Origin of the sequence: Pseudomonas sp. SWRI99 (assembly GCF_014270125.1) — a bacterium.
In the GTDB taxonomy this organism is placed as follows: domain Bacteria; phylum Pseudomonadota; class Gammaproteobacteria; order Pseudomonadales; family Pseudomonadaceae; genus Aquipseudomonas; species Aquipseudomonas hamedanensis.
Window position 1 is genome coordinate 1 of the sequence record NZ_JABWQR010000034.1, and the last position, 57193, is coordinate 57193.

Consider the following 57193-nt stretch of genomic DNA (forward strand, 5'->3'; position numbering starts at 1 on the left):
GCGTCCCCTAGGGGACTCGAACCCCTGTTACCGCCGTGAAAGGGCGGTGTCCTAGGCCACTAGACGAAGGGGACACACTACAACATTCACTCCCTGCCGCGTTTCGCTGTGTGCTTTACGCTGCAAGTGGCGCGCATTCTATGGATGGATTGAGAGGTCGTCAACCCCCTGATATAAATTTATTTAAATCAATGACTTCGACCTGCTTTCCGGGCCGCGTAAGGCTTTTCCGTCGTCTGAATCCTGACGCCTATATTCCGCCACTCGCCAAGGCGTTATAGTCCGCCGTACGGTGATGGCAATCTGCACATCAAGCGCCAGCATTCATATAAGCAGGACGCGGCCGATACAGATTGCAGCAGCCGATCCAACCCGTCGAGCGGCGCTAGGCGCCTAAATGCCCAGCCACTACACTCGCATGCGAACCCTATAAAGAGGTCTTACCGGTGACACCACTCATGATCACCCTGCTAGTTGTAGCCGGGATCGCAATTCTGATCGCCATTGGCTACATGAACCATGTGGTGGAAAACAACAAACTGGAGAAGGCCCGCACCAAAGTCGAACTCAACGACCGCCTGCGCCGTTGCGGCGAACTGACCGAGACCTTCCCCGGCCAATTCATGACCCCGGCGCTCAAGCTGCTGCTGACCCGACTGGAACTGAACGTCTGCCAGCGCCTGCTGAATCTGGAGAAAACCAGTGCGACCACCAAGGCACGCATCAGCGAACTGAGCGCACTGGTCGCCCAGGGCGAATCGATACCGGTCAACAATCCACCAGCACCGATCATGACCGAAGCCAAAGCCAAAGACGTGCGCTTCCTGCTCGAAGCCCTCCACGGCCAAATCACCCGCGCCGCCCACGACGGCTTCCTGCCCCCGAACGAAGCCAAGCACTGGGTCCGTGAAGTCCGGCATATTCTGGTGCTGCTGCACATCGAATTCTTCAACAACCTCGGCCAGCAATCCCTGCAACAAAACCAGCCCGGCCAGGCTCGCCTCGCCTTCGAACGCGGCGTGCAATACCTGCGCAAACAACAGGATCCGCAGATCTACGCCGAACAACTGCAATACCTGGAAAAACTGCTGGCCCGCGCCAATGCCCAGGTCATGGACAAAATTGCGCCGGTTGAAGGTGAAGAGAATCAACTGACTGCCGGTCTGAAAGATGTCGAAGCGGATGCGGACTGGAAGAAGAAAGTCATTTACGACTAAGCCTGCAAGCTGCCAGAAAGCCACCGCGAGGTGGCTTTTTTGTGGGCGACGGAATTGACGCAGCAGTAATCCGAAGCCGCCATCGCGAGCAGGCTCGCTCCCACAGTTGAAATGAGTACATCCGCAAAAAACAGGTCGGCTGCCAGGCCGCCTTCGCTGGCAAGCCAGCTCCCACAGGGATTGCGGGTATCCGGGATAAATGGGGCGACTGTGACGACGCCATCGCGAGCAGGCTCGCTCCTACAGTTTGGGGCGGTGTGCATCTGCAAGAAACAGGTCGGCTGTCAGGCCGCCTTCGCGAGCAAGCTCACTCCCACAAAAAAAAAAAAAAACAACGCAAACCAGTCCAGCCCCTCGCGGCGAAGCCGCCCCACTCAACACAATGAGCGTTAGCTCGAGTACCGCTCTTGATCGTGGAGCCCGTCGGAAGGCTGAGCGCAGGGATTGATCCGGGCGTGGGAGCGCAGCGACCGTTTGGCGCAGCCAAACACAGCGAGAGGAGGTGCAGCGAAGCAAACCGGAGGCGCTGCGCCCGGATCGATCCCGGAGCGAAGGAACCCCGAGCCCCAGCGAGCGGGCCGAACGTCAGGGCAAAGCCTTTTGGTTCCTTTTTGGCGTCTGAAAAAGGGACTCGCCGTAAGGGCGAAACCGCCAGCCGCAACACCGCAAAAACGGATATTCACCCAAAACCCCAAGAGCCTGGTCGGCCCAAAGGCCGCCAAGTCAAAGCCGAAAATGCCCAACCATGGATTTCAACTCAACCCCCAACTGCGCCAGCTCAACGCTGGAAGCCGCATTCCCGCGCATCGCCACAGAAGAATGATCCGCACTCGCCCGAATACTGGTGACACTGCGATTGATCTCCTCGGCCACCGAACTCTGCTCCTCCGCCGCCGCAGCAATCTGCTGATTCATCTGCTGAATCAACGACACCGCCGCCGCAATGCTGCCCAGCGCACTCTCGGTCTGCAAGGCATCGCTGACCGCCAGCTTCACCAACTCGCCACTGCTGCGAATCTGCTGCACCGACGACTGCGCCGCCGCGCGCAAGGCACTGACCAGTCGCTCGATCTCCTCGGTCGACTGCTGCGTGCGCCGTGCCAGCGCGCGAACCTCATCAGCCACCACGGCAAAACCCCTGCCCTGCTCCCCGGCCCGAGCCGCCTCAATCGCCGCGTTCAACGCCAGCAGGTTGGTCTGCTCAGCGACACTCTTGATCACTCCAAGCACCGTACCGATATTCTGGATTTCGGCGCTGAGGCTTTCGATACTGGAACTGGCCGAGGTGGCCGAATCGGCCAATTGCTCAATACGCTCCATGCTTTGCCGCACCACCTGCTGACCGCTCTCGACCTTGCCCTCGGCGGTCTGTGCAGCCTGCGCCGCTTCTTCGGCGTTGCGTGCAACGTCATGCACGGTCGCGGTCATCTGATTCATGGCCGTAGCCACCTGCTCGGTTTCTTCCTTCTGACTGCTGACTTCCAGATTGGTCTGCTCGGTGACCGCCGACAGCGATTGCGCCGAACCGGCCAGGCGCTCGATACCCGCCTGCAAGCCGCTGACAATCGTGCCCAGACCCGCGCCCATCTGCTGCATCGCCAACATCAATTGGCCCATCTCATCACGGCGGTTCACCTCAACCGTCGCCGTCAGATCCCCGGCCGCGATCTGCTGCGCCACCGCAATCACATGGCGCAATGGCGCGACGATCAAGCGTGTGATGACCCATGCAGCGATCAACCCGACCAACAGCGCCAGTGCCGAGGAAGCGATGATCAGCAGGGTGTTTTTCTTCAGCTCGGCCTGCATGGCGGCATCCTCGGCGACATAGGCCTGATTCACCCGGTCCACCACTTGCGCGGCACGCTGATGCAGTTGTGTGTAAACCGTTTTTTCCTGTGCCAGCAAACCGGTGTATTCCGCCAGTTTGTCGTTGAATCCGGCAATGTGTCCCGACACTTCATTGAGCACGGTCAGATAGCCCTCATCCTTGACCGTGCTTTTCAGCGCTTCGGCCTGCGCCTGTGCCTGAGCGGCCTGTTCGATGTTGCCTTCGCCGGCGTTATCGGCGTCGCCCTTGCGGCTCTGATCGAGACGGACATGCGCTTCGTTCATCGCTTGCAGCATCAGCCGCGATACCTGGCTGACCTGATTCGCCTGCTCGATGAACTGGGCGCCGTCCTTGCCCTCGGTGTCTTTCAAGGTATAGGCACCATCATCGGCCAGCCCGGCTTGCAGCACATCGAGATTGTTGGCCACGCTGGACACCGACCAACTGGCCATTTCCAACGCCAGGTCCTTGGCCTGGCTCAGCGAGACGAACTCGTCAAACGCCTTGCGATAGGCCCCCAGTGCTTGCTCGACATCAGTCATCACCGGCACATTGGCCGGCGTTTGCGCCTTGAGTTCACCGGCCAGGGCCACCAGTCCGTCCACGCCTTCACGCAAGGCGTCGGCGGTTTTCGGGCTGCCGCGCAAGGCATATTCCTGTTCGAGCAGGCGCACCTTGAGCAAACCGCTATTGAGCGACGACATTTGCTTCAGCCCGTCGAAACGCAGGCTGATGGTTTGCAGGGACCAGACGCCAATGGCTGCCACCAGTGCGGTCAGCAGTAACACCAGCACAAAGCCGATACCCAGTTTGGTTGCCATACCGAGGTTGGCGAAACGTCCTTGCACGGCGGAAATCATTGCGCGTAGTCCCCAGCCAAAGTGTATTGCCGAAGATTCGCAACGGGCTTGAAACAGCACAAGTCTCTGGCGTCGGAATAATGGCAAAAAGCTACGCCCGCGTCGTTTTCAGAACGCTTGAGGTCGATCCACAGCGGTACTGCGAAAGAATTGTCGGGCGCGCGGGTCACAGGCGTAGGCCACATTGATGCGATGCCAATCACCGGTTTCGCCACTGGTGCTGTAGGCGTCAGCGGCTGACAGCACGACACCGCAGCGTTGAGCCTGTCGGCGCACGGCTTCCTGGTCGTTCATCCGCGAGCGCGCCCAAATGAACAACCCGCCAACCGGTTTAGCGAAAATCTCCCACTCGGCGTCTTCCAGCGCCTGCAAGGCCGCGGCGCGATCGGCATTCAGGCGCTGGCGCTGGCGCTGCACCAGTTTTCGGTAAGCGCCCGTTGCCATCAGGCTGGCCAATACCGCTTCGCAAAACCTTGAGCAGCCCAGGCCACTGATCATCTTGACCTGAGCCAGCCGCGTGACCAGTTCGCTCTCGGCAACGACAAAGCCGACCCGCAAGGAGCTGCTCAGGGTCTTGGAGAAGCTGCCGACGTAAATCACTCGTCCATCGTCGTCCAGCGCCGCCAGACGCACGCCATTACCGGTGTGCCAATCGGCGTAGACGTCATCTTCGATCACCCGCAAATCGTAAGTCTTGCTCAATTGCAGAATGTGCTGGGCCACGGCAGGCGTGAGGCAACTGCCGGTGGGATTGTGGTGGTGGCTGTTGATGAAGAGCGCGCTGGGTTGATACTGACGCAATAAAGCTTCGAGCATGTCGAGGTCCGGCCCGCTCGGCGTACGCCGGACCTCAAGCATGCGCACCCCATGCAACCGCAGCAGCTCGAACAGCGGCGCATAGCCGGGGGTTTCGACTACCACGCAATCACCGGCATTGAACAAGGTGCGCACGATCAGGTCGAGTGCGTGACTGGCGCCGCCAGTGCTCAACAGCTGCGTGCTGCGCGCCTCGATATTCAAGGTCTTGAGGCGTTTGGCAATTTGTTCGCGCAATGCGGGCAGGCCCAAAGGCGAACTGTAGTTGAACAGACTGGCCATATCGGTACGCGCCACTTCACGCAGTGCATAGCTGAGGTCGTCGGGCTCGCGCCAGCTCTGCGGCAAGCCGCCGGCGCCCAGTTTCAACCCGCCTGCCACTGCGCAGACGGCATCGCACCAGGCGTGTCGCCCAAGGAAAGGCGCCAGCTCTTCATCGGCGTTGAGCGTCGATGGCGATGCCGCCACGACAAACCCCGCGCCCTGCCGTGCCGTCAAAACCCCCTGCGATACCAGACGCTCGCACGCTTCCACCACACATGACTGGCTAAGCAGATTGCCTCGGGCGATTTGCCGAACGGAGGGCAGACGAGTGGCCGGCGGGACACCGCTCTGCAGGATCCAGTCAGTCAGCCCGTCCACAATCTGCTGTACGACCGGCACCATTGCCTGTCGGTCAATTCTCAATTCCATGAGCGCGCAAACTCCTGTCCGTTTTGCTGGGCGCAGTAAATCACAGCCACGCCGTACAGGCTGTGCGACAACGCCGCCAAAAGCGACCGTTCTAACTATTTGATACACATTGTTTAACGGATCATGGAACCTGGCAGGAACAAAAGACCCGCACGAATGCGGGTTCTGTATAGCAGCGTCGCTCAGAACGCGGTGACACCGCCATCCACCGCCAGCGAATGCCCCGTGGTGAAGGCTGCGCCATCGCTGCACAAGTACAGCACCGCGCTGGCGATTTCTTCGACCTTGCCGATGCGGCCGACCGGGTGCATCGCATTGGCGAATTCGCCTTTTTTCGGATCAGCCTCGTAGGCGCGGCGAAACATGTCGGTGTCGATCACGGCCGGGCACACGGCGTTGACACGGATTTTCTTCTTCGCATATTCAATCGCCGCCGATTTGGTCAGGCCGATCACTGCGTGCTTCGACGCCGCGTAAATACTCATCTTCGGCGCCGCGCCCAATCCGGCAACCGACGCCGTGTTGACGATCGCCCCGCCGCCCTGAGCCAGCAGCAACGGCAGTTGATACTTCATGCACAGCCAGACGCCTTTGACGTTGACGCCCATGATCGCGTCGAATTCATCCATGGAGCCCTCGGCCAGTTTGCCTTTCTCGATCTCAATTCCGGCGTTGTTGAAGGCATAGTCGAGACGGCCGTAAGTATTGATGACCTCGTCCATCAGATTTTTCACTTCGCTTTCGACCGTAACGTTGCAACGCACGAAGGTCGCTTCGCCACCCGCCGTACGAATCAGCGCCACGGTGCCCTCGCCCCCGGCCGCATCGAGATCGGCGACCACCACTTTCAGCCCTTCGGCAGCGAACGCCTGGGCCGTCGCGCGGCCAATCCCGTTGGCAGCACCGGTGATGACGGCAACCTGACCGGAAAACGTCATGCTCATTGTTATGTCCTCGAACGCAAAGTGGCAGGGTGAGTAGCGCCACAGCATAGCGACAGGGGATTACGCCGCGTCAGCACTATCAGAAGGCTGTTTGGGTCCTCATGCGCCACAGTGATTAACCTGTGGCGGGGACTATCACTGCACTGGATCGGAATGCATTCGCCGCATCGGCCAACCTTGCGACATCGCCGCCGAAGGACTATCAACAAGGCTTCATTCCGTTCGAGTGCCAGTCATGACCAACCAGACCAATCGCCAGTTCCTGCTCGCCAAACGCCCCGTCGGCGCCGCCACCCGCGAGACGTTCACTTTTCAGGAAGTGCCGGTCGGCGAGCCGGCGGCGGGACAGATCCTGGTCAAGAACGAATACCTGTCCCTCGACCCGGCCATGCGCGGCTGGATGAACGAAGGCAAGTCCTACATTCCGCCGGTCGCTATCGGTGAGGTCATGCGCGCGCTGGGCGTGGGAAAAGTCGTCGCGTCGAACAATCCGGGATTTGCCGTCGGCGACTACGTTAACGGCGCCCTTGGCGTTCAGGATTTTTTCCTCGGCGAGCCAAGAGGTTTCTACAAGGTCGATCCGAAACTCGCACCGTTGCCGGTGTATCTGTCAGCGCTGGGCATGACCGGTATGACCGCCTACTTCGCCCTGCTGGATGTCGGCGCGCCCAAGGCTGGCGACACTGTGGTGTTGTCCGGCGCGGCCGGCGCGGTGGGCAGCATTGCCGGCCAGATTGCCAAGATCAAGGGCTGCCGCGTGGTCGGCATCGCGGGGGGCGCCGACAAGTGCAAATTCCTCATCGACGAGCTGGGTTTCGACGGCGCCATCGACTACAAATCCGAAGAGGTCGTGGCCGGCCTTAAACGCGAATGCCCGAAAGGTGTCGACGTGTACTTCGATAACGTTGGCGGCGATATTCTCGACGCGGTCCTCAGCCGCCTGAACATGAAAGCACGGGTTGTAATCTGCGGTGCGATCAGCCAGTACAACAATAAAGAGGCGGTCAAAGGCCCGGCCAACTACCTGTCACTGCTGGTCAACCGTGCGCGCATGGAAGGTTTTGTGGTGATGGACTATGCCGCGCAATTCGCCAGTGCCGCACAGGAAATGGCCGGCTGGATGGCCAAGGGGCAGCTCAAGAGCAAAGAACACATCGTCGAAGGCTTGGAGACCTTTCCGGAGACGCTGATGAAACTGTTCAGCGGCGAGAACTTTGGCAAGTTGGTGTTGAAAATCTAAAACCACCGCGGACCAAATGTAGGAGTGAGCCTGCTCGCGATAGCGGTGTGTCAGCCAACATTAACGTTGTTTGACGCACCGCGATCGCGGTGCGTCAAACAACGTTAATGTTGGCTGACACACCGCTATCGCGAGCAGGCTCACTCCTACATTGTTTTGCGGTGTTACTCAGGCGATTTCGGCTACAACCGCAGCCAATGCCTTGGCCGGATCCGCCGCCTGGCTGATCGGACGGCCGATCACCAGATAATCGGAACCGGCATCCAGCGCCTGACGCGGGGTCAGAATACGGCGCTGATCGTCCTGCGCGCTGCCCGCCGGACGAATCCCCGGGGTTACCAGTTGCAACGACGGGTGCGCGGTTTTCAGCGCCTGGGCTTCCAGCGCCGAACACACCAGACCGTCCATCCCGGCCTTCTCGGCCAGTGCCGCCAGCCGCAGCACCTGCTCCTGCGGCTCGATGTCCAGACCGATACCGGCCAGATCTTCGCGCTCCATGGAGGTCAGCACGGTCACGCCGATCAGCAGCGGTTGCGGGCCGCTGCGCTTGTCCAGTTCTTCACGGCAGGCGGCCATCATGCGCAGGCCACCGGAGCAATGGACGTTGACCATCCACACGCCCATTTCCGCGGCGGCTTTCACGGCCATCGCCGTGGTGTTGGGAATGTCGTGGAATTTCAAATCGAGAAAGACTTCAAAGCCCTTGTCACGCAGGGTGCCGACGATTTCCGCGGCACAACTGGTGAACAGTTCCTTGCCCACTTTGACCCGGCACAGCTTCGGGTCCAACTGGTCGGCCAGCTTCAGTGCGGCGTCACGGGTGGGGAAATCCAGGGCGACGATGATAGGAGTCTGGCAGGCGGACATGAATGGGCTCTCAGGCAGGTCGAAATCGGCGCGCATTGTAGCGGAACCGGCGGCGGCGCGGCACCCGATGATCGGTAAATCGTCGCGCCGACCGTGATCAGCATAGCGCCCGCTGCTATTGTGTCGACTCCGATACACAGCCGACATCTGATCAACAAGCGTCGGCGCTAGCCTCGCCAGCCGCAATACGCCCTTACATCAGCACTTCCCGCCTCTTGGGTGGACGCCTATGCTGAAACCACAACCTCGCGGCCCATCTTTGTGGTTGGCGGCCTACTGGCAGATGAACATCCCATGCACAACAACCCTGCGACTGCGACGGACGAGCCGAAAGACGACAAGCGCTGGAGCATCCGCGCACTGATCGTCGACGACGACGTGCCGATCCGCGAGCTGATGATCGACTACCTCGCCCGCTTCAACATCCACGCCAGCGGCGTCACCGACGGCGCAGCGATGCGTCAGGCCATGCAGGCCGAGCGCTACGACGTGGTCGTCCTCGACCTGATGCTGCCCGGCGAAGACGGCTTGTCGCTGTGCCGCTGGCTGCGCGCCGAATCGGACATCCCGATCCTGATGCTCACCGCACGTTGCGAACCGACCGACCGCATCATCGGCCTGGAACTGGGCGCCGATGACTACATGGCCAAACCGTTCGAACCGCGCGAACTGGTCGCACGCATCCAGACCATTCTGCGCCGGGTGCGCGATGACCGCAGCGAACAGCGCTCGAACATCCGGTTCGACAACTGGCGCCTGAACAGCGTGCTGCGCCAACTGGTGGCCGACGATGGCCTTGTGGTCCCGCTGTCCAACGCCGAATTTCGCTTGCTCTGGGTCTTCATCGAACGCCCGCGCCGAGTGCTGAGCCGCGAGCAACTGCTCGATGCCGCCCGTGGCCGCTCGATCGAAGCGTTCGACCGCAGTATCGATTTGCTGGTCTCGCGCTTGCGGCAGAAACTGGGCGACGACCCGAAAGCTCCGCACCTGATCAAGACCGTACGCGGTGAGGGTTACCTGTTCGACGCGCGGGACATCGGCTGATGCGGCTGCGCCTGGACACGCTGTTCGGCCGCCTGTTTGGCGTGCTGTTTGTCGCCATCGTCCTGGCGCATCTGCTGGCGTTCACCTGGTTCAAGCTCTACGGCCCGCCCCCGCCGCCGCCCTCTGCGCCGTTTTCCCAAGGGATCGACGGGCAAGCACCCGCACACGACCCCCGCTACCCGCCACGTCCGCGTCCCTGGTTCGGTGGCCCGATCGTACCGCTGACTTTCCAGTTCATCACCTTGATGATCGCGGCCTGGTATGGCGCCAAACTGCTCAGCCGCCCGATCCAGCGTTTGAGCGACGCCGCCGAACGCCTCAGCGAAGACCTCGACAGCCCGCCACTCGACGAATCCGGGCCACGGGAAGCGCGGCAAGCGGCGTACACCTTCAACCTGATGCAACAGCGCATTCGCGAACAGGTACAACAACGCGCACGCATGCTCGGCGCCGTCTCCCACGATTTGCGCACACCGCTGTCACGCCTGAAACTGCGCCTGGAAAACATCAGCGACGACAAACTGCAAAGCCAGATGCGCCAGGACCTCGACGACATGATCGACATGCTCGATGCCACCCTGACGTATCTGCACGAACAGCGCACCAGCGAAGCACTGCAGTTGATGGACGTGCAGGCACTGGTCGAATCACTGTGCGAAAACGCCCAGGACCAAGGCGCGGACGTTCAAGTCAGCGGCCATTGCCATCCCTTGCCAGTGCAACCGATGGCGCTGCGCTCGTGTATCAACAACCTGTTGGACAACGCCCTGCGCTATGCCGGGCAGGCGAGAATCGAACTGCAAGACCTGCCCGGGCAACTGCTGATCCGCGTGATCGACCACGGCCCGGGGATTGCCGAGGACAAGCGCGAGGCCGTTTTCGAACCGTTTTATCGGCTGGAAGGTTCGCGCAACCGCAACTCAGGAGGGGTGGGCCTGGGCATGACCATTGCCCAAGAGGCGGCGCAGCGGCTGGGTGGGCAACTGAATCTGGAAGAAACTCTGGGCGGCGGGTTGACCGCCATTGTTCGCCTGCCACGGGGCTGAGCCTCACCCAGTCATGTGAGAGCGAGCCTGCTCGCGAAGGCATCGGTTGATTCAATATCTCTGTGGGGTTTGACGGCCTCTTCGCGAGCAGGCTCGCTCCCACACTTGAAATGAGTACATCTGCAAGAGACAGGTCGGCTGTCAGGCCGTTTTCGCTGGCAAGCCAGCTGCCACAGGGACTGTGTTTATCTTCGAAGCAAATGGTGTCTGTACCGGCGCTATCGCGAGCAGGCTCACTCCTACAGTTTGGAGCGGTGTACATCTGCAAGAGGCAGGTCGGCTGTCAGGCCGCCTTCGCGAGCAGGCCCCCACAGAAAAGCAAAAGCAAAGCAACCGCGTTAGCTCCCAACCACTCAACACAATGAGCGTTAGCTCGAGTACCGCTTTTGCCTCTCACCACTCAACACAATGAGCGTTAGCTCGAGTAAGGCTTTTGATCTTGATGCACGGCGCCCGTCGGAAGGCTGAGCGGAGGGATTGATCCGGGGGTGGGAGCGCAGCGACCGTTTGGCGCAGCCAAACACAGCGAGAGGAGGTGCAGCGAAGCAAACCGGAGACGCTGCGCCCGGATCGATCCCGCAGCGAAGGCACCCCGAGCCACAGCGAGGGGCCGCACGTCAGGGCAAAAGGCCTTTGGTTACTTTGGGCCCCCAAAGTCACCCGCCGTAAGGGCGGAACCCTGAGTAGCCGCTACCGCAGCAACGGATATGTACCCCCAAAAAACCCAAAGCCTGGCCGGCCCAAAGGCCGCCAAGCCCTAAACCACCCGAGCCTGACTCTTGCTCCAGTCGGTCAACAGACTATAAGCCACCGCCAACAACGTAGGCCCGATAAACAACCCGATAAACCCAAACGCAATCAACCCGCCAAACACCCCGAGCAACACAATCACCAGCGGCAGATTCCCCCCGCGGCTGATCAGATACGGCTTGAGCACATTGTCCACGCCACTGATGATGAACGTCCCCCAGATCCCGAGAAACACCGCCATCCCGTACTCGCCCTTCCACGCCAGCCAGGCGGTGGCCGGAACCCACACCAGCGGCGGCCCCATCGGAATCAGACTCAACAGAAACGTCACGATCCCCAGTACCAGCGCCCCCGGCACCCCGGCAATAAAAAAGCCGATCAACGCCAGCACCGCTTGCGCAGCCGCAGTCCCGATCACGCCATTGACCACCCGCTGCACCGTACCGGCCACCAACTCGATGTAGTACCCGGCACGATCACCGATCAGCCGTTCGAGCAGGCTGTGCACGAACGCCGCCAGCCGCGGCCCATCACGGTAGAAAAAGAACACGAAGACGATACTCAGCGTCAGCTCGAGAATCCCGCCGCCAATCTGCGCACTGCGCGCCAGCAACCAATTACCGACCTGACCCAGATAGGGTTTGATCGAGACCATCAACGCCGCGCCCTGTTGATCGATGCTGTCCCACATGCCCACCAGCCGCTCACCGACGAAAGGCACACCGCCGAGCCAGGTCGGCGCCTCCGGCAGACCGTCGACCTGCACATCCTTGATGAACGCCGTGGCATCACGGACATGATCGGCCAGGTTGAACCCCAGCCACACCAGCGGCGCCGCCACCAGCAACATCCAGCCCAGCGTCAGGATCGCCGCGGCCAGCGATTCACGGCCATTGAGCCAACGGGTCAACAGCCGCATCAGCGGCCAGCTGGCGAATGCCAGCACCGCGCCCCAGAACAGCGCCGACCAGAACGGCGCCATCACCCACAGGCTGGCACCAAACAACACCAGCAGCAGAATCTGCACCAGCAGGCGATCGTTATTGAGCATGGAGGGTCTCGAAAATAGTCAGTCAGGCCAAGAGTAGGCGAACACCTCGCCGGTGTTCGCCGATACAGCTTATCGCAACAGGTGGATGCGCAGTCCGGCGCCTTCGAGATTACCGGTTTCCATGCGTGCCGCGCGTACGCCCTGATTGATCAGCGCCTGGCGCCAGGCTTCGGCCTTGGGCCCGGAGACCGTGACCCGTAAGGTAGTGTCGAGATTGAGGCTGCGGGAAATCAAGCGTAACCAAGGCTCACCCGGCTCATCCACTCGATCGGGGAAATCCAGCTCGCCGGTACTCTTGAGCTGACGCAACAAGGTCGCCGAGGTCGGCAGCAACTCGCCCAACGGCGCGTTCGCCTCGAACTGTTCGACGTGCAGATAGGCTTTGCGATTGCCGCGCGTGATGCTGTAGAGCGCCACGAGTGTGTTGTCCCTCGGCGCCGCCAGCCTCAGCAACAGGTACGCCTGTTGCTCATCGGAACCGTACAGCTTGGCATTGCCGAATACCTCGTTGGCCCACAGGCTGCTCTCTCCGCAGTCGCGGGCCTGACACCAGAACAGCAACTCGGCATCCTGCTTTTGCAGGGCCTGGCGGGCGGCGGTGAATGCGTCGGTGGCGGAATGTTCGGGCGGCAACTCGTAGGTCACCGAAGTGGTCTGGCCACGCGCGGTCACTTGCCCGTCGAAGCGCAGTTGGCCGCTGATCTTGCGGATCGAACCCAGCGGATAGATTCTTTCCAGCTCGACGGCAGGCCGATAGTCGACGATTTGCGCATCGGCCAGACGCGGCACGATCGGCAAATCCTGACTGCCCGGCACATCCGCGGCGAACGAAAAGCAACTGATAGAACACAGCGCCAGCAGACTGAGTGAGCGCTTGGTCAGGCTCATCGGATCGCCAAGGCGTGGCAAATCGGGGGTGCAGCGGTGTAGACATCCATCGTGGTTATCTCCCATTTCAACCCGCCCAGCCTCGGCAGTTGCCCGCAGCAAGTCAAGGAATGGCGAAGAAGCGATTGAAACAGTCTGCGACAAGATCCGCGCCGGCCTCGTCGTTCAGGTGCAAATGGTGTCCGCCCGGCAGCTGTTCATGGCTAAAGGGCAGACGCTCCAGCAGTTCGGGATGCCTGGCCAGCATGCCGTCAGCCGCAACCACCAGGTGCGCCGGACAACTGACTCGAAGCGCGAACGCCATCGCCTGTTCCTCGGTCAGGCGCAGCGGCGATGGCAGGGTCAGGCGATTATCGGTGCGCCAGGTATAACCGCCGGGCACCGGCATCAGACCGCGCTGGGCCAGCAGCTCGGCCGCTTCGCGACTGACCGCCACCAGGCCTTTCATGCGCGCTTCGATCGCTCGGTCGAGTGTGGTGTAGACCGGTTTGCGTTTTTCCCGCAGATCCAGTTGGGCTTGCAGGGCCATGCCCATCCGCTCGGCAGCGTTTTCGCCTTTGTCGGTCGGTGGAATCACCCCATCGATCAGCGCCAGATGGCTGATCCGCTCCGGCAGCGATCCCGCCAGCACCATCGACACGATAGCGCCCATCGAATGCCCGAGCAGGCCGAAACGCTTCCAGCCCAGTTGCTCGGCGACCTGCAAAACGTCGTGGGCGTAATCCCACAGCGCATAGCCGGCGCCGTTCGGCCGGTGCCCGGAATGTCCGTGTCCGGCCATGTCCAGCGCAATGATGCGCAAGCCTTTGAGTTTGGGCGCAAGGCGGGCAAAACTGTTGGCGTTATCGAGCCAGCCGTGCAGGGCGATCACCGGCAAGCCGTTCTCGGGGCCGAACAAATGCGCCGCCAGTTCAATATGCGGCAAGCTCAGACGCACTTCTTCGAAGGTCGGGCTCATGCGCAATCCTGAGCCTGACGGCTTTCCCAGCGAGCGAACAGACTCTTGAGTAACCGCGCGGTGTCCTGCGGGCGCTCAAGCGGAAACATGTGCCCGCCGGGCATGCTCAGCGCCTCGCCTTGTGGCAGACGCGAAACAAAACGGGTGTGGTGACGCATCACCACACGGCTTTTGTGTCCGCGCACCACGGCCAGCGGCACCTGCAATTGCCGGGTGCGCCCGGGACTGGTGTGCGGCACGCCCCGATAAATGCTGATTTCAGTGGCCGGGTCGAAACGCAGCCGCAGCTTGTCGTCTACCCGATGCAGCCCGTGTTGCAGGTAGGCATCGAAGCATTCGGGGTCGAAACCGCGAAACAGGCTTTTGCCGGCAAAGTAACTGCGTGCGCTGTCAAGATCGGCGAACTCTTCACGACGCCCGAGCGTACGCCCGGCCGGGGTCAGCCGGTCGATGAACCCGAAGCGCTTGGCCGCACGAATCACCCATTGATCGGTGCGGGTCAGCACTGGCGAATCGAGCATCACCACCCCGCGATACAGCTCAGGACAACGCAACGCCGCGTGCAAATGGAGTACGCCACCAAAGGAATGACCGACGCCCCACACCGGTTGGTCCTGCTGCTGCAAGTGATGGATCAGTTCATCGACCAGGTTGTACCAGTTGTCATCCGCCGGAAAACGCGGGTCATGGGCGTGCTGCTGTAGATGTGCAACCCGGTACTCGGGCGCCAGCGCCGCGAACAACTTGCCATAGGTGCCCGAGGGAAAGCCGTTGGCGTGGGCGAAAAAGATCGGTTGCGACATGCGGGCAAATCCAGTGGGCGAAAACATGAGGATGATTGTCCGCAAGACCCGCGCGGACAGCAATGACCGTAACGGCCACGAATAGTGGCGATGTTGTTTTATCCATACTGACGTCAGGCCAGTCGTCGCAAACTTCGACGACCTGTAATTTCTGACAGTTGACCGCTGGCTTCCTGTGCACGATAAACGAATCAGGTCCACGAACTCGGGATGGCTGCTTCATGCACACGCATACACCGACGGTTTCCGTGATGGATTCACGTGGGCTGAACATTGCCACGGTGTCCTATTGTCGTGTAACCCCAGGTGGGCCGACCGACCCGCGTATTTATCGCCAACGCTACAACGCTGCCGGTCGACTGACTGACGCCTGCGATCCACGCCTGTATGCGCTGCAACAGCGCGAACCGGATGCCCGCCCAAACCTGAAGTTGATTTCCAGCCTCTCCGGCCGGTCCCTTTCAAGCGACAGTGTTGATGGCGCACTTCGGCTGACCTTGCCAGGCGCGGCAGGACAACGCCTCATCGAGTGGGACGGGCAGATGACGCAGACGCTGACCTTCTATGACTTGCGGCTGCGTCCCATCAGTCTCGTTGAACAGGTACTGGGCACAAGTGCCAGAAACAGCGGTTTTTTCAGTTACGGCGACAGCTCGCCATCGTGCGCAGCGCACAACCAATGCGACCGCATGATTCGCCATGATGACAGTGCTGGAAGCGAGTTTTTTCCTGAATACACCCTCAACGGTGAGCCAATCAGGTGTGTACGGCATTTTCTCAGTGAAATTAACGAGCCGGACTGGCCGCCAGCCTTGGCGGAAAGAGACCTGCTCCACGAGTCCGGGAGTGGTGCAACTACCCATGTCTGCTATAACGCCTTGGGGGAGACGATCAGCCAGCAAGACGCCATGAGCAATCAAAAGCGACTCCAACTGAACGTCGCCGGACAACTCAAGCAAATCAGTCTGAAAGTCGCGCAAGACTCGCATCCCAGACTGTTGCTGCACGACATCCAGTACAACGCGGACGATCAGGTGGTGCGCCAAGCGGCCGCCAATGGCGTGATAAGCCAGAATTCCTACGATCCACAGAGCGGTCGACTTGTTGAGATCATTGCCGGAACGGACGGGCGCCCTGCCCTGCAACATCTGCTCTATCGCTACGATCCAGTCGGCAACATCCTCAGTGTCGAGGATATGGCCCAGCCCACGCGCTTTTTTCGCAACCAGACGATCAACCCTGTTTCGTCGTTTATTTATGACAGCCTCTACCAATTGATCGGTGCCACGGGCTGGCAGCGAAGCAGCACGGTCAATGGTCCCGCGGAGCCGATCTTCAGCTCTCCACCAGATTCCGCCCAGCTCGAAAACTACCGCCAGACGTACACCTATGATGAGGCCGGCAACCTCACCACCCTGGTTCATAGTGCCGCAAGCAAGAGTTGGACGCAGCGCACGGCGATTTCCAGATACAGCAATCGCGGCATGGAACAAACGATCAGCGGCACACTGCCCGACGAACTGGAAATTGCCGCCGGCTTCGATATCAACGGCAACCGGAAAACGCTCCAGCCCGGCCAGATATTGCAGTGGAGTGCTGGCGGACGATTGCTCCAGGTCGATCAGGTCAGGCGCAAGGATGCTGCAAACGACTGCGAACGCTATGTGTACGACGGCGCGGGTCAGCGCAAGCGCAAAGTCCGCCTCGTACAAACGGCGGCGATCGTGCAACAGCATGAAACGCGCTATCTGCCAGAGCTGGAAATACGCAATAGAGCCGATGAAACCTTGCAGGTCATTTCAGTGCAGGCAGGACGTTGTGCTGTTGAAGTCCTGCACTGGGCTACCGAGGGCATGGTTGCCGATCAGTATCGCTACCAGTTCAGCAATCATCTGGGCTCGAACATGCTGGTGCTCGACGATCAGGGCAACACTATTTGTGAAGAGAACTATTTTCCCTACGGTGGCACCTCGTGGTGGGCAGGGCCCGATCAGGTACAGGCCCGTTACAAGACCCGCCGCTACGCAGGCCAGGAGCTTGATGCCACCGGCCTTTATTATTATGGCCAGCGTTTCTATGCGCCTTGGTTGATGCGCTGGATCAGCCCGGATCCGGTGGGCATCACCGATGGTATGAATCGATACTTGATGGTGCGCGGCAATCCCGTCAGGTTTGTCGACCGCCAAGGACTGACCGGATTGGATACCGCCAGGGCAGCGGGTGCGACAGCCACGCGAGAGTTTGTCAGCGCAGCTTTTGCCACTGCCGCGCAAGCGGCATTCGTGGGTTTCCTGCCGCCGGCGAACGTTGCGGTGAGCATTGGAGGTGCTTTGGCGGGTGCCGTAACGGGTGGCATAAGCGGCTATGCCGGTGCCAACTGGGCGCAAAGCTCTATGCACATCAGTTCCCCGGCAGATTGGGGACCTCTGGCTGCGAAAATCGGCGGTGCTGTAATAGGTGCGGCCCTGGGCGCCGCGCCGTCCCTGCTCGGCATGCTCGATCCACGCGGGAATGCAGCCGCGGCGGGCCAGATTGGCAGCGCCTTCGGTACCCTGTTTCGTGAAATGTCGGCGCAGTATCTGGCCAATGCCGGCCCGAGCAACCCCGCTGTGGGCCGTGTCGATCCGCTCACGGGAGCGGCCAGCGTAGCTGGCGCAGGGTTGGCAGCAGGCGCCACCGGGTTCGGCGGCTCAACGCTGTTTGGCACGGATGCAACCGGAAATGTGTTGCAGTCCGTTCTTTCCGTCTCGGCAGTCACGGCTGCCAGTGCTGCCGCTGCCTCAGTCGTGAGAGGGCTGAGGGGAACCCCGACCATCCCCTCGAATGATCGCGAACCGACCTTCAATCAGGAAAACGCCGTGGTCGGCTACAGCAGCCGTCATTTCTTTTTATCGTTGGGGCAGGTCGCCAATCTGGCTTTATCACAGATCCCTGGCTACGACACGTTGGACCCACACACCCGAACGGCGGTGAGCCGTGCAGTCGTGAGCGCGATCGGCGACATACGCTCGACGTTTGTCACGATTGCCAAGCCTGGCCTGAGCGCAGAACTGGGAAGAACTTCGTGGGACGTTGAAAAAAACGAGGTCGGTGCCGAAAGCCCACCAACCGACGTCGACCAGGTCTACTTCGTTAGCGAAACCAGTCCTGGTCAGCGAAAATATTCCCGAGCACAACTCAACTTTTAAGCAAGCTGATGCTATCGCCTTACCGCTGCCATCACCGCAGCGGCGGCTGCTCTCCCAGCGGCACCACCGCCATGGTCAGGCGCGACACGCAACTGGCCTTGCCTTCGTCGCCGGTCAGGCGGATATCCCAGACATGGGTGGTGCGGCCAATGTGAATCGGCGTGGCCACCGCTGTCACCCGTCCACTGCGCAATCCGCGCAGGTGGTTGGCGTTGATCTCCAGCCCCACGCAGTAAAACTTGCTGGCATCGATACACAGATAACTGGCCATCGAACCGACAGTTTCCGCCAACACCACCGAGGCGCCGCCGTGCAGCAAACCGTACGGTTGGTGAGTGCGATGATCGATGACCATGCTCGCCGTCAGCGACTGCTCGTCGAATGCTTCGAAGCGGATGTCGAGCACTTCACCAATGGTATTTTTCTGGATCGCGTTCAACTGCTCGATGTTTGGAATGGTACGCCACAGGCTCATTGCAGACTTCCCTTGTTGTTTTAGTCGTCGCTCAATCCTGCCACAGCACTGCCTCGCGGCGCTCGCTCCATTCTTCGAAACGGGCGCCATAACGGTCTTCGATCACGTTGCGCTTGATTTTCAGGGTCGGCGTGAGAAAGCCGTTTTCCACGGCCCAGCTGTCCTTGACCACCACCAGCCGGTGCAGGCGCTCATGCTTGTCGAGCACAGCATTGACCTCCTCCAGCAGTTTTTCCAGGCTCGTCTGCAGACTCACCCGCCCCTCGTCCTGGCTGACCGAGGACAGCACACACAAGCCTAACGGCGCACTCAAACCATCGCCCACCACACAGACCTGTTCGATTCGCGAATGCACCGCCAGGCGATTCTCGATGGGCGCCGGCGCGACATATTTGCCTTTGCTGGTCTTGAAGATTTCCTTGAGCCGCCCGGTCAGGCGCAGGCGCCCTTCGCTGTCCTGCTCGCCCTTGTCGCCGGTGCGCAGAAAGCCGTCTTCGGTCAGGGTCTCGGCGGTTTTTTGCGGTTCCTTGAAATAGCCGAGCATGTTCGCCCGGCTGCGCACTTGCACTTCGCCGGACGCATCGATGCGCACTTCAACCTCCGGACAAGGTTTGCCAATCCAGCCTTGTCGGTACTCGCCGGGCAGGCAGATATGCGAGTAGCCGCAACCCTCGGTCATGCCGTAGACCTCCAGCACATCGAGGCCGAGTTTCTGATACCAGGCGAGCAGGGTCGGCGGCACGGGCGCGGCGCCGGACAGCGCCACGCGCAAGGCATCCAGCCCCAGACCCGCCAGCACCTTGTGCCCGACCCGTTTGCCAATCAACGGCAGGCCGAGGAGAAAATCCAGACGTTTCGCCGGGATCTTGCTGTACACGCCCATCTGGAACTTGGTCCAGATGCGCGGCACGCCGAACATCGCGGTCGGCCGCGCCCGCTTGAGGTCGATGATGAAAGTATCGAGGCTCTCAGCGAAAAATACCGTCTGCCCGGTGTAGATCGACGCCAGCTCGACAAACATGCGTTCGGCGACATGGCACAGCGGCAAATACGACAGCAGTCGATCGTCCTCGTTGAGACCGAACAACTGCGTGCCGCGACTGGTGGCGAAACCAAGATTAGCGAAACTGTGCATCACGCCCTTGGGCAGGCCAGTGGTGCCAGAGGTGTAAATAATGGTCGCCAGTTGCTCGGCGGCGGGACGCGGGTCGTCCTGAATCGGCGAACAACCTTGCAGGTCCGCCCAACTGAAATCGAACGCGCCGGGCGGGTGCAGCGGCAGGCTGATGGTTGGCAAACCCACCGGCACGCCTTCGGACATGTCCGCCCAGTCATCGAGTTTGCCGATGAACGCCAGCGCGCTTTGCGAGTGAGTGAGCACCTGCGCCACCGATTCGGCCGTGAGGTTGGGGTACAGCGGCACCGAGACGTGTCCGGCCATCCAGATCGCCAGGTCGGCAATGATCCAGTGCGCGCAATTTTTCGAGATCAGCGCGATATGACTGCCGGACGGCAATTCGCGGGCGCGTAGCCAGTGCGCGGCGCAACGGGCCTGATGGCCGACGTCGGCCCAGGTCAGTGTCTCGACCTGCCCGCCGCCGATGGGCTGCACAAGGAAGCGCTGGCGCGGGTGCCGCGCTTCGCGTTCGTAAAACACATCCAGCGGCAAACGGAAGGCGGCAGACATGCGACTCGCTCCTGTTTTTTTGGTCTGGAGCAAGCGTAGTCAACCAAGCAAGTGCTTGGTTGGATTTTTCAAACAAATAATTTCTTGGAGTCGCAAAAAACCAATGTGGGAAAAAACAATGTGGGAGCGAGCTTGCTCGCGAAAGCGGTGGGTCAGACAACATCAATGTCGAATGGACCACCGCCTTCGCGAGCAGGCTCGCTCCCACAAGGGCGTGTTGTGTTTAAGGGTGTTTCAGGCTGTTGAGCTTCATCGAGCCAATCAGCAGTTCACTGTGCTCAAGCTCCGCCAACCCCGCCGTACTGACCCGCTCCGGCGGATGCCCGGCGCCATGCTGCAGATAGCTGAGCAGATTGCCCACCAAAGGGTTATGGCTGACCAGCAGCACATTGCTGACCGAGACCAATTGCTCGGCGACTTTGTCCGGATCGCTCTCCGGTGTCAGCCAATCGACGGTGCGAATCTCCGGCTCGAAGCCCAACGCCTCGCGAACAATCTGCGCGGTTTGCTGCGCGCGCAGATAAGGGCTGGCGTAAATCGCCGTCAACGGCTGCCCCATTAAATGAGCGGCGCTGCTCAGGACTTCTTTACGGCCATGTTCGGTCAGTTCCCGCTCGGAATCGATCTTCGAGCCGTAAGGCACCGCCTCACCATGACGCAGCACCCAGAGTTTCATAGCTTGGGCTCCTCATCGCGCACCGGATGCGCGGCCGGGGCGACGGTGTGCGGCGCTTCGCCTTCCGGGGTGCGCGGCGTTGGCCAGTCGGCGAACGGCCAGGGTTTCTGGTCACTGTGAAAACTGCCGAAACGGCCAATCTGGGCGAGAAACTGGCTCAGGCTGTCGCCGAAATTCATCAGGCTGGCGCTCGGCGCACCGTAGATCAGACGGTAGATCAGTTGCACCAGCACCACGGCGCCGAGGATGAACTGGGCCACTTGCCAGACCAGCACATAGACAATCATCCACAACACCCGCAGGAGGATGGATTCGTACTTGGCTTCGGTTTTCGGATCGTTCATGGCTCTTCCTGTTGACTCAGTTGAAACCGCTGGTGGAAATGAAATCGACGTCGGTTTTCGGTTCGGCGCGCATCAGTAGACCGATCACCTGCTCCAGCGTGCGTCCTTCGAAGAGAATCGCGTGCAGACCGGCGACCAGCGGCATGTACACGCCGACCTCTTGCGATTTGGCCTTGAGCACTTTGAGCGTGTTGACCCCTTCGGCGACTTCCCCCAGGCGCGACACAGCTTCATCGAGGCTCAGGCCCTGGCCGAGGGCGAAACCGACCTGATAGTTGCGGCTCTTGGGCGAGGAACAGGTAACGATCAGATCACCGACCCCGGCCAAGCCGAGGAAGGTCATAGGATTGGCCCCTTGATTCACCGCAAAGCGGGTCATTTCCGCCAGTGCACGGGTAATCAGCATGCTCTTGGTGTTCTCGCCCATGTTCAGCGCCACCGCCATGCCGGCGATGATCGCGTAGACATTTTTCAACGCCCCGCCCAGCTCGACACCAAAGCGGTCGGCGCTGGCGTACACGCGAAAGGTGCGACCGTGCAGCGCGGCTTGCACCTGCTTGCACAGCGCTTCGTCTTCACTGGCGACCACCGTGGCGGTCAGCGCATGTTCGGCGATTTCCCGCGCCAGGTTCGGCCCGGACAACACGCCAATGCGCGCCTGCGGGGCGATCTCTTCGAGGATCTGGCTCATCAGTTTGAACGTCTGGGCTTCGATGCCTTTGGTCAGGCTGACCAGCATTTTGCCGCTCAACCGCTCAGCATGGGCGGCAAGCACCGTGCGCAGTGCGCTGGACGGCAGCGCAACGAAGCACAACTCGCAGGCATCGAGGGTTTCTTGCAGGTCGGTGACGGCAGTCACGCCCGGCAGAATCTTGATGCCTTTGAGGTAACGCGGGTTTTCGCGGTTTACCCGGATGGCCTCGGCCTGCTCGGGGTCACGCATCCACTGCCGGACTTGATGGCCGTTCTCGGCCAACAGATTGGCCACGGCGGTACCAAAACTTCCGCCTCCCAGGACCGCAATCGGGCGCTGTTCAGTCATATGCAATCCGTTAATCCATACCAGTGGCGATGCCGGCATTATACGGGGCGACCCGGTCGCGGCCAGCCCCTGCGTCAATTACCGACACTTGTAGGAAGAAGACCAATAAAACCTAGGAAAATGCCTACAACGTGACTGGAAAAGTCGCTGCCCTCGGTTAACATGCGCGCCAATTCTTCGCTCTATAGGCTGCGTTGTGTTTTTTGGCCCTCCCCCACCGCGTTCGTCTGTGCTGCTGGCGCTGCTGTTCAGCCCGCTGCTGCAGGCCGACGATCTGTTTGTCGACAGCCAGACGCTGCCGCAGGTGCTGACCGCCACGCGCCTGAAACAGACGCCGGCGCAGGTGCCGGGGAGCATGACCGTACTCGACAGCGAACTGATCGGCGCCAGCGGTGCCCGTGACATCAGCGAGCTGCTGCGCCTGGTTCCGGGGATGATGGTCGGCCATCTCAACGGCAATCAGGCCGCGGTCAATTACCACGGCACCAATGCCACCGGCGCGCGGCGCATGCAGGTGTTGATCGATGGCCGCTCGGTGTACCGCGCAGGCCTGGCCACGGTGGACTGGAGCGATATTCCGGTGGCTCTGGAAGACGTCGAACGCATCGAAGTGTTTCGCGGGCCGAACACCGTCAGCTACGGCGCCAACGCGCTGATGGCGGTGATCAACATCATCACCCGCCACCCCGCGGACAGCCATGGCACGCGGCTGAAGTACACCCGCGGCCAGCGCGGCATCAGCGACTTCTATGCGAGCCAGGGCACCGGCTGGAACGGCGGTGATCTGCGCCTGTCGTTGTCCGGCCAGGAGGACGACGGTTTCGACAGTGATCGCAGCGGCGCCGACTACCGCGACAGCCGCCGCTTGAATCGCCTCAGTCTCGCCGTCAGCCACACCCTGAGCGATGACCAGAGCCTCGACTGGCAACTCAACGCCAAGGACGGCAGCAATCAGCGGCCCTATACCTACCGCCCGGTGTTCTCAGGGATTACCGCCGCCGGGAACAATTCCGACGTGGTGGCCAAGGATTACGCCGGCTCGGTGCGCTGGAACCTCGACATCAACCCCGAACACAGCCTTTACGTACAAGGCTCGGTGCAACACTGGGATCGCCAGCAGACCTGGCGCGCCTGCGACGCCGAGGTCTCGTTCAGCCCGCAACTGGCGCAACTGTGGCAACTGAACCCCAACTACACCGAACGCCTGGCGCGCAACATCAGCCAATTCACCGGCCCCGGCGCGGCACCCGGCACACCGCAGGAGATGGCGCTGGCCAATCAAGTGCTCGGTCAATGGCGCAACGGCGCCAGTCGAACCCTGTGCGGTGACATCGACCAGAGCGCCCGCGAATCGCGCTACGACCTTGAACTGCAAGATACCCTCAGCCTGTCCGACAGCCTGCGTCTGGTCAGCGGCATGAACTATCGCTACGACCGCGCCGACTCCGAAACGTATTTCAACGGCACGCTCGACGACACCACCTGGCGCGCCTTCGGCCAACTCGAGTGGCGCGCCAGTGAACATTGGCTGTTACAGGGCGGGGCGATGTTCGAGGACACGCAACTGGTCGGCAGTTCGCTGACCCCTCGCTTCGCGATCAACTACCTGATCAACCCGCGCCACGGCCTGCGCGCGGTGTACTCCGAGGCGATTCGCTCGCCGGACATGTTCGAGAACAACGTCAACTGGAGCTATCAGGTCAGCAAGCTGCGGCCCTCGGCGTATGGACAGTCGTCGGCGCGTTATTTCGTCCAGACCCGCGGCCCCGGCGATCTCGATCAGGAACACATGCGCTCGCGGGAATTGGGTTACAACGGCTACTTCGCCGAACTCGGCCTGGCGCTGGATGTGAAGCTGTTCTATGACGAAATCACCGGGATGATCAGCGAGCCACTGCGCAACAACCAGTACATCGCCAGCAATGCCAACAGCTCACGCTTTCGCGGCACGGAAACCCAACTGGACTGGCGCGTGAGCGTGGCCGACCGCTTGCGTTTCACCTATGCCTTCGTCGATGCCCGGGCGAGCAATCCGCTGGATCAGCAGTTCACCTCGCGCAACAGCGGTTCCGCCGGCTGGCTGCGCGATTGGGGGCACGGCTGGAACAGCGCCGTCTTCTATTACGGCGACAACGCCCTCAATGGCTACCGCTTCGAACGGATCGACACGCGCATCGCCAAACGTATCCCGCTGGGCAAGGCGCAGGTGCAACTGGCCGGGGTGTTGCAGCAGCGCCTCGATCACGAGCCGAGCACTTTTGTCGATAACAACGATGACGAGCGCCGATTGATGTACTTCAGTGCCGAGCTGGAGTTCTAGCATGCGCAACGGCCTGTCACGGAAGATGCCAAGCGCCGGCCACTGGCTGGCCGGACTCTGCCTGTTTGTGACGGCATGGCTGCACGGCGTCGCGGTGCAGGCAGCCGATATTCTGCTGACCGGTGCCGAGGAAAGCCCAGGCGTGCAGGCGTTCGTTCAGGCGCTCAGCGAATTGCGCCCCACCGATAACGTGCGCTTCCAGCCGCTGGCGAGTCTGCCGGCGGCGGGCAAATTGCCGGCGAGCCTGCGCTTGATCCTGCTCGACCTGCCCGCGCTGGATTGGCGCCGGCAAGACTCACAAGGCCCGGCGACGCTGGTGCTGCGCATCAGCCGCTTGCAGGCGCGGCAGCGCTTTGGTGATTCACAGCCGGCGCGCTTGAGCCTGCTGTGGAGCGATCCGCCGCTGGGCCGACAGTTGCAGCTGATCCGGCGGATATTGCCGCAGGCCCAACGGGTCGGCGTGCTGTTCGATCAGCACAGCGAGTTCCTGCTCAAAGAGCTGAACCTGGCCGCGCAACCGTTGAACCTGCACATCGTCAGCGAGCGCTGGGACGACACCCATGACAGCCGGCCCTTGCAAGCGCTGTTGAAAAACAGCGATGTATTGCTGGGGCTGGACGACCCTGATCTGTACAACCCGAAAACCGCGAAAAACCTGTTGCTCAGCAGCTACTCGCGACAGGTGGCCCTGGTCGGCCCCAACGTTGCGTTCGTACGCGCCGGCAGCCTGGCCAGCACCTACAGCGATCAGAACGATTGGCTGAGCATCCTCGACCGCTTGCTCGACCAGCCGCCGGCAACCTGGCCGCGCACGCTCTATCCCGAGCGATTCAAAGTCTCAAGTAATGCGCAAGTGGCTCGTTCCTTAGGCATCGAACCGCTCAATGAAGCGTCTGCCGCCACTGCGCTGGCCGAAGGAGAACCGCGCCCATGACTTTCCGTCGCCGTTGGGACATCAACACCCGCACCCAACTGATCAGCCTCGGCCCGGCCTTGCTGCTGACCTTGCTGCTGATCAGTTTCTTTACCTTCGTGCGGATTCAGGATCTGCGCCAGGAGCTGAACCACACCGGCCAACTGATCGCCAACCAGTTGGCGCCTGCCACCGAATACGGAGTGATTTCCGGTAACAACGAAGTACTGGAGAGCCTGCTGAAAGCGACCCTGGCCACGCCCAATGTGCGTTTTCTGGAAGTGCAGGACAGCGCCAACCGGATTCTCGTGTACGTCGAGCAACCGGCGGCGGCCCACAGCCGTCCGCATCAGGTCGAAGTGTTTCAGGCGCCGGTGCGCCTGCAACGGATTGCCTTGCACAATGATTTTTTCCAGGACGCCAACGTCAGCAAAAGCGGGGCCAGCGAGGATTATCTGGGCCGGGTAATCGTCGGCCTGTCCAACGATGCATTCAGCCAGCGCCAGCAGGAAATCGTGTTCAAGGCCGCGATCCTCGCGCTGTTCGCATTGCTCTTCACGTTTATTTTGGCGCGGCGCCTGGCCGGCAGCCTGTCGCAGCCGATCCGCGACATTGGCGATGCCGTCAAGGCGATTCAGGAAGGCGACTATAAAACCCCGTTGCCGATTGTCGATGACACCGAACTGGGCGCGCTGTCGCAGCACATCAACAACCTCGCCCAGGCGCTGGAACAGGCCAGCCGCGAGCAGCATCAGGCGATGGCGCAACTGATCCAGACCCGCGAGGAAGCGGAAAAGGCCAACAACGCCAAGTCCGATTTCCTGGCGATGATGAGCCATGAACTGCGCACGCCCATGAACGGTGTGCTGGGCATGTTGCAATTGCTCGAAACCACCGAGATGACCGAAGAGCAGGTCGAATACGCCGCACTCGCGTCAGAATCCACCGAACACCTGCTGAAGGTCATCAACGACATTCTTGATTTCTCGCGGATCGAGCGTGCGGAACTGGAGCTGGAACACATTCCATTCAACCTCGCCGAACTGATCGGCGCCTGTGCGCAGTCGTTCCAGCACAGCGCTGTGCAGCGTGGCCTGGCGCTGAACCTGCGGATCCCGGACGACATGCGCGGCTTGCAGGTTCAGGGCGACCCGACCCGAATCCGGCAGATTCTGGTCAATCTGGTCGGCAATGCGCTGAAGTTCACCGAGCAGGGCCGGGTCAGCATCGAAGCACAATGGCAGTCGCTCGATCATGAACTGCTGTGGTTCACCTGTTCGGTGCGTGACAGCGGCATCGGTATTTCTTCCGAAAGCCTGGAGTTGATGTTCAACGCGTTCCAGCAGGCCGACAGTTCGATTTCCCGGCGTTATGGCGGCACCGGCCTGGGTTTGCCGATTGCCCGCACCCTCGCCGAACGCATGGGCGGCACCTTGCGCGCGCAAAGCGAGGAAGGTCGCGGTTCGGTGTTCACGCTGGAAATTCCTTTGGCGCTGTATAAACAGGCACTGCCGCCACAGGCTACGCCACGAGCCTTGAACGGCAGTGGTCAGGGTGAAGGACGCCAAGTGTTGCTGGTCGAGGACAATCCGGTCAACCAGACCGTGATCGAAGCGATGCTGCGCAGCCTCGGTTTTGCCGTCAGCGTGGCGACCGATGGCGCGCAAGCGGTGCGCAGTGCCGAGGGCGGCGAATTCGAGGTGATTCTGATGGACTGCCGTCTGCCGATCATCGACGGCTATGAAGCCACGCGGCAGATTCGCGAACTGCCCGGACGCCGCGACGTACCGATCATCGCGCTGACCGCCAACGCCTTGCAGGGCGACCGGGAAGCCTGTCTGGCAGCGGGCATGAACGATTACCTGGCGAAGCCGTTCAAACGCAACGACCTACAGCAGATTCTGCAGCGCTGGGTGCGGTAGTGACGGTTTTTCGACCATCTGCGACTGGCGTGAAAAGCGAAAGTGCGGCAGTCTTAGGCACCCGAACGAGCCTCGAAAGGGGCTTGTATAAAAATTTCAGTGCACAAGTGTACATTCATGTCCTTGGTGCTGTGACTTTCACCACAACGCAATAGTCTATGAGTAGGCTGCCGGTTCGAGGCATGAACGCTTTGAACGGTCGGGAAGATTTGCCCCACCTGCCGCATGGGATTATTGAGGAGCTCGCATGACCAAACAAAACGCCTTTACTCGGGAAGACCTGCTGCGCTGCAGTCGCGGTGAGCTGTTCGGCCCAGGTAACGCGCAATTGCCCGCCCCGAACATGCTGATGGTGGATCGCATCACCCATATCAGCGAAGAAGGCGGCAAGTACGGCAAAGGTGAATTGGTCGCCGAGCTGGATATCAACCCTGACCTGTGGTTCTTCGCCTGTCATTTCGAAGGCGATCCGGTGATGCCGGGCTGCCTGGGCCTGGATGCCATGTGGCAACTGGTCGGTTTCTTCCTCGGCTGGCAAGGTTTGCCGGGCCGCGGCCGTGCGCTGGGTTCGGGCGAAGTGAAATTCTTCGGCCAGGTGCTGCCGACGGCCAAGAAAGTCACTTACAACATTCATATCAAGCGCGTCCTCAAGGGCAAGCTGAACATGGCCATCGCCGATGGTTCGGTCAGTGTCGACGGACGCGAAATCTACACCGCCGAAGGCCTCCGGGTCGGCGTGTTCACCTCCACTGACAACTTCTAAGGGTTATTCGCATGCGCCGCGTCGTTATCACTGGTCTGGGCATTGTTTCGTGCCTGGGCAATGACAAAGAGACCGTCTCCGCTAACCTGCGTGCAAGCCGCCCTGGCATCCGGTTCAACCCGGAATATGCTGAAATGGGTCTGCGTAGCCAGGTTTCCGGCTCCATCGACCTCAACCTTGAAGAGCTGATCGATCGCAAGATCTATCGCTTCGTCGGCCACGCAGCGGCTTACGCCTACCTGGCCATGAAAGACGCGATCACTGACTCCGGCCTGACCGAAGAGCAAGTGTCCAACCCGCGTACCGGCCTGATCGCCGGCTCCGGCGGTGCTTCCACGCTGAACCAGATGGAAGCGCTGGACATCCTCCGCGAGAAAGGCGTGAAACGCGTCGGCCCGTACCGCGTTACGCGGACCATGAGCAGCACCGTTTCCGCTTGCCTGGCCACGCCGTTCAAGATCAAGGGCCTGAACTATTCCATCGCTTCTGCCTGCGCCACCAGTGCTCACTGCATCGGTACCGCCATGGAACAGATCCAGATGGGCAAGCAGGACATCGTCTTCGCCGGTGGCGGTGAAGAAGAGCACTGGAGCCAGTCGTTCCTGTTCGACGCCATGGGCGCCTTGTCCAGCAAGCGTAACGACACCCCGGAACAAGCCTCCCGCGCTTATGACAAGGACCGTGACGGTTTTGTCATCGCTGGCGGCGGCGGCATGGTTGTCGTTGAAGAGCTGGAACACGCGCTGGCCCGTGGCGCGAAAATCTACGCCGAGATCGTTGGCTACGGCGCGACCTCCGACGGCTACGACATGGTCGCCCCAAGTGGCGAAGGCGCGATCCGCTGCATGCAGCAGGCGCTGTCGACTGTCGACACCCCGATCGACTACCTGAACACCCACGGCACCTCGACTCCGGTCGGCGACGTCGCGGAAATGAAAGGTGTGCGTGAAGTGTTCGGCGACAAGGCTCCAGCCATCAGCTCGACCAAGAGCCTGTCCGGTCACTCCCTGGGCGCCGCCGGCGTTCACGAAGCGATCTACTGCATGCTGATGATGGAAGGCAACTTCATTGCCGGTTCCGCCAACATCGACGAGCTCGACCCAGAAGTGGCCGATCTGCCGGTGCTGACCAAGACCCGCGAGAACGCCACCCTCAACACCGTGATGAGCAACAGCTTCGGTTTCGGCGGCACCAACGCCACGCTGGTGTTGAAGCGCTGGGAAGGCAAGTAATTCCCCGCTGCTGAGCGACACATGAAAACGCCCCGACTGGTTCGGGGCGTTTTTTTTGGCCGGAAGAAAACTCCTGACCGACACACATCTGTGTAGGAGTGAGCCTGCTCGCGATAGCGGTGGATCAGTCAATATCAGCGGTGACTGATACTCCGCGATCGCGAGCAGGCTCACTCCTACAAGGGGTTTGCGGTGTTCTGAAAATGAAACCTTTGTCATGAAACCAATTGCCCTGCGACCGAATGTCGCGGTTTACGCGGCCTGCAGCACTGTTGCGAAATGCGCAACAACACCTTGCGCCCATCGGCGGTTTACTTAGCTGGCTAACAAAATCTATAACAGAGTCCTGCACATGCCTGCTGCAGAACCTGAAAAAATTGGAGCTAGCAGATGACTGTAAAAGTAACTGAACGCGACGATTCACACATGTCCCACGAAGGCCTGGCCGCCGGTATCCGTATCTGGGATGTGCATCAACAAGACTTGCTGGTCGGCATGTTCCACAACGAGATCGATGCCCACAACTACAAGGCCGAACTGGAAGTGCAGGAACAGCAAAGAGATCTGAAGTCCGCCTGATCAGGCGAACATTGCACATTGTGGCGAGGGAGCTTGCTCCCGCTGGACTGCGCAGCAGGCCCTGCTCTCAGGATAAAGAGCGGGGACGCTTCGCGCCCCAGCGGGAGCAAGCTCCCTCGCCACAATCGCTTACCACATCAGATCGTCAGGGATCTGATAGGCCGCGTACGGATCGTCCTCGGCGTTGACCTCTTCGGTCTGCACGTTGAGCTGAACGATGCGCTGCGGATCGCGCTCCTGGATCTTCAGCGCCGCTTCACGGGGGATCACTTCGTAGCCACCGTTATGGTGCACGATCGCCAGCGAGCCGCTGCTGAGCTTGTTGCGCATCAGCGTGTTGACCGAGATGCGCTTGACCTTCTTGTCATCGACGAAGTTGTAGTAGTCCTCGGTGGTCAGCTTGGGCAGACGCGAGACTTCGATCAACTGCTTGACCTGCGCGGCGCGGGCCTTGGCTTCAGCCTTCTCTTTCTGCTGACGGTTCAGTTCCTGATCGCGCTTGACCTTCTCGGCCATGGCTTCCTGGGCTGCGCGCTGCTGCGAATCATCCAGTTCGATCTGGCCTTTGTGGGCCAGACGCTGCTGCTTCTGCTTGTCTTTGCTGACCTGCTTGGCCTGCTTTTGATTGACCAGTCCTGCCTTGAGCAACTGGTCGCGAAGGGAAAGGCTCATTAATGCTTACTCACTTGGGCAACGGCTCAGCCGCAGCTGGGCTCATTCTTTTCCTGGCGTTTGGCTTCGCCCCACAGGGCGTCCAACTCTTCGAGGGTGCAATCTTCCATGGGACGGTGGGTGTCGCGCAATGCCTGTTCGATAAAACGGAAACGCCTTTCAAATTTGCCGTTGGCGCCACGCAGCGCGGTTTCCGGGTCGACCTTCAGGTGCCGGGCCAGATTGACCACGGAAAACAGCAGGTCGCCGATCTCGTCCGCCACGGCCACCGGATCATTTTCCGACATGGCTTCGAGCACTTCATCGAGCTCTTCGCGCACCTTGTCGAGTACCGGCAAGGCGTCCGGCCAGTCGAAACCGACCTGCCCGGCACGCTTTTGCAACTTGGCCGAGCGCGACAGTGCCGGCAACGTCGTCGGCACATCGTCGAGCAAGGACAACTGTTCGGGCGCCGAGGCTTTCTCGGCGCGCTCTTCGGCTTTGATTTCTTCCCAGCGCTGTTTGACCTGCTCTTCGCTCAAGCGTGGCACGTCGAGCGGCGCATACAGATCGCCGGTAGGGAACACGTGCGGATGGCGGCGGATCAGCTTGCGGGTGATGCCGTCGATCACCCCGGCGAATTCGAACCGCCCTTCTTCTTTGGCCAGTTGGCTGTAATACACCACCTGAAACAACAGATCGCCCAGTTCGCCCTGCAAATGATCGAGATCGCCGCGCTCGATGGCATCGGCCACTTCGTAGGCTTCCTCCAACGTGTGCGGGACGATGGTCGCGTAGGTTTGCTTGATGTCCCACGGACAACCGAACTGCGGATCGCGCAGGCGGGACATCAGGTGGAGCAGGTCTTCCAATGAATACATCATTTATCCGTCTCACCACAAAATCCTGTGGGAGCTGGCTTGCCAGCGATTGCATCACCTCGACTCTCCTGAGAGACCGAGTTGTCTGCATCGCTGGCAAGCCAGCTCCCAAATGGGATCAGAGTCATATTCAAGGGGTACGGTTACGCCGCGTTTCGATGATGTTCGGCAATTGCGAAATCCGCCCCAACAAGCGGCCCAGCGCATCCAGCCCTGGAATCTCGATGGTCAGGGACATCAGCGCCGTGTTGTCTTCCTTGTTCGAACGGGTGTTGACCGCCAGCACGTTGATGCGCTCGTTGAGCAGCACTTGCGAAACGTCACGCAGCAGCCCGGAACGGTCGTAGGCGCGGATGATGATGTCCACCGGATAGGTGAGCACCGGCACCGGCCCCCAGCTGACCTGAATGATCCGTTCCGGCTCGCGCCCGCCCAGTTGCAGCACCGAGGCGCAGTCCTGGCGATGAATGCTCACACCGCGACCCTGGGTGATGTAGCCGACAATCGCGTCGCCCGGCAGCGGCTGGCAGCAGCCGGCCATCTGCGTCATCAGGTTGCCGACGCCCTGAATCTGGATATCACCACGCTTGCCCGGTTTGTAACCGGTGGCCTTGCGCGGAATCAGCTCCAACTGCTCGTTGCCGCGCTCCGGCTCGACCAGTTGTTGCGCGAGGTTGACCAGGTGCGCCTGACGCAGGTCGCCGGCACCGAGGGCAGCGAACATGTCTTCGGCGGTTTTCATATTGGCTTTTTCGGCCAGCTTGTCGAAATCCACCGCCGGTAGACCAAGGCGATTGAGTTCGCGCTCGATCAGGGTTTTACCCGCTGCAACGTTCTGATCGCGAGCCTGCAATTTGAACCAGTGAACAATCTTCGCCCGCGCCCGCGAGGTGGTGACGTAGCCCAGGTTCGGGTTCAGCCAGTCGCGGCTTGGCGTGCCGTGCTTGCTGGTAATGATCTCGACCTGCTCGCCGGTCTGCAGGCTGTAGTTGAGCGGCACGATACGCCCGTTGATCTTCGCGCCCCGGCAGTTGTGGCCGATCTCGGTGTGTACGCGATAGGCGAAATCCAGCGGCGTCGCGCCTTTCGGCAAATCGATGGCGTGACCGTCAGGGGTGAAGATATAAACGCGATCCGGCTCGATATCGACCCGCAATTGTTCAGCCAGACCGCCGATATCACCGAGTTCTTCGTGCCATTCGAGGACCTGACGCAGCCAGGAGATTTTCTCTTCGTAGTGGTTCGAGCCGGATTTGACGTCGGTGCCCTTGTAGCGCCAGTGCGCGCAGACGCCGAGTTCGGCTTCTTCGTGCATCGAGTGGGTGCGGATCTGCACCTCAAGCACTTTGCCTTCCGGGCCGATCACGGCAGTGTGCAGCGAGCGGTAGCCGTTCTCTTTCGGGTTGGCGATGTAGTCGTCGAATTCTTTCGGAATATGCCGCCACAGGGTATGGACGATGCCAAGTGCGGTGTAGCAATCGCGCATTTCCGGGACCAGCACGCGCACGGCGCGCACGTCGTAGATCTGGCTGAACTCCAGACCCTTGCGCTGCATTTTGCGCCAGATCGAATAAATGTGTTTGGCCCGGCCGCTGATGTCGGCGTCGACGCCGGTGGCCTGCAATTCGTCCTTGAGCTGGGTCATCACGTCGCTGATGAAACGCTCGCGGTCCAGCCGCCGCTCGTGGAGCAACTTGGCGATCTGTTTGTATTGATCGGGCTCCAGGTAACGAAAGGACAAATCCTCCAGTTCCCATTTGATATGACCGATGCCGAGCCGGTGCGCGAGGGGCGCATAGATGTCGAAGACTTCCCGGGCGACGCGGTTGCGCTTCTCATCATCGGCGGTTTTCACCGCACGGATGGCGCAGGTGCGCTCGGCCAGTTTGATCAACGCGACGCGCACATCGTCAACCATGGCGACGAGCATCTTGCGCAGGTTTTCCACCTGCCCCTGCGTGCCCATGACCATCGATTGGCGTGGGCTGAGGCTGGCGCTGATGGCCGCCATGCGCTGCACGCCGTCGATCAGCTTGGCCACCACAGGACCGAAGCGCTGGCCGACTGCGGCGAGTTCGATCTGGCCCTCACGTACGCCGCGATACAGGACCGCCGCGACCAGCGAATCCTGATCGAGCTTGAGGTCGGCAAGAATCTCGGCGATTTCCAGACCAGTACTGAAACTGCCGGAGCCTTCGGCCCACAGATTCTTCTTGGCATTGGACTGTTGTTCGGCCTCGCGAGCGAACTCGCAGGCTTCTTTCAAGGCCTCGCGATCCAGTGCCAGATCGACACTGACCGCATGATCGAGCCAGGCCTCGAGGTTGATACTGCCGTCAGTGTTGATCGGCTGGTGTGCTCTCACCTGTACCATGCTGCTTTACCTTCCCTACGACGCAGATTCAATGCGTCAAATCGCTGACCTGTACTGCCCGTTTGCGCTCGCGGGGCTCAAGCGAGCGCTGCGCGGAAAGATCAGACGGATTCAGACGAGCCATCCTGGCCCGCTTCAAATAACGCCATGGCCTCGACATGTGCCGTCTGAGGAAACATATCGAGAATCCCGGCACGTTTTAACCGGTAGCCCTGCTTGATCAATTCCACCGTGTCGCGCGCCAGCGTTGCCGGGTTGCACGACACATACACCAGCCGTTTTGCACCCAGGGTCGCCAACTGGCGTACCACCTCGAAAGCACCGTCACGCGGTGGGTCCAAGAGTACCGCAGAAAAGCCGTTTGCGATCCACTGGGCAGCGCTCAAAGGCTGGGATAAATCGGCTTGAAAAAACTTTGTGTTATGCAAATTGTTACTGACGGCGTTGGCAGCGGCCCGCTCGACCATGGTCTGCACGCCCTCCACCGCCACCACTTCACGCACGCTTTGGGCCAGCGGCAGCGCAAAGTTGCCCAGCCCGCAAAACAGGTCCAGTACCCGTTCCTCGCGCGCCGGTTTCAGCCAGTCCAGCGCCTGCGCAACCATTGCCTCGTTGACCGCGGCATTGACCTGAACGAAGTCCCCCGGCCGGTAAGCCAGCTCCAGATCCCACTGCTCAAGGCGATAACCGAGCGTCTGACCCGCCTCGACCGGTTGAGGTTCACCCTCGCCATGCAGCCACAGTTGCGCCTCATGAAACTGGCAAAACTCCTTGAGGATCGTCAGGTCCGCTTCGGACAACGGCGCCATGTGCCGCAGCAATAGTGCCAATGACGAGCCGCTGAACAACTCGACATGCCCCAGCGCCTGCGGTTTGCTCAAGCGCCGCAACATCTCCGGCAACCGGGTCATGATCGGTTGCAAGGGCTGTACCAGCACCGGGCACTCGCTGATCGCGACGATGTCCTGACTGCCGGCAGCGCGGAAGCCGACTTCCAGCTTTTTCGCTTTCATGTCCCAGCGCACGGCAATACGCGCACGGCGACGGTAGCCGAATTCCGGGCCGGTCAGCGGCGCTGCCCATTCTTCTGGTTCGACACCGGCAACCCGCGACAATTGCTCGGCGAGCATGCGCTGTTTCAGGGCGAGCTGTTCGTCGTGGGGCAAATGCTGGACGCTGCAACCGCCGCAACGGCCGGCGTGCGGGCACGGCGCCGGGCGACGCAATGCACTGGCGGTGAACACGCGTTCGGTGCGCGCTTCGACCACTTTGCCGTGGGCGCCTAGCACCCGCGCTTCGACGTCTTCGCCCGCAAGGGCGCCGAGGACGAACCAGGTCCGGCCTTCGAAAAACGCGATACCGCGACCGTCATTGGCCAGGCGCTCGATGCTCAAGCGCTGCTTTTTTCCGGTCGGGACTTGCGGGGCCTTGCTGCCGCCGGTGGGCTGGAAGCGCAGGCCTCTCTCGTGTTTGGCCATCAGTTGGGTGCGTCGAAAATGCCGGTCGACAGGTAACGGTCGCCACGGTCGCAGATGATCGCGACGATCACCGCATTCTCAACTTCCCGAGACAAACGCAGCATCGCCGCCACCGCACCGCCCGAGGACACACCGCAGAAGATGCCCTCTTCACGCGCCAGGCGACGGGTCACGTCTTCGGCTTCGCTTTGCGCCATGTCGACGATGCGATCGACGCGCTCGGCCTGATAGATCTTCGGCAGATATTCCTGAGGCCAGCGGCGGATGCCCGGGATGGCCGAGCCTTCCATCGGTTGCAGGCCGACGATCTGCACGCTGTCGCTCTGCTCCTTGAGGTAGCGCGAGACGCCCATGATGGTGCCGGTGGTACCCATCGAGCTGACGAAGTGCGTGATGCTGCCCTGGGTCTGACGCCAGATTTCCGGACCGGTGGTGGTGTAGTGCGCCTCAGGATTGTCGCCATTGGCGAACTGGTCGAGCACCTTGCCGCGGCCTTCGGCTTCCATGCGCTGGGCAAGGTCGCGGGCGCCTTCCATGCCTTCTTCCTGGCTGACCAGAATCAGTTCGGCACCGTAGGCGGTCATGGCCGCCTTGCGCTCGGCGCTGGAGTTGTCCGGCATGATCAGGATCATCTTGTAACCCTTGATCGCAGCGGCCATGGCCAAAGCGATACCGGTGTTGCCGGAGGTCGCTTCGATCAACGTGTCGCCGGGATTGATTTGCCCGCGCAACTCGGCGCGAGTGATCATCGACAGCGCCGGACGGTCCTTGACCGAACCCGCCGGGTTGTTCCCTTCGAGCTTGAGCAATAGGGTGTTGCTGGTGGCGCCGGGCAGGCGCTGCAAACGCACCAGCGGCGTGTTGCCGACGCAATCGGCGATGGTTGGGTACTGCAGGGTCATGGCGTATTCGCAATCCAGACGTGCGGGGGCGCCTATCATACCGGCAAACCCGCGCAGGCCATATCACGCAAAGTGCGGTGCTTATGGTTTATGGGAATAAGGGACAGCTAGTCTGTGTTTTCCGTATGGGCCGTATCCAAGGCATAAAACTCATGCAGCTTGGCTTGCAGCAACTGTTTATCCGGCAAGCATGTTTGATATTGCGCGATCAAGGCTGGCGAGAGGCTGCGGTTGAGGGCGTACTCCACGACCTCGTCCTCTTTACTGGCGCAGAGCAACACACCGATGGCCGGATTTTCGTGGGGCTTGCGGACATTGCGGTCCAGCGCCTCCAGATAGAAATCCAGCTTGCCCAGATACTCTGGCTCGAAACGCCCGACCTTGAGTTCAATAGCGACCAGGCAATTGAGCCCTCGGTGGAAGAACAAAAGGTCCAGCGCAAAATCCCGACCGCCGACTTGCAGCGGATATTCGGAGCCGACAAAGCAGAAGTCCCGACCAAGCTCGATGAGGAAGTCCTTCAGCCTTGCCAGGAGCCCTTGGTGCAGATCGGTTTCAGAATGAGCAGAAGGCAGGTCGAGGAATTCGACCATGTAGGAGTCGCGGAATATTTCAAGGGCTGCCGGGTGCGTTTGTTTGAGCGCGGCGGAGGTTTTCGCTGGATCGGCAATGGTTCGCTCGAACAGAGCGGCTTTCAGCTGTCGCTCCAGTTCCCGCTTTGACCACTTTTCCTGGACGGCCATTCGCAGGTAGAAAGCCCGCTCCTCAGGACATTTGCTCTGACTCAAAATGATCATGTTATGAGTCCACGGCAATTGTCTCACCAGTGGTGAGACAATTGCTTCGTCTCGATAAGTCTCATAAAACTGGCGCATGCGGAACAGATTGGGTCGGGTGAATCCACGCAGACCTGGCTGGGTCTGAGCGAGATGCGCTGCCAGTTGAACGATGACAGAATCCCCCCACTCCGCCCGCTCAATCTTGCGACTGATATGCGCGCCCACCTGCCAGTAAAGCTCGATCAGGTGAGTATTGACCGCCTGCATGGCCTTGTGTCTGGAACTGTGGATCAGCGCGAGCACTTCATTGAAACGGTCGCCATCTGAGCTGCCGGTAAGGCTGGATGCATTCATGCGCAATTCCTTGAAGGTTAGGTGAAGCACGAGCCTAAACCGTTCGGGAAGCTCAAAATGACCGCTGGTGCAGCTTGGGAAATGTCATACAGAAAAAGACGAGCGCTCCGTCAAGTCAGCAGGATAGGGCGCGCGAATGGACTACATCGCGAGCAGGCTCACTCCTACAAGGGGATTTATGTTGTTCAACTGATCTGCGGTGAACGCAAATCCATTGTAGGAGTGAGCCTGCTCGCGATAGCGTCATTCGGCGCAACACCATCATCCGCCAGCAACCGCAAATTCAGCCGCAACCCCGCCCCGCTGTTCTGCGCCCAGAGCAACCCGCCCTGACGCTGCACCGCATTGCGCGCAATGCTCAAGCCCAACCCAAACCCACCATCCCCCGGCCGCGAGCCGTCGAGTCGAATGAACGGCGAAAAGATCCTCTCCAGATCCTCTTCAGCCACGCCGCCGCCCTGGTCCTCCAGCCACAAATGCCAATACTCGCCATCGCGCCGACCATCGAGGCGCACGATCCCACCCTCGGGTGAGTGACGAATGGCGTTTCGCAGGATGTTTTCCAGCGCTTGCGCCAGTGTATTGAGGTTGCCGCGCACCCAGCACGATGCTTCAACCGTGCATTGCAACTGCAAGCTCGGCCAGCCGCTTTCATAACAGGCGTTGTCGGTGAGCATTTCCCACAGTGCCTGAATCTGTATCGCTTCGTCCGGCAACGGCGAGCGGTCGGTGTCCAGCCAGGCCAGTTGCAGGGTGTCCTCGACCAGCCGCTGCATGCCGTCGACTTCACGGCCGATGCGTTGACGCAATTGCAGCAGCTCTTGCTCGCTCTCGCTGGCCACGCGCAAGCGACTCAGCGGCGTGCGCAGTTCGTGGGACAGGTCGCGCAATAATTGCTGTTGCAGGGCGACGGTGGATTGCAGACGTTCGGACATGGAATCGAACGCTCGCGCCAGCTCGCCGAGTTCATCCGGGCGCTGGGTGATGCCGCTCGACAGGCGCACGTTCAACTGATCGGCGCGCCAGGCGTTGGCCTGTTCGCGCAGGTTGTTCAGCGGCACCACCAGCAGCCGATACAGGCCGACGCAGAGCATCAAGGTGAACAGCCCGGGAATCACGCCGTTGGTAATGACCCGCCAGAACACCCGGTATTTGCCCGGGATAAAGCGCTCCGGCAATTCGATAACGAGGATGCCGGCGGCAGGATCCAGGGGAAACGGCACGCGCAGCCACGGCCGGCCTTTCTTGTGAATCGGCCAATCGAGGCCGCGCAGAAACGTCAGGTGCTGCACTTCTGCCGCGTTCAACGGCTCGCTGCTCAGCGACTGCAAATCAGCGCCAATGACGCCGACCCAACTGGCCTCGCGCAGTTGCATGCCCTGCAACCAGTCGTCGACGCCATTGCGCCCGCCGCGCTGCCACGCCTGCTCGGCCTGTGCGGCATAACGGCCGAGGGTGCTGCGCGCTTCATTGGAAAGAAACTGATTGCGCTCCTCCATGTAGCGGCCCCACGACCAGCTCAGCCAGATCATCAGCAGACAGAACGCCACCAGCAGACATGCCAGCTTCCAGAACAGCGAATGCCGCCCCGGCAGCTCAGACAGTTTCATCGGCGGCGCTCAAGACATAACCCTTGCCCCACACCGTGCGCACTTCGCGCTCGGTGTAACCGATGGCTTTGAGTTTGCGACGAATCTGGCTGATGTGCATGTCGAGGCTGCGGTCATGGGCGGCGTAGCCGCGCTGCAAGACATGTTGATAAAGGAAGGCTTTGCTCAGCACTTCCTCGTTGTTGCGGTGCAGGGTTTCGAGCAATCGAAATTCGCTGCGGGTCAGCCCGGCCGCCTGTTCGCGGAAAAACACCTCGCATTGTTCCTCATCGAAACGCAAGGTGCCGCTGGCCATCGCAGCGGCCGCGACGGGCGGACGCCGATCCAGCGCCACCCGGCGCAGGATCGCCTCGATGCGCACGTGCAACTCGGCCATGCTGAACGGCTTGGGCAGGTAGTCGTCGGCGCCGAGACGAAAACCACTGATGCGATCGGCCTCGGCCCCCAGCGCCGACATCAGCAACACCGGCGTCGAATGACTCTGGCGCAGTTGCGTCAGCAGGTTCAGGCCATCGAGCCCCGGCAGCAGAATATCCATGAGCACTACGTCGAACGGCTGGCGCTGGGCGATGTTCAGGCCTTCCTGGCCGTTCTGGCACCAGGTCACCTGAAAGCCGCTACGGCCCAGATGCTCGTGCACATAAGCGCCGAGGACCGGATCGTCTTCAATGGAAAGGATACGTGGCTGGGTGGCGGAAACAGGAGTCATGAGTATCTGCAAGTAATTCTCAGTTGGCGGATTATTCAAGATTGTCCGACAGCGGGCAACACAAGGTTCGTCTGCCGGACGAACGAGCGCGAACGTGACCCTGCATTTTCCGCAAGATTGCCCGCCTGCAAATCGCTACACTGCGACCATGTCGCGTGCCGGATGCACGCATGTGTCAACAGATCAGCGGGATGCGGGAGATAGGCGTGCTCAAGAAACTGGGAATCAAAGGTCGCGTACTGTTGCTGACCTTATTGCCGACCAGCCTGATGGCGCTGGTGCTGGGTGGCTATTTCACCTGGACGCAGCAGACCGACCTGCAGAGCCAATTGATGCAGCGCGGCGAAATGATTGCCGAGCAACTGGCGCCGTTGGTAGCACCGGCGATGGGGCACGGCGATGCCAATCTGCTCGAACGCATCGCCACTCAATCGCTTGAACAACCCGACGTGCGCGCAGTGACCTTCCTCGCTCCGGACCGCTCGCCCCTGGCCCATGCTGGCCCGACCATGCTCAACCAGGCGCCGAACGGCGACAGTGCGCAACTGCAACGGCGCAGCGGCAACGATGCCACCCGCTACCTGATGCCGGTCTTCGGCAAGCACCGCAACCTGGCCGGAGAAGTCATTCCCGCCGAATCCGACCGCCTGCTCGGCTGGGTCGAGCTGGAACTGTCACACAACGGCATGTTGCTGCGCGGTTATCGCAGCCTGTTCGCCAGTCTGCTGCTCATCGCTGCCGGGCTGGCCGGTGCCGCCCTGCTGGCATTGCGCATGGGCCGAACCATCAACCACCCGCTGAGCCAGATCAAACAGGCCGTCGCGCAACTCAAGGATGGTCACCTGGAGACCCGTTTGCCACCGCTGGGCAGCCACGAACTGGATGAGCTGGCCTCGGGGATCAATCGCATGGCCGGTACCCTGCAGAACGCCCGCGAAGAATTGCAGCACAGCGTCGATCAGGCCACCGAAGACGTGCGGCAGAATCTGGAGACCATCGAGATCCAGAACATCGAACTGGACCTGGCCCGCAAAGAAGCCCTGGAAGCCAGCCGGATCAAATCCGAATTCCTCGCCAACATGAGTCACGAGATCCGCACGCCGCTCAACGGTATCCTCGGTTTCACTCACTTGTTGCAGAAAAGCGAACTGACCCCGCGTCAGCTCGATTACCTGGGCACCATCGAAAAATCCGCCGACAGCCTGCTGGGCATCATCAACGAGATTCTCGACTTCTCGAAAATCGAGGCCGGCAAACTGGTGCTCGACCACATTCCGTTCAATCTGCGCGATCTGTTGCAGGACACCCTGACCATCCTCGCCCCGGCCGCGCATGCCAAACAATTGGAGCTGGTCAGTCTGGTGTACCGCGACACGCCGCTGTCGCTGGTCGGCGATCCGCTGCGGCTCAAGCAGATCCTCACCAACCTTGTGAGCAACGCGATCAAGTTCACCCGCGAAGGCACCATCGTCGCCCGGGCGATGCTTGAAGACGAACGCGAAGACAGCGTGCAATTGCGCATCAGCATTCAGGACACTGGCATCGGCTTGTCGAGTCAGGACGTGCGCGCGTTGTTTCAAGCGTTCAGCCAAGCCGACAATTCGCTGTCGCGCCAACCCGGCGGCACCGGTCTGGGGCTGGTGATTTCCAAGCGCCTGATCGAGCAAATGGGCGGCGAGATCGGCGTCGACAGCACCCCGGGCGAAGGCTCGGAGTTCTGGATCAGCCTGAGCCTGCCCAAGACCCGCGACGATGCCGAAGACTTGCCTGCCGCGCCGCTGCTGGGACGGCGCGTCGCGGTGCTGGAGAATCACGAACTGGCGCGTCAGGCGTTGCAGCATCAACTGGAAGACTGCGGCCTCGACGTCACGCCGTTCAATACCCTGGAGAGTCTGAGCAACGGGGTCACCGGTGCGCACCAGACCGATCAGGCGATTGACCTGGCGGTCATTGGCATCACCAGCAACGACATGCTGCCGGAGCGCTTGAATCAGCATATCTGGGACCTCGAACACCTCGGCTGCAAAGTGCTGGTGCTGTGCCCGACCACCGAGCAGACGCTGTTTCACCTGTCGGTGCCCAACCCGCACAGCCAGTTGCAGGCCAAACCGGCCTGCACCCGCAAGCTGCGGCGTGCCCTGTCCGATCTGGTCAATCCGCGCCAGCCGCGCAATGAACCGAGCGAGCCGTTGTCGAGCCGGGCGCCGCGGGTGCTGTGTGTCGACGACAATCCGGCCAACCTCCTGCTGGTGCAAACCCTGCTTGAAGACATGGGCGCGCGGGTACTCGCCGTGGAAAGCGGCTACGCGGCGGTCAAGGCGGTGCAGACTGAGTCCTTCGATCTGGTGCTGATGGACGTGCAGATGCCGGGCATGGACGGCCGGCAAAGCACCGAAACCATTCGCCAGTGGGAAAGTGAACGACATTGCACGCCACTGCCGATTGTCGCCCTTACCGCCCACGCCATGGCCAACGAAAAACGCGCGCTGCTGCAAAGCGGCATGGACGATTACCTGACCAAGCCCATCAGCGAGCGGCAACTGGCGCAGGTGGTGCTGAAGTGGACCGGGCTGGCCTTGCGTAATCAAGCCCCGGAGCGGCCCGGCGACAGTGCGGTGGGCAACCATGAGCTGCCCGTCCTCGATCACGAAGAAGGCCTGCGTCTGGCGGCCGGCAAGGCGGATCTGGCAGCGGACATGCTGGCGATGCTGCTGGCGTCACTGGAAGCCGACCGCGAAGCCATCCGGGCGGCGCGTGACAGTCACGACCACAACGCCCTGCTCGAACGCGTGCATCGCCTGCATGGCGCCACCCGCTACTGCGGTGTGCCGCAATTGCGCGCCGCCTGCCAGCGCAGCGAAACACTGCTCAAGCAGGACGATCCGAAATCCGCCGCCGCCCTCGACGAGCTGGAGCGTTCGATCAACCGCCTCGCGGCGCAGGCCAGAATCGGCGCCTGATCCACGACAATGCCGGCTGCGCCGATTGCACTACAGTGGGCGCGGACCTTTCCGTCCGCGCCGATGTTCCAGGAGGATTCCATGCGCACCCTCGTTTTCAGCAGCCAGACCTACGACCGCGACAGCTTTCTCGCCGCCGACTGCCCGGCCGCCATCGACCTGCATTTCCAGGCCGCGCGGCTCAGCCTCGACACCGCCGCACTGGCCGAGCAGCACGAGGTGGTCTGCGCCTTTATCAATGACGACCTCAGCGCTGCGGTGCTGGAACGTCTGGCAGCCGGAGGCACGCGGCTGATCGCGTTGCGCTCGGCCGGGTACAACCATGTCGACCTGCTGGCCGCGAAACGTCTGGGATTGTCGGTGGTGCGCGTTCCGGCCTACTCGCCCCATGCCGTGGCCGAACATGCCGTGGCGCTGATTCTTGCCCTCAACCGGCGTCTGCATCGCGCCTACAACCGCACCCGCGAAGGAGATTTCAGCCTGCACGGTCTGACCGGATTCGATCTGGTCGGCAAAACCGTCGGCATCGTCGGCACCGGACAGATCGGTGCGACTTTCGCGAAGATCATGCACGGTTTCGGCTGCGAACTGCTGGCCCACGATCCGTATCCCAACCCTGATGTCCTTGCCTTGGGTGCGCGGTACCTGAGCCTGCCGGAGTTGCTTGCGCAATCGCGGATCATCAGCCTGCACTGTCCGCTCAACGAGCAAAGCAGACACCTGATCAACCGCGACTCGCTGGCGCACATGCAGCCGGGCGCCATGTTGATCAACACCGGACGCGGCGGTCTGGTGGACACACCGGCGCTGATCGACGCCTTGAAGGACGGCCAGCTCGGTTATCTGGGACTGGATGTGTATGAAGAGGAGGCGCAGCTGTTTTTCGAGGACCGTTCCGATCTGCCGTTGCAGGACGATGTACTGGCGCGCTTGCTGACCTTTCCTAACGTGATCATCACCGCGCACCAGGCATTCCTGACCCGCGAAGCGCTGGGCGCGATTGCGGCGACCACGCTGCACAACATCGCAGCCTGGGCGGCGGGTGAGCCGCAGAACCAGGTCGAGGGCTGAGCGCCTTATTTGCTCAGCGAGGACGCCAGGATCAGCAAGCCCAGCCAACCGAAACCGAGCAGGCGCTGCTTGCTCGAATGGCCCTTGCGCAACAGGAACCAGACGAAAAACGCCGGCAACAGGAACACCATGATTTTCAACCAGCCTTCCACCGGACGGCTGCCGTCGGCGTTGACCGGTTGCTGCGCCTGACGCGCCTGCTCTGCGGCCTGCTGACGGCGGCGGCGCCCGGCCGCTGCCGGCATTACTTTGGGCAGAGGTTCGGCCAGCGGCGGGACAAAAGCCTCGGGCACGGCATTGTTGCGTGGCAGGCTGCCGAACGAAATCGTCGACGCCTGGGGGGATGCCGCAGCGGACTGCGCCTGCATGGCGGCATGTTCGGCCATCGGCGCCCCGCAATGAATACACACCAGAGCTTCGGAACTGATGCTCCGCTTGCATTCATAACATTCGATCAGCGCCATGTTCCGTTCCTTCAGATTCGGGGCCGGCAGTTTGCCATGACTGTCGGCTCATTTGAACCGGATCGAAGGTCGCACGTGCCCCGCATTCTGTCATCGAGCCCGTGCTAGCATGTCGCGCATATTTGGAGGACCCATGGTCGAACACGATTTTCGCTACACCCTGATGAACCCGCAACACACCCTCACCGAATGCCGCGCCCTGGTTCCGGGCCGCTATCAGGTCACCGGCAACGGTGGCTCGATCCGCATCGGTGATGTCCTGCTGGTCACGCTCAAAGGCAGCAAGGATTTGTCCATGCGCCTGACCGTCGACACCGTCCGCCACCTGATCAACCCGCCGGGCCAATGGACCGCGATGACCACCGGCCCGCTCTTCGGCGAACTGGCGATTCACACCTGGCAGGTCAATTGCGACAGCTGCGCCAAGGAACTGAGCTTCGAATTCGCGGTGGACGCCAAGCTGGGCAAATCCGCAGAAAAACCGGCAGCCACGGCGCGCATCGCCGAGCTGGGCTGGAAAGCCGTCGATGACAAGCACCTGTGCCCCAAATGCCAGGAGCCTGCATGATGAAACGCTTGGCCCTGGCCGCTCTGGTCGGTGCTGGCCTCGCCGGTTGCGCCGCCGAGCCTGTACAACTGCAGCAGAACCGCAGCTACATTCTGGAATGGATCGGCGAACGGCCGCTGATGGACTACAGCCATCTGACCGTGACCCTTGGCGACGATGGTCGCGCCTACGGCAACGGCGGCTGCAACCACTGGTTCGCGCCGTATACGCTGGAGGGCGACAAACTGACCTTCGGCAAGATCGGCAAGACCCGCAAACTCTGCGCGCCGGCGTTGATGGAGCAGGAGCAACGCTTCCTGCAGGCGCTGGAAAAGGTCGAGCGCTGGGACATCTCGCCGATCGAACAGATGCGTTTCTGGCCGGCAGAAGGCAAGCCGCTGCGCTGGTGGCTGGAAGAGGGTTAAACCTGTGGCGAGGGAGCTTGCTCCCGCTCGGCTGCGCAGCAGTCGCAGCAGTCGCAAGTCAGCCATTACGGGCAGGCTGTTGAACCGAGGCAGCCAGGGCTGGGGCTGCTTCGCAGCCCAGCGGGAGCAAGCTCCCTCGCCACAAAAAGCCATCAGGTTTATTGGGTGGTTTGTAAGGCCTCCAGCTTCGCCATCACCCCCGCCGCCGTCTGTTCACCCAGCAACTGTTCACGCACCTTGCCTTTGTTGTCGATGATGTACGTCACCGGTAACGCTTCACTACGCGGCAAGTCAAACAACTCCGCCGGATCCTGCGCCAGCACGGTGAACTTGATGCCCAGTTTCTCGCTGGCGCTTTTCAATTCCTCACCCTGTACGTTGTCGAAATTGACCCCGAACACACCCACGCTCTTGCTCTTGAGTTCCTCAGCCAAATGGTTGAGTTCAGGAATTTCCGTGCGGCACGGACCACACCACTCCGCCCAGTAATTGAGCACCACCCATTGTTTGTCCAGACGCTCGGACGCGACCTTCTGGCCGTTCTGGTCGATCCCGTAATCATTGCCGCAGCCCCCCAGCATCAACGCCCCGAGAATCGTCAATGCCGCTGCCAATCGCCGTGTCATGCCGTGTTCCTTGTGAAAATGAGAAAGCGCCTGCGACCCATCGCCTCTGACGGTTCTGGATTGCGCGCCGCACAGTTAGAATAGCCGCCACTTTACGCCAGAAGCGACCCGCCATGACCGATCTGACGCTTTATCACAATCCGCGCTGCTCGAAATCCCGCGGCGCGCTGGAACTGCTCGAAGCCCGCGGCCTGACGCCGACCGTGGTGCGCTACCTCGAAACACCGCTGAACGCCAAGCAGATCAAGGCCCTGCTCGGCAAGCTCGGGATCAGCGCGCGGCAGTTGCTGCGCAGCGGCGAAGAGGAATACAAAACCCTGAACCTGGCGGATGCCAGCCTCAGCGAGCAGCAATTGATCGACGCCATCGCCGCGCACCCGAAACTGATGGAGCGGCCGATTCTCGAAGCCGGCGACAAAGCCATCATCGGGCGCCCACCGGAAAACGTATTGGAGTTGTTGCCATGAGCACGCCGTACATTCTGGTCCTGTATTACAGCCGCAGCGGTGCGACCAACGAGATGGCCCGGCAGATTGCCCGTGGTGTCGAGCAGGCTGGCCTGGAAGCGCGTTTGCGTACCGTGCCGGCCATTTCAACTGAATGCGAAGCCGTGGCGGCGGACATTCCCGATGAAGGTGCGCTCTACGCCACGCTCGATGACCTGAAGAATTGCGTTGGCCTTGCCATGGGCAGTCCGACGCGCTTCGGCAACATGGCCGCGCCGCTCAAGTACTTCCTTGATGGCACCAGCAACCTGTGGCTGACCGGCGCCCTCGTTGGCAAACCGGCCGGCGTGTTTACTTCCACCGCCAGCCTGCACGGCGGTCAGGAAACCACCCTGCTGTCGATGATGCTGCCGCTGTTGCACCACGGCATGCTGATCACCGGCCTGCCCTACAGCGAATCGGCTTTGCTGGAAACCGAAGGCGGCGGTACGCCATACGGGGCCAGCCATCACGCCGGTTCCGATGGCAAGAACGGGCTGGATCAGCACGAAGTGGCGCTGTGCCGCGCACTGGGTCTGCGTCTGGCGAAAACCGCGCAGAAGCTGGTGGGCTGAGATGGCGAAGAAGGCAAAGATTTTGCCCTCAGTGGCGTGGCTTGAACCACGGGTGAAGGCCATGCGCGTGCTCAGCCTGTTGAGCTTTTTCGCCCTCGCCGGGTTGCTGGCGGCTTATTACCTGCTGTTCGCTGACCTGCATGGCGCCCGGCCGTGGGTGATTCTGCTGGTCGAACTGATCCCGTGGCTGGTCCTCGCCCCGGGGATGATCATGGGCAGCGCCCGCGGGCATTCGTGGATGTGTTTTGTGGTGAACCTGTATTTCATCAAAGGCGCACTGGCGGCGTATGACCCGCACCGGCAGCTGTTCGGCCTGCTGGAAATGGCGGCGAGTCTGGCGGTGTTCTGCTCGGCGCTGTTGTATGTGCGCTGGCGGTACCAGTTGAATCGCAAATTGGCTGGTGAAGGTGACGTCAGCGTCGCCTGATCTGACGCCTTCGCGAGCAGGCTCGCTCCCACAGAAAAACGCATTCCAAAATGTGGGAGCGAGCCTGCTCGCGAAGGGGACGACGCGGTCTCAATGGTTGACGGTGTAAGCCAGCATCATCGAAATCTGGCTCATCGGCCGCCCACCGCTCTGTTCGTGCCACTGATTGAACGCTTCCTGCACAATTGCCAGGTCACGCTGACTGGTCGGCACCTTGTCGACGATCTTCTGCGCATTGAGTGCCGCGACCACGTCGTAGCTCGGCACGAAGGTGTCCTTGCCGACCATGCGCAAAAACCGCGGTGCCGACAGCCCGCCCAATTGATGGCCGTGCTTTTTCAGGTAGGTCCACAGACCGACGATATCGGTCACCGGCCAGTCGGCGATCAGTGCGCCGAAACTGCCTTTGTCCTTTTCCACATCGAGGATGAACTGCGCATTGCGCGGCACGCTCTTGAGCTTGCCCAAGTGGCGAATGATCCGCGCATCCTGCATCAGGCGCTCAAGGTGTTCGGCGCTCATGAGTACGACTTTTTCCGGATCGAATTTGAAGAACACTTCTTCGAACGCCGGCCACTTGGCGTCGACCAGACTGTGCTTGAGCCCGGCGCGAAAGACCCGCAGCGCCATGGTCGAGAGGTAGCGGTCGTCGCTGATCTTGCGCAGTTGTGCAGGCGTCTTGGGAACGGGCAGATGGGCTTCCAGTTCAGCCGCCGAACCGAAACGGTTCAGACAGTATTCGTGCAGCCACTTGTAATCGCGCATGCCCTCTCCTATTGAATGAAACTGATAAATCTCTGTGGGAGCGAGCCTGCTCGCGAAGGCGTCGGGTCAATCAACATATTTGCTGAATGACACACCGCCTTCGCGAGCAAGCCCGCTCCCACATGTTTAATCGGGCTTACAGGTTGACGACATTGACGAAACGCGAAGCCGCCGTCTCGTCGATCTTCAGGCTGGTGAAATCGAACAGATTGCGGTCGGCCAGTTGCGACGGCACCACGTTCTGCAGGCTGCGGAAAATCGATTCGGTGCGGCCCGGAGTTTTGCGATCCCAATCCTGCAGCATTTCCTTGACTACCTGGCGCTGCAGGTTTTCCTGCGAGCCGCAGAGGTTGCACGGGATGATCGGGAATTGCTTGAGGTCCGAGTAGGCCTGGATGTCCTTTTCGTTGCAGTACGCCAGCGGACGGATCACCACGTTGCGGCCGTCGTCGGCGCGCAGTTTCGGCGGCATCGCCTTGAGCGTGCCGTTGAAAAACATGTTGAGGAAAAACGTCTCGACGATGTCGTCGCGGTGATGACCGAGGGCCATTTTCGTCGCGCCGATTTCATCGGCAAAGGTGTACAGCGTGCCGCGGCGCAGGCGCGAGCACAGCGAGCAAGTGGTCTTGCCCTCCGGAATCAGTTCCTTGACCACCGAGTAGGTGTCTTTTTCGACGATGTGGTATTCGACGCCCAGCTCTTTCAGGTAGGCCGGCAGCACGTGCTCGGGGAAGCCCGGCTGTTTCTGGTCCATGTTCACCGCGACGATCTCGAACTTGATCGGCGCCACTTTCTGCAGGTGCAGCAGCACGTCGAGCATGGTGTAGCTGTCCTTGCCCCCGGACAGGCAGACCATGACCTTGTCGCCGTCTTCGATCATGTTGAAATCGGCGACCGCTTCGCCCGCCAGGCGGCGCAGGCGCTTTTGCAGTTTGTTCTGATTGACCGTAAGAGTGCCCATGACGCGAAATCCGTGAGGTGTGACGAAGGGCCGGCATTTTACGCAAAAACCCGGTCGGGGCGAAGGGCCGTGGATCTGCCTCCTGTGGCGAGGGAGCTTGCTCCCGCTGGGGTGCGAAGGGCCCCTCAAGCTTTTTTTCATGGCACACACCGAGCCAGGAGGGATTGCGACTGCTGCGCAGCCGAGCGGGAGCAAGCTCCCTCGCCACAAGGCCATTCGTTCACCAGTAGCAAGATTTTGGCGCGATTAAGCGCTTTGTTTACAGCGCGATTTGCTCTAAGCCCCGGATACCGGTGCGATTAAGACCTTTCTATACTGCGACATAAGGTCGCACACATCTGAAGACCTGTATTTGCTCGGCCACCTTGGCCCGTAGGCGCTCCGCTGGGGGGCGATGGCAATAACAAGAGGAGTGAATGGCATGATCCATCACGTAGTGGGACTGTTTACCCACCCCGATCAGGAATGGAAGGAGATCCGTGGCGACCAAGAAGAAAGCATCAGCCACATGTACTTGACCCACACGCTGATTCTCGCGGCGATTCCTGCCGTCTCGGCGTTTATCGGCACCACTCAGGTCGGCTGGGTGATCGGCAACCGCGCGCCGGTGATGCTCACTCTGGAGAGCGCGCTGTGGATGACGATAATGTCGTACCTGGCGATGCTCGGCGGGGTCGCGGTCATGGGCGCTTTTGTGCACTGGATGGCGCGCACCTATGACGCCAATCCGAGCCTGGCCCGTTGCGTGGCCTTTGCCACCTACACCGCCACGCCACTGTTCGTCGGCGGTCTGGCGGCGCTGTATCCGCACATGTGGCTGGGCATGATCGTCGGCACGGCGGCCATCTGCTACACGGTGTATCTGCTGTATGTGGGATTGCCGACATTCATGAACATCCCGCCGGACGAAGGCTTTCTGTTCTCCAGTTCGGTGCTGGCGGTGGGCCTGGTGGTCCTGGTGGCGATCATGGCGTTCACCGTGATCGTCTGGGGCCTGGGCGTTGGCCCGGTGTATACCAACTAGCTTGATTCACGCCTGAAAAAAACAACATCTGCCCACACAGGCCGCCGCAAGGCGGCCTTCTTCTTGGGGCGATGACCATTCGGCAGGTCAGCGATTCGCAAGTCGGCGGGGTTGCGGCATACTCGGCGTCTCTGGAGATCCATCAAGCATGCCCGAGCAACTCAATACCCGCGTCGAAGACTGTTACCAACTCGCTGAATCCTTTTTCAAACGTTCCTTCAAACGCCCCGTGGTCAGCCTCAAGCTGCGCGGGCAGAAAGCCGGTGTCGCGCATCTGCACGAGAACCTGCTGCGCTTCAATCCGCAGCTGTACCGCGAAAATACCGAACACTTCCTCAAGCAGACAGTGGCCCACGAAGTCGCGCACCTGATCGCCCATCAATTGTTTGGCGACCGCATCCAGCCCCACGGCGAGGAATGGCAACTGATCATGCGTGGGGTTTACGAACTGCCGCCGGACCGCTGCCACACCTATGAAATCCAGCGGCGCAGAGTCACCCGCTACATTTATAAATGCCCATGCCCGGACAGCGACTTTGCGTTTTCGGCACAGCGCCATAGCTTGGTCAGACAAGGGCGGCGGTATTTCTGCCGGCGGTGCCGCACGACGTTGGTGTTCAGTGGCGAGATGCGGGTGGAATAGCTGGTTTCTATGTTGCCTTGACTGGCCTCATCGCTGGCAAGCCAACTCCCACAGGTTCCCAGGTGTTCACAAAACCTGTGGGAGCTGGCTTGCCAGCGATGAGGCCACGACAGGCACTAAAGAATCACTTTGGTGGAACGCAGCTCAGCAATCCGCTCAGCACTCACCCCCAACTCCCTCAACACCTCATCCGTATGCTGCCCCAACCCCGCGCCGACATGCCGCGGCGCCGGCAGCGCTTGAGAAAACTTCAACGGACAAGCCATCTGCGCCTGTGTCGTACCATCCCCGCGCGGCACTTGCGTCACCAGCCCCCGCGCCTGCAACTGCGGATGGCGTACCGCCTCGCCCAGACTCAGCACCGGTTCGACACAGGCATCAACCCCGGCAAACAACTCACACAGTTCAGCAAAGTCATGCCGCTCAAACTCGGCCTGCAATGCATGCTTCAGCGCCTGTTGCTGCTCAGCCCTTTGCGACAATCCCCGCGCCGCCAGCTCCGGCCGGCCAAGCGCTGCGCACAATTGCTGCATGAACGCCGGCTCGAGACTGCCCACCGACATCCAGCGCCCATCTCGCGTACGGTAATAATCATAAAAGCTGCCGCCATTAAGCATCTGGTCTTCGCGGCCCGGTTCCGCGCCGCAGGCCAGGTAACCCGCGCCGGCCATGGCATTGAGGCTGAATGCGCAGTCGGCCATGCTCACATCCAGGTGCGTGCCCTGCCCGCTCTGCTGACGGGCGATCACCGCCGCCAGCAAGCCGATCACCCCGTGCAGCGAGCCTCCCGCCACATCCGCCACTTGCATGCCCAAAGGCACCGGCCCGCTGTCGGCGCGGCCGGTGTAACTGGCAAGTCCCGCCAGCGCGAGATAATTGATGTCATGCCCGGCGCGATCACGATACGGCCCGCTCTGGCCGTAGCCGCTGATCGACACGTAGATCAACTGCGGATTGATCGCTTTCAACGCTTCATAGCCCAGGCCCAGTCGCTCCATCACCCCGGGCCGGAACTGCTCCAGAACGATGTCGTACTCGCCCAGCAATTGCTGGATGATCTCGAGCGCTTCGGGCTGTTTGAGATCCAGCGCCAGACTGCGCTTGTTGCGGTTCAGATACGCATGGCTGGCCGATGTCCCACCATCGTGGGGTGGCAGTACGCGCAACAGGTCCATGCGCGTCGGTGATTCGATGCGCAGCACCTCGGCGCCCATGTCCGCCAGCAGCAACGAGGCGAACGGCCCCGGCAACAGGGTCGAGAAATCGAGAATTTTCAGTGAGGCCAGCGGTGCGGACATGGGCGAACTCCTTGGGCGATCCATTCAGCCTAGGCAGGCATCGTCGATGCGGCAATCACCGCAAATGTCAGCGACTGTGACCGTTGTGCTCAATTCACAGGCAAGAAAAAACCCGCCGAAGCGGGTTTTTTTATTCATGTGGCGAGGGAGCTTGCTCCTGCTGGACTGCGGAGCAGGCCCCTTCTTGAAAGCGGGCCGCTGCGCGCGCCAGCGGGAGCAAGCTCCCTCACCACAAGGTATTACCAGATACAGCTTATTTCACATTGCTCGGGGTTGGGCCTTCAGCCACACCCAGGTCGTCTTCTTCACGCTCTTCGGAGATACCACGGCCACCGGAAGCCAGCTCGGCTTGCAGCACGTCGGTGTCCAGTTCCTTGACCCACTTGGCCACGACGATGGTCGCTACGGCGTTACCGACCAGGTTGGTCAGCGCGCGGGCTTCGGACATGAAGCGGTCGATACCGAGGATCAGCGCCAGACCGGCAACCGGCAGGTGGCCGACCGCCGACAGGGTAGCGGCCAGAACGATGAAGCCCGAACCGGTCACGCCCGCCGCGCCTTTGGAAGACAACAGCAGCACCAGCAACAGGGTGATCTGGTGGGTGATGTCCATGTGGGTGTCAGTCGCTTGGGCGATGAACACCGCAGCCATGGTCAGGTAGATCGAAGTACCGTCGAGGTTGAACGAGTAACCGGTCGGGATCACCAGACCGACAACCGATTTCTTCGCGCCCAGACGCTCCATCTTGATCAGCATGCGTGGCAGCGCCGATTCCGACGAGGACGTACCCAGGACGATCAACAGCTCTTCACGGATGTAACGCACCAGCTTAAACACGCTGAAACCGTGAGCACGGCAGATCGCGCCCAGCACCAGCACGACGAACAGTATGCAGGTGATGTAGAAGCAGATCATCAACTGGCCCAACTGCACCAGCGAGCCGACACCGTAGGCACCGATGGTGAACGCCATGGCGCCGAACGCACCCAGTGGCGCCAGCTTCATGATCATGTTGATGATGTTGAACATCACGTGGGCGAAGCGATCGATCATGTCCAGCAACGGACGACCGTACGAGCCGAGGCGATGCAGGGCGTAGCCGAAGATCACCGAGAACATCAGCACTTGCAGAATGTCACCGGTGGCAAACGCGCCGACGATGGTGTTCGGGATTACGTTGAGGAGGAAACCGACAATGCTCTGGTCTTTACTGGCCGTCACGTAGGTGGCGATTTTCGAGGCATCGAGGGTGGTGACGTCGATGTGCATGCCGGCGCCCGGTTGCACGACGTTGACCACGATCAGGCCGATCAGCAGGGCGATGGTCGAAACGATTTCGAAGTACAGCAGCGCGTAGCCGCCGGTCTTGCCCACGGATTTCATGTTCTGCATGCCGGCGATGCCGCTGACAACGGTACAGAAGATGATCGGCGCGATGACCATTTTGATCAGTTTGATGAAACCGTCACCCAGTGGCTTGAGGGCCACACCGGTCTGCGGATAAAAGTGACCAAGCAGGATGCCGATGGCGATGGCAACGATCACCTGGAAATACAGGGATTTATACAGTGGCTGACGAGTCGTCATTGCAGGTTTCCTCAAGCGTCCAGCGGGCGACATCCATCTGTCGAGCGCCGAACCTTAATTGCGAACCCTCCTGCACTGGAGGGATTTGTTGTTGGAGCGGCGTTTTCCGCGAAGGAGAAATGCACGCTTCTGTCGCTTCTATCGCAAACGCCGTGCCAGATTGGTGCGATTGCCAGCAAGCCTTTTGATATCAGGGTCTGCGGGATTTTCCATGTCACCGGACGGTGACCCGTGTGTGGCGGATTTCCGCCAACTTGCCGTTTCGCGTCCTGCAATTTGGCGGAAATCCGCCTTGTTGCGAGCAGCGCCACCCGGCTACCATCCGGGCGCCTGAGGAAGGATCTGCCGCTTATGCGTGAACGCACCATTGCCAGTCATTTCGCCCGTGCCGCCCTCGGTGGCGCACGCCGTCTGGGGTTCGATTATTCGGGCCTGCTGCTGCAACTGGGCATCAGCCCGGAGCTGCTCGACGAACCGCGCGCGCGCATTGCTCCAGAGCAATTCACCCGGTTGATTCAAGGGCTGTGGCTGGCGCTGGACGACGAGTACCTGGGCTTCGGCAACGCGCCAAGCAAGCCCGGCACTTTCGCCATGATGTGCCACGCCTCGATTCATTGCCGCAATCTGGAAAAGGCCCTGCAACGCGGTTTACTTTTTTATAGCTTATTCCCCGATGCCCCGCGCCTGACCTTGAATCGCGAAGACGAATGGGTGCGATTGAGCCTCGACGATTCGCCGCTATGGGACCCGGATCACTTCCTCACCGAGAGCCTGCTGGTGATCTGGCATCGCCTCGGCAGTTGGCTGATCGGCCAGCGGATTCGCCTCGAACAGGCAACCTTCAGCTACCCGCGCCCCGACCACGGCGCTGAATACGACCTGCTGTTTCCCTGCCCTATGGTTTTCGGCACCGAACGAAGCAGCCTGCTGTTTCACAGCCGCTACCTGCCGATGCCGCTGTTGCAGGACGAACGCACGCTCAAACACTTCCTCGAACGCTCGCCCGCCGACCTGCTCTCGCGCCCGGACGACGGCGACAGCCTCAGCAGCCGCTTGCGTCGCCTGCTCAGCCGCGACAGCGCGCACTGGCCGGATCTGGAAGCCGTGGCGGCTCACATGCACATCAGCCCGCAGACCTTGCGCCGGCACTTGCGTGAAGAAGGCACCAGTTTTCAGGAACTGAAGGATCAGCTGCGGCGGGATATCGCCATTTACCATTTAGGCCGGGCGGAGCTGTCGTTGCAGCAGATTGCCGAGCAGCTCGGATTTTCCGAACCGTCGGCGTTTCATCGGGCGTTCAAGAAGTGGACGGGGCTGACGCCGGGGGCTTATCGGGCGCAGGAGCAATGAGGCAGCCTCGAATCTTGCGTTGAAGCGCCCGGCGCTATCGCGAGCAGGCTCACTCCTACAAGGGTACGCATTCCAAATGTAGGAGTGAGCCTGCTCGCGATAGCGTCATAAAGGGCACCACCTAAACCGCAGGAAAATGAATCCTGAACGCCGCCCCGCCCATCGGCGAATCGCCCAGGGCCAGCCGGGCGTTGTAGCTTTCGATGATGTCCTTGACCACCGCCAGCCCGATGCCCTGCCCCGGATGCTGCGCATCCAGGCGTTCGCCGCGCTCGAGTATCCGTGCGCGTTGATCGAGTGGCACACCCGGCCCGTCGTCTTCTACGCACAACTCGACCCCGGCGAGCGACTCGCGCACGCTGACGCGCACTTCGCCCAGGCACAGGCGATAGGCGTTTTCCAGCAGGTTGCCGAGCATCTCCAGCAAGGCACCCTGTTCGATCGGCACATAGCAATGCTCCGGCAGATCAAACGTGACACGTACGTGTTTGTCGCGGTAGACCTTGTCCAGCGTGTCACAGAGGCTTTTGAGCACCGGTTGCAGGCGCACCTGATGGCGCACCAGGCCGCTTTTGCGCAGGCTGGCCCGTTGCAGTTGGTAGCTGATCTGCTGGCTCATGCGCTCGATCTGGCTTTGCAGCACCCAGGCCTGATCGCGCTCTTGAGGCCGCTGCGCCATGTCTTCGCTGACGCCTTGCAACACCGCCAGTGGCGTCTTCAGGCTGTGAGCAAGGTCATCGAGCGAATCGCGGTAACGGCTGCGCTGCTGACGCTCGCTGAGCAGCAAGCGGTTGAGCGAACCGGTCAGGCGCAGCAGTTCACGCGGGTGTTTTTCAGTCAGGCTTTCGCGGGTTCCACCTTCGATTTCGTCGAGTTCCTGGCTGAGTCGGCGCAAGGCCTTGAGGCCCCAGGTCAGGCCGATCCATAACAACGCGAGCAGCACCAGCAACGCCGCGCCGAAGCCCAGATAAAGGTTTTCACGCAGGCCTTCGAGGGTGGTTTCGTATTCGCGCACCGGTTGCAGCGCGACAATGCTGAACGCCGCGCTCTTGCCGCCGAGCAGTTTGACTTCGACGTCGTAGACAAAGAATTCCTGGCCGTTGCTTTCGCGAATCCGCGCGAACTCGTTGCCGAGGCCGTCGTAGCGCGGTTTGTAGTTGATCTGCTCTTCCTGGGTGGCTTTCGACCGCCACACCAATTTGCCGTCGCGGTCGTAGATATAGCCGAGCAGGCGAAAATCGGTGAGGTTGAAGCGCTCATCGGGCAATTGTGAAGGCATCATCAACCGACCGTTTTCCACGCGCGCGGCCGAGATCAGCGTAGTGACATCAGAGGCCAGGCGCTGCTCGATCGAATCCTGCAAGGCGAGGCTGAACGCGCCCTGCATCGCCGGGAGCAAGGCGAGCATGAACAACACCGCCAACGTGGTGGCGGCGAGCATCAAACGAACGCGAAGGGAACGAATCAAGTGCAGCGCTCGTTGAACAGATAGCCGAGACCGCGCACGGTGTCGATCGGTTTGAACCCCGCCGGGGCTTCAAGCTTGCGGCGCAGACGGCCGACCAGCACTTCGATCACGTTCGGATCACGCTCGTCGTCATCCGGGTAGAGCTGCTCCATCAAGCGATCCTTGGGCACCACTTGCTGGTGGTGACGCATCAGGTATTCGAGGATGCGGTATTCGTAGGCGGTCAGCGCCAGCGGTTGTTCATCGAGGCTCGCCTGTTTGCGATTGAGGTCCAGCAGCAACGGCCCGGCAACAATGGTCGACTGAGTGAAACCGCTGGAGCGGCGCAGCAGCGCATTGAGGCGTGCGTCGAGTTCTTCGAACTGGAACGGCTTGACCACGTAATCGTCGGCGCCCGCGGCGAGTCCTTCGACCTTGTCCTGCCAGTTGCCGCGCGCGGTGAGGATCAGGATCGGAAAGCTCTTGCCGCCCGAACGCAACTGCCGGATCAGGTCGAGGCCGCCCATGCCCGGCAGGCCGAGGTCGATCACCGCCAAGTCAAAGTTGAACTGTCCGGTCTGGTACAGCGCTTCTTCGGCATTGGCCACGGATTCGACCACGTGACCGCTCTCCGTGAGGCGGGTTTGCAG

General features: G+C 61.0%; 50 protein-coding genes, 1 tRNA gene and 1 pseudogene (1 of these 52 cut by a window edge). 22 read left to right on the forward strand and 30 right to left on the reverse strand.

Annotated elements, in window-relative coordinates; translation table 11 throughout:
* Nucleotide 1 precedes the first annotated feature (1 nt).
* Nucleotides 2-74: transfer RNA gene (locus HU743_RS23200), tRNA-Glu, on the reverse strand.
* A gap of 384 nt (nt 75-458) precedes the next feature.
* On the opposite strand from HU743_RS23200, the gene HU743_RS23205 reads away from it, so the two are divergent.
* Nucleotides 459-1217: a hypothetical protein gene (locus tag HU743_RS23205; RefSeq protein ID WP_186552579.1), complete on the forward strand. Its 759-nt coding sequence runs from the start codon at nt 459-461 to the stop codon at nt 1215-1217.
* A 723-nt stretch (nt 1218-1940) separates the two neighbouring features.
* Here the strand turns inward: HU743_RS23205 and HU743_RS23210 are convergent.
* From HU743_RS23210 to HU743_RS23220, 3 genes are all read right to left on the reverse strand, one after another.
* Complete coding sequence (locus HU743_RS23210) at nt 1941-3908, reverse strand: methyl-accepting chemotaxis protein (protein WP_186622171.1); 1968 nt, start codon at nt 3906-3908, stop codon at nt 1941-1943.
* A gap of 108 nt (nt 3909-4016) precedes the next feature.
* Nucleotides 4017-5417 carry a PLP-dependent aminotransferase family protein gene (locus tag HU743_RS23215; protein WP_186651446.1) on the reverse strand — a complete coding sequence of 467 codons (1401 nt, stop codon included), beginning with the start codon at nt 5415-5417 and terminating at the stop codon, nt 4017-4019.
* 182 nt (nt 5418-5599) lie between these two features.
* On the reverse strand, nt 5600-6361 hold the full coding sequence (locus HU743_RS23220; protein ID WP_186651448.1) for an SDR family oxidoreductase: 762 nt from the start codon (nt 6359-6361) through the stop codon (nt 5600-5602).
* Between the two features lie 235 nt (nt 6362-6596).
* Here HU743_RS23220 and HU743_RS23225 point away from each other — a divergent pair, with 235 nt between their 5' ends.
* Nucleotides 6597-7601: an NADP-dependent oxidoreductase gene (locus HU743_RS23225; protein ID WP_186637121.1), complete on the forward strand. Its 1005-nt coding sequence runs from the start codon at nt 6597-6599 to the stop codon at nt 7599-7601.
* A 168-nt stretch (nt 7602-7769) separates the two neighbouring features.
* Here the strand turns inward: HU743_RS23225 and pyrF are convergent, their stop codons facing one another.
* Nucleotides 7770-8468 (reverse strand): orotidine-5'-phosphate decarboxylase, encoded by a 699-nt coding sequence (pyrF, locus tag HU743_RS23230; protein ID WP_186552574.1) that lies wholly within the window; start codon nt 8466-8468, stop codon nt 7770-7772.
* Between the two features lie 294 nt (nt 8469-8762).
* Between pyrF and HU743_RS23235 the strand changes: the two genes are divergently transcribed.
* Together HU743_RS23235 and HU743_RS23240 are read left to right on the forward strand one after the other, a co-directional pair.
* Nucleotides 8763-9512 carry a response regulator transcription factor gene (locus tag HU743_RS23235; protein ID WP_186552573.1) on the forward strand — a complete coding sequence of 250 codons (750 nt, stop codon included), beginning with the start codon at nt 8763-8765 and terminating at the stop codon, nt 9510-9512.
* Complete coding sequence (locus HU743_RS23240; RefSeq protein WP_186651449.1) at nt 9512-10558, forward strand: HAMP domain-containing sensor histidine kinase; 1047 nt, start codon at nt 9512-9514, stop codon at nt 10556-10558. Before HU743_RS23235 ends, HU743_RS23240 begins: the two co-directional genes overlap by 1 nt.
* Before the next feature lie 757 nt (nt 10559-11315).
* Here the strand turns inward: HU743_RS23240 and HU743_RS23245 are convergent.
* From HU743_RS23245 to HU743_RS23260, 4 genes are all read right to left on the reverse strand, one after another.
* Nucleotides 11316-12359, reverse strand: coding sequence for an AI-2E family transporter (locus tag HU743_RS23245; RefSeq protein ID WP_186551752.1), 1044 nt, complete (start codon nt 12357-12359; stop codon nt 11316-11318).
* Between the two features lie 69 nt (nt 12360-12428).
* Nucleotides 12429-13247, reverse strand: coding sequence for a DUF4892 domain-containing protein (locus HU743_RS23250; RefSeq protein WP_186651451.1), 819 nt, complete (start codon nt 13245-13247; stop codon nt 12429-12431).
* Between the two features lie 103 nt (nt 13248-13350).
* Entirely contained in the window at nt 13351-14205 is an 855-nt protein-coding gene (locus tag HU743_RS23255) for an alpha/beta hydrolase (RefSeq protein ID WP_186651453.1), read from the reverse strand.
* Complete coding sequence (locus HU743_RS23260) at nt 14202-15008, reverse strand: alpha/beta hydrolase (protein ID WP_186551749.1); 807 nt, start codon at nt 15006-15008, stop codon at nt 14202-14204. The genes HU743_RS23255 and HU743_RS23260 overlap by 4 nt, the downstream gene beginning before the upstream one ends.
* 221 nt (nt 15009-15229) lie before the next feature.
* Between HU743_RS23260 and HU743_RS23265 the strand changes: the two genes are divergently transcribed.
* Nucleotides 15230-18196: an RHS repeat-associated core domain-containing protein gene (locus tag HU743_RS23265; RefSeq protein ID WP_186651455.1), complete on the forward strand. Its 2967-nt coding sequence runs from the start codon at nt 15230-15232 to the stop codon at nt 18194-18196.
* A gap of 31 nt (nt 18197-18227) precedes the next feature.
* Here the strand turns inward: HU743_RS23265 and HU743_RS23270 are convergent, their stop codons facing one another.
* The 5 genes from HU743_RS23270 to HU743_RS23290 form a co-directional block, all read right to left on the reverse strand.
* Entirely contained in the window at nt 18228-18671 is a 444-nt protein-coding gene (locus HU743_RS23270) for a hotdog fold thioesterase (protein ID WP_186651457.1), read from the reverse strand.
* 31 nt (nt 18672-18702) lie between these two features.
* Nucleotides 18703-20358, reverse strand: a complete 1656-nt coding sequence (locus HU743_RS23275; protein ID WP_186651459.1) for an AMP-binding protein — start codon at nt 20356-20358, stop codon at nt 18703-18705.
* 223 nt (nt 20359-20581) lie between these two features.
* Complete coding sequence (gene sixA / locus HU743_RS23280; protein ID WP_186551745.1) at nt 20582-21034, reverse strand: phosphohistidine phosphatase SixA; 453 nt, start codon at nt 21032-21034, stop codon at nt 20582-20584.
* The gene (locus HU743_RS23285; RefSeq protein WP_186551744.1) at nt 21031-21378 is read right to left on the reverse strand and encodes a DUF4389 domain-containing protein; all 348 of its coding nucleotides are present in this window, start codon (nt 21376-21378) and stop codon (nt 21031-21033) included. Before HU743_RS23285 ends, sixA begins: the two co-directional genes overlap by 4 nt.
* Before the next feature lie 16 nt (nt 21379-21394).
* Nucleotides 21395-22420, reverse strand: a complete 1026-nt coding sequence (locus tag HU743_RS23290) for an NAD(P)H-dependent glycerol-3-phosphate dehydrogenase (RefSeq protein ID WP_186651461.1) — start codon at nt 22418-22420, stop codon at nt 21395-21397.
* Between the two features lie 196 nt (nt 22421-22616).
* Here HU743_RS23290 and HU743_RS23295 point away from each other — a divergent pair, with 196 nt between their 5' ends.
* The 6 genes from HU743_RS23295 to HU743_RS23320 all read left to right on the forward strand — a co-directional run bounded on the left by HU743_RS23295 (nt 22617) and on the right by HU743_RS23320 (nt 30149).
* The gene (locus HU743_RS23295) at nt 22617-24740 is read left to right on the forward strand and encodes a TonB-dependent receptor (RefSeq protein ID WP_186651464.1); all 2124 of its coding nucleotides are present in this window, start codon (nt 22617-22619) and stop codon (nt 24738-24740) included.
* A 1-nt stretch (nt 24741) separates the two neighbouring features.
* Nucleotides 24742-25674 carry an ABC transporter substrate-binding protein gene (locus tag HU743_RS23300; protein WP_186651466.1) on the forward strand — a complete coding sequence of 311 codons (933 nt, stop codon included), beginning with the start codon at nt 24742-24744 and terminating at the stop codon, nt 25672-25674.
* Nucleotides 25671-27575: an ATP-binding protein gene (locus tag HU743_RS23305; protein ID WP_186651467.1), complete on the forward strand. Its 1905-nt coding sequence runs from the start codon at nt 25671-25673 to the stop codon at nt 27573-27575. Before HU743_RS23300 ends, HU743_RS23305 begins: the two co-directional genes overlap by 4 nt.
* Before the next feature lie 247 nt (nt 27576-27822).
* The gene (gene fabA / locus HU743_RS23310; protein ID WP_024013962.1) at nt 27823-28338 is read left to right on the forward strand and encodes a 3-hydroxyacyl-[acyl-carrier-protein] dehydratase FabA; all 516 of its coding nucleotides are present in this window, start codon (nt 27823-27825) and stop codon (nt 28336-28338) included.
* Nucleotides 28339-28349: 11 nt separating this feature from the next.
* The gene (gene fabB, locus HU743_RS23315; RefSeq protein WP_186529698.1) at nt 28350-29570 is read left to right on the forward strand and encodes a beta-ketoacyl-ACP synthase I; all 1221 of its coding nucleotides are present in this window, start codon (nt 28350-28352) and stop codon (nt 29568-29570) included.
* Between the two features lie 390 nt (nt 29571-29960).
* On the forward strand, nt 29961-30149 hold the full coding sequence (locus HU743_RS23320) for a hypothetical protein (RefSeq protein ID WP_186551739.1): 189 nt from the start codon (nt 29961-29963) through the stop codon (nt 30147-30149).
* A gap of 129 nt (nt 30150-30278) precedes the next feature.
* On the opposite strand, the gene HU743_RS23325 is transcribed toward HU743_RS23320, so the two are convergent.
* The 8 genes from HU743_RS23325 to HU743_RS23360 all read right to left on the reverse strand — a co-directional run bounded on the left by HU743_RS23325 (nt 30279) and on the right by HU743_RS23360 (nt 39887).
* Nucleotides 30279-30821 carry a DUF2058 domain-containing protein gene (locus HU743_RS23325; protein WP_186551738.1) on the reverse strand — a complete coding sequence of 181 codons (543 nt, stop codon included), beginning with the start codon at nt 30819-30821 and terminating at the stop codon, nt 30279-30281.
* 26 nt (nt 30822-30847) lie between these two features.
* A complete protein-coding gene (gene mazG, locus HU743_RS23330) occupies nt 30848-31681 on the reverse strand; it encodes a nucleoside triphosphate pyrophosphohydrolase (protein ID WP_186651495.1) in 834 nt (277 codons plus the stop codon).
* 130 nt (nt 31682-31811) lie between these two features.
* On the reverse strand, nt 31812-34055 hold the full coding sequence (gene relA / locus HU743_RS23335; RefSeq protein ID WP_039757831.1) for a GTP diphosphokinase: 2244 nt from the start codon (nt 34053-34055) through the stop codon (nt 31812-31814).
* A 101-nt stretch (nt 34056-34156) separates the two neighbouring features.
* Nucleotides 34157-35533: a 23S rRNA (uracil(1939)-C(5))-methyltransferase RlmD gene (gene rlmD / locus HU743_RS23340; protein ID WP_186551736.1), complete on the reverse strand. Its 1377-nt coding sequence runs from the start codon at nt 35531-35533 to the stop codon at nt 34157-34159.
* Entirely contained in the window at nt 35533-36435 is a 903-nt protein-coding gene (gene cysM / locus HU743_RS23345; RefSeq protein ID WP_186622229.1) for a cysteine synthase CysM, read from the reverse strand. The genes rlmD and cysM overlap by 1 nt, the downstream gene beginning before the upstream one ends.
* Before the next feature lie 107 nt (nt 36436-36542).
* Complete coding sequence (locus HU743_RS23350; RefSeq protein WP_186651468.1) at nt 36543-37568, reverse strand: PDDEXK nuclease domain-containing protein; 1026 nt, start codon at nt 37566-37568, stop codon at nt 36543-36545.
* Nucleotides 37569-37753: 185 nt separating this feature from the next.
* A complete protein-coding gene (locus tag HU743_RS23355) occupies nt 37754-39178 on the reverse strand; it encodes a sensor histidine kinase (RefSeq protein ID WP_186651470.1) in 1425 nt (474 codons plus the stop codon).
* A complete protein-coding gene (locus tag HU743_RS23360; RefSeq protein ID WP_186651472.1) occupies nt 39165-39887 on the reverse strand; it encodes a response regulator transcription factor in 723 nt (240 codons plus the stop codon). The genes HU743_RS23355 and HU743_RS23360 overlap by 14 nt, the downstream gene beginning before the upstream one ends.
* A 206-nt stretch (nt 39888-40093) precedes the next feature.
* Here HU743_RS23360 and HU743_RS23365 point away from each other — a divergent pair, with 206 nt between their 5' ends.
* Together HU743_RS23365 and HU743_RS23370 are read left to right on the forward strand one after the other, a co-directional pair.
* Nucleotides 40094-42847: a response regulator gene (locus HU743_RS23365; RefSeq protein ID WP_186622204.1), complete on the forward strand. Its 2754-nt coding sequence runs from the start codon at nt 40094-40096 to the stop codon at nt 42845-42847.
* An 81-nt stretch (nt 42848-42928) separates the two neighbouring features.
* Nucleotides 42929-43918 (forward strand): 2-hydroxyacid dehydrogenase, encoded by a 990-nt coding sequence (locus HU743_RS23370; RefSeq protein ID WP_186637045.1) that lies wholly within the window; start codon nt 42929-42931, stop codon nt 43916-43918.
* A 5-nt stretch (nt 43919-43923) separates the two neighbouring features.
* Here the strand turns inward: HU743_RS23370 and HU743_RS23375 are convergent, their stop codons facing one another.
* On the reverse strand, nt 43924-44382 hold the full coding sequence (locus HU743_RS23375; RefSeq protein WP_186651474.1) for a hypothetical protein: 459 nt from the start codon (nt 44380-44382) through the stop codon (nt 43924-43926).
* A 133-nt stretch (nt 44383-44515) separates the two neighbouring features.
* Between HU743_RS23375 and HU743_RS23380 the strand changes: the two genes are divergently transcribed.
* Together HU743_RS23380 and HU743_RS23385 are read left to right on the forward strand one after the other, a co-directional pair.
* Nucleotides 44516-44950: a hypothetical protein gene (locus HU743_RS23380; RefSeq protein ID WP_186637038.1), complete on the forward strand. Its 435-nt coding sequence runs from the start codon at nt 44516-44518 to the stop codon at nt 44948-44950.
* The gene (locus HU743_RS23385) at nt 44950-45354 is read left to right on the forward strand and encodes an META domain-containing protein (protein ID WP_186622231.1); all 405 of its coding nucleotides are present in this window, start codon (nt 44950-44952) and stop codon (nt 45352-45354) included. The genes HU743_RS23380 and HU743_RS23385 overlap by 1 nt, the downstream gene beginning before the upstream one ends.
* Nucleotides 45355-45512: 158 nt before the next feature.
* Here the strand turns inward: HU743_RS23385 and HU743_RS23390 are convergent, their stop codons facing one another.
* Nucleotides 45513-45980: a TlpA disulfide reductase family protein gene (locus tag HU743_RS23390; protein ID WP_186651476.1), complete on the reverse strand. Its 468-nt coding sequence runs from the start codon at nt 45978-45980 to the stop codon at nt 45513-45515.
* A 113-nt stretch (nt 45981-46093) separates the two neighbouring features.
* Here HU743_RS23390 and arsC point away from each other — a divergent pair, with 113 nt between their 5' ends.
* From arsC to HU743_RS23405, 3 genes are read left to right on the forward strand one after another with little or no spacing between them, the layout of a single operon-like run.
* A complete protein-coding gene (gene arsC / locus HU743_RS23395) occupies nt 46094-46447 on the forward strand; it encodes an arsenate reductase (glutaredoxin) (protein WP_186651478.1) in 354 nt (117 codons plus the stop codon).
* Complete coding sequence (gene wrbA, locus HU743_RS23400) at nt 46444-47040, forward strand: NAD(P)H:quinone oxidoreductase (RefSeq protein WP_186651480.1); 597 nt, start codon at nt 46444-46446, stop codon at nt 47038-47040. Before arsC ends, wrbA begins: the two co-directional genes overlap by 4 nt.
* A gap of 1 nt (nt 47041) precedes the next feature.
* Nucleotides 47042-47467 (forward strand): DUF2069 domain-containing protein, encoded by a 426-nt coding sequence (locus HU743_RS23405; protein ID WP_186622212.1) that lies wholly within the window; start codon nt 47042-47044, stop codon nt 47465-47467.
* A 90-nt stretch (nt 47468-47557) separates the two neighbouring features.
* On the opposite strand, the gene HU743_RS23410 is transcribed toward HU743_RS23405, so the two are convergent.
* Complete coding sequence (locus tag HU743_RS23410) at nt 47558-48232, reverse strand: DNA-3-methyladenine glycosylase I (protein ID WP_186551724.1); 675 nt, start codon at nt 48230-48232, stop codon at nt 47558-47560.
* Nucleotides 48233-48260: 28 nt separating this feature from the next.
* On the opposite strand from HU743_RS23410, the pseudogene HU743_RS27465 reads away from it, so the two are divergent.
* Nucleotides 48261-48359: pseudogene (locus HU743_RS27465) on the forward strand (metal ABC transporter ATP-binding protein); the annotation flags it as partial.
* A gap of 9 nt (nt 48360-48368) precedes the next feature.
* Here the strand turns inward: HU743_RS27465 and ttcA are convergent.
* Entirely contained in the window at nt 48369-49193 is an 825-nt protein-coding gene (gene ttcA / locus HU743_RS23415; RefSeq protein WP_186622214.1) for a tRNA 2-thiocytidine(32) synthetase TtcA, read from the reverse strand.
* 421 nt (nt 49194-49614) lie between these two features.
* Between ttcA and HU743_RS23420 the strand changes: the two genes are divergently transcribed.
* Both HU743_RS23420 and HU743_RS23425 read left to right on the forward strand, forming a co-directional pair.
* On the forward strand, nt 49615-50217 hold the full coding sequence (locus HU743_RS23420) for a Yip1 family protein (protein WP_186551722.1): 603 nt from the start codon (nt 49615-49617) through the stop codon (nt 50215-50217).
* 148 nt (nt 50218-50365) lie between these two features.
* A complete protein-coding gene (locus HU743_RS23425; protein WP_186551721.1) occupies nt 50366-50860 on the forward strand; it encodes a SprT family zinc-dependent metalloprotease in 495 nt (164 codons plus the stop codon).
* Nucleotides 50861-50976: 116 nt separating this feature from the next.
* Here HU743_RS23425 and HU743_RS23430 read toward each other — a convergent pair whose 3' ends face one another.
* Nucleotides 50977-52158 (reverse strand): CaiB/BaiF CoA-transferase family protein, encoded by a 1182-nt coding sequence (locus HU743_RS23430; protein WP_186651483.1) that lies wholly within the window; start codon nt 52156-52158, stop codon nt 50977-50979.
* Between the two features lie 253 nt (nt 52159-52411).
* Nucleotides 52412-53746 carry a dicarboxylate/amino acid:cation symporter gene (locus HU743_RS23435; protein ID WP_186551719.1) on the reverse strand — a complete coding sequence of 445 codons (1335 nt, stop codon included), beginning with the start codon at nt 53744-53746 and terminating at the stop codon, nt 52412-52414.
* Nucleotides 53747-54097: 351 nt separating this feature from the next.
* Between HU743_RS23435 and HU743_RS23440 the strand changes: the two genes are divergently transcribed.
* Complete coding sequence (locus HU743_RS23440; protein WP_186651485.1) at nt 54098-55096, forward strand: AraC family transcriptional regulator; 999 nt, start codon at nt 54098-54100, stop codon at nt 55094-55096.
* A 121-nt stretch (nt 55097-55217) separates the two neighbouring features.
* Here the strand turns inward: HU743_RS23440 and HU743_RS23445 are convergent, their stop codons facing one another.
* On the reverse strand, nt 55218-56564 hold the full coding sequence (locus HU743_RS23445) for an ATP-binding protein (protein WP_186651487.1): 1347 nt from the start codon (nt 56562-56564) through the stop codon (nt 55218-55220).
* A protein-coding gene (locus HU743_RS23450) for a response regulator transcription factor (RefSeq protein ID WP_186622221.1) crosses the window boundary here: on the reverse strand, nt 56561-57193 show its 3' portion. It continues 45 nt past the right edge of the window; only the last 633 of its 678 coding nucleotides appear in the window; the start codon falls outside the window, past its right edge — the gene reads right to left on this strand; its stop codon occupies nt 56561-56563. The genes HU743_RS23445 and HU743_RS23450 overlap by 4 nt, the downstream gene beginning before the upstream one ends.

Excerpts from the sequence above, each read along its gene's own strand:
- HU743_RS23205 (WP_186552579.1), top strand. The coding sequence starts at position 459 with ATGATCACCCTGCTAGTTGTAGCCGGGATCGCAATTCTGATCGCCATT.
- HU743_RS23210 (WP_186622171.1), bottom strand. The coding sequence starts at position 3,908 with ATGATTTCCGCCGTGCAAGGACGTTTCGCCAACCTCGGTATGGCAACC.
- HU743_RS23215 (WP_186651446.1), bottom strand. The coding sequence starts at position 5,417 with ATGGAATTGAGAATTGACCGACAGGCAATGGTGCCGGTCGTACAGCAG.
- HU743_RS23220 (WP_186651448.1), bottom strand. The coding sequence starts at position 6,361 with ATGAGCATGACGTTTTCCGGTCAGGTTGCCGTCATCACCGGTGCTGCC.
- HU743_RS23225 (WP_186637121.1), top strand. The coding sequence starts at position 6,597 with ATGACCAACCAGACCAATCGCCAGTTCCTGCTCGCCAAACGCCCCGTC.
- pyrF (WP_186552574.1), bottom strand. The coding sequence starts at position 8,468 with ATGTCCGCCTGCCAGACTCCTATCATCGTCGCCCTGGATTTCCCCACC.
- HU743_RS23235 (WP_186552573.1), top strand. The coding sequence starts at position 8,763 with ATGCACAACAACCCTGCGACTGCGACGGACGAGCCGAAAGACGACAAG.
- HU743_RS23240 (WP_186651449.1), top strand. The coding sequence starts at position 9,512 with ATGCGGCTGCGCCTGGACACGCTGTTCGGCCGCCTGTTTGGCGTGCTG.
- HU743_RS23245 (WP_186551752.1), bottom strand. The coding sequence starts at position 12,359 with ATGCTCAATAACGATCGCCTGCTGGTGCAGATTCTGCTGCTGGTGTTG.
- HU743_RS23250 (WP_186651451.1), bottom strand. The coding sequence starts at position 13,247 with ATGAGCCTGACCAAGCGCTCACTCAGTCTGCTGGCGCTGTGTTCTATC.
- HU743_RS23255 (WP_186651453.1), bottom strand. The coding sequence starts at position 14,205 with ATGAGCCCGACCTTCGAAGAAGTGCGTCTGAGCTTGCCGCATATTGAA.
- HU743_RS23260 (WP_186551749.1), bottom strand. The coding sequence starts at position 15,008 with ATGTCGCAACCGATCTTTTTCGCCCACGCCAACGGCTTTCCCTCGGGC.
- HU743_RS23265 (WP_186651455.1), top strand. The coding sequence starts at position 15,230 with ATGCACACGCATACACCGACGGTTTCCGTGATGGATTCACGTGGGCTG.
- HU743_RS23270 (WP_186651457.1), bottom strand. The coding sequence starts at position 18,671 with ATGAGCCTGTGGCGTACCATTCCAAACATCGAGCAGTTGAACGCGATC.
- HU743_RS23275 (WP_186651459.1), bottom strand. The coding sequence starts at position 20,358 with ATGTCTGCCGCCTTCCGTTTGCCGCTGGATGTGTTTTACGAACGCGAA.
- sixA (WP_186551745.1), bottom strand. The coding sequence starts at position 21,034 with ATGAAACTCTGGGTGCTGCGTCATGGTGAGGCGGTGCCTTACGGCTCG.
- HU743_RS23285 (WP_186551744.1), bottom strand. The coding sequence starts at position 21,378 with ATGAACGATCCGAAAACCGAAGCCAAGTACGAATCCATCCTCCTGCGG.
- HU743_RS23290 (WP_186651461.1), bottom strand. The coding sequence starts at position 22,420 with ATGACTGAACAGCGCCCGATTGCGGTCCTGGGAGGCGGAAGTTTTGGT.
- HU743_RS23300 (WP_186651466.1), top strand. The coding sequence starts at position 24,742 with ATGCGCAACGGCCTGTCACGGAAGATGCCAAGCGCCGGCCACTGGCTG.
- HU743_RS23305 (WP_186651467.1), top strand. The coding sequence starts at position 25,671 with ATGACTTTCCGTCGCCGTTGGGACATCAACACCCGCACCCAACTGATC.
- fabA (WP_024013962.1), top strand. The coding sequence starts at position 27,823 with ATGACCAAACAAAACGCCTTTACTCGGGAAGACCTGCTGCGCTGCAGT.
- fabB (WP_186529698.1), top strand. The coding sequence starts at position 28,350 with ATGCGCCGCGTCGTTATCACTGGTCTGGGCATTGTTTCGTGCCTGGGC.
- HU743_RS23320 (WP_186551739.1), top strand. The coding sequence starts at position 29,961 with ATGACTGTAAAAGTAACTGAACGCGACGATTCACACATGTCCCACGAA.
- HU743_RS23325 (WP_186551738.1), bottom strand. The coding sequence starts at position 30,821 with ATGAGCCTTTCCCTTCGCGACCAGTTGCTCAAGGCAGGACTGGTCAAT.
- mazG (WP_186651495.1), bottom strand. The coding sequence starts at position 31,681 with ATGTATTCATTGGAAGACCTGCTCCACCTGATGTCCCGCCTGCGCGAT.
- relA (WP_039757831.1), bottom strand. The coding sequence starts at position 34,055 with ATGGTACAGGTGAGAGCACACCAGCCGATCAACACTGACGGCAGTATC.
- rlmD (WP_186551736.1), bottom strand. The coding sequence starts at position 35,533 with ATGGCCAAACACGAGAGAGGCCTGCGCTTCCAGCCCACCGGCGGCAGC.
- cysM (WP_186622229.1), bottom strand. The coding sequence starts at position 36,435 with ATGACCCTGCAGTACCCAACCATCGCCGATTGCGTCGGCAACACGCCG.
- HU743_RS23350 (WP_186651468.1), bottom strand. The coding sequence starts at position 37,568 with ATGAATGCATCCAGCCTTACCGGCAGCTCAGATGGCGACCGTTTCAAT.
- HU743_RS23355 (WP_186651470.1), bottom strand. The coding sequence starts at position 39,178 with ATGAAACTGTCTGAGCTGCCGGGGCGGCATTCGCTGTTCTGGAAGCTG.
- HU743_RS23360 (WP_186651472.1), bottom strand. The coding sequence starts at position 39,887 with ATGACTCCTGTTTCCGCCACCCAGCCACGTATCCTTTCCATTGAAGAC.
- HU743_RS23370 (WP_186637045.1), top strand. The coding sequence starts at position 42,929 with ATGCGCACCCTCGTTTTCAGCAGCCAGACCTACGACCGCGACAGCTTT.
- HU743_RS23375 (WP_186651474.1), bottom strand. The coding sequence starts at position 44,382 with ATGGCGCTGATCGAATGTTATGAATGCAAGCGGAGCATCAGTTCCGAA.
- HU743_RS23380 (WP_186637038.1), top strand. The coding sequence starts at position 44,516 with ATGGTCGAACACGATTTTCGCTACACCCTGATGAACCCGCAACACACC.
- HU743_RS23385 (WP_186622231.1), top strand. The coding sequence starts at position 44,950 with ATGAAACGCTTGGCCCTGGCCGCTCTGGTCGGTGCTGGCCTCGCCGGT.
- HU743_RS23390 (WP_186651476.1), bottom strand. The coding sequence starts at position 45,980 with ATGACACGGCGATTGGCAGCGGCATTGACGATTCTCGGGGCGTTGATG.
- arsC (WP_186651478.1), top strand. The coding sequence starts at position 46,094 with ATGACCGATCTGACGCTTTATCACAATCCGCGCTGCTCGAAATCCCGC.
- wrbA (WP_186651480.1), top strand. The coding sequence starts at position 46,444 with ATGAGCACGCCGTACATTCTGGTCCTGTATTACAGCCGCAGCGGTGCG.
- HU743_RS23405 (WP_186622212.1), top strand. The coding sequence starts at position 47,042 with ATGGCGAAGAAGGCAAAGATTTTGCCCTCAGTGGCGTGGCTTGAACCA.
- HU743_RS23410 (WP_186551724.1), bottom strand. The coding sequence starts at position 48,232 with ATGCGCGATTACAAGTGGCTGCACGAATACTGTCTGAACCGTTTCGGT.
- ttcA (WP_186622214.1), bottom strand. The coding sequence starts at position 49,193 with ATGGGCACTCTTACGGTCAATCAGAACAAACTGCAAAAGCGCCTGCGC.
- HU743_RS23420 (WP_186551722.1), top strand. The coding sequence starts at position 49,615 with ATGATCCATCACGTAGTGGGACTGTTTACCCACCCCGATCAGGAATGG.
- HU743_RS23425 (WP_186551721.1), top strand. The coding sequence starts at position 50,366 with ATGCCCGAGCAACTCAATACCCGCGTCGAAGACTGTTACCAACTCGCT.
- HU743_RS23430 (WP_186651483.1), bottom strand. The coding sequence starts at position 52,158 with ATGTCCGCACCGCTGGCCTCACTGAAAATTCTCGATTTCTCGACCCTG.
- HU743_RS23435 (WP_186551719.1), bottom strand. The coding sequence starts at position 53,746 with ATGACGACTCGTCAGCCACTGTATAAATCCCTGTATTTCCAGGTGATC.
- HU743_RS23440 (WP_186651485.1), top strand. The coding sequence starts at position 54,098 with ATGCGTGAACGCACCATTGCCAGTCATTTCGCCCGTGCCGCCCTCGGT.